At 61.9% G+C, this 57671-nt stretch carries 52 protein-coding genes (2 of these 52 cut by a window edge); 36 read left to right on the top strand and 16 right to left on the bottom strand.

Translation table 11 applies throughout. The features are described 5' to 3' along the window. The 8 genes from V8P77_RS25090 to V8P77_RS25055 all read left to right on the top strand — a co-directional run. Positions 1–628, top strand: the 3' portion of a protein-coding gene (locus V8P77_RS25090) for a magnesium transporter CorA family protein (RefSeq protein WP_335914669.1). Its footprint begins 350 nt before the window's first position; the window shows 628 of its 978 coding nt (coding positions 351–978); the start codon falls outside the window, past its left edge; its stop codon occupies positions 626–628. A gap of 18 nt (positions 629–646) precedes the next feature. After that, entirely contained in the window at positions 647–2545 is a 1899-nt protein-coding gene (locus V8P77_RS25085) for a potassium transporter Kup (protein WP_335914668.1), read from the top strand. 355 nt (positions 2546–2900) lie between these two features. After that, positions 2901–4112, top strand: a complete 1212-nt coding sequence (locus tag V8P77_RS25080; protein WP_335914667.1) for a cell wall hydrolase — start codon at positions 2901–2903, stop codon at positions 4110–4112. 271 nt (positions 4113–4383) lie between these two features. After that, positions 4384–4716 (top strand): AtpZ/AtpI family protein, encoded by a 333-nt coding sequence (locus tag V8P77_RS25075; RefSeq protein WP_335914666.1) that lies wholly within the window; start codon positions 4384–4386, stop codon positions 4714–4716. 62 nt (positions 4717–4778) lie between these two features. Further along, positions 4779–5531 carry a F0F1 ATP synthase subunit A gene (locus V8P77_RS25070; RefSeq protein WP_017959181.1) on the top strand — a complete coding sequence of 251 codons (753 nt, stop codon included), beginning with the start codon at positions 4779–4781 and terminating at the stop codon, positions 5529–5531. A 67-nt stretch (positions 5532–5598) separates the two neighbouring features. Continuing rightward, positions 5599–5826, top strand: a complete 228-nt coding sequence (locus V8P77_RS25065) for a F0F1 ATP synthase subunit C (RefSeq protein WP_003545854.1) — start codon at positions 5599–5601, stop codon at positions 5824–5826. A 77-nt stretch (positions 5827–5903) separates the two neighbouring features. Continuing rightward, positions 5904–6527 (top strand): F0F1 ATP synthase subunit B, encoded by a 624-nt coding sequence (locus V8P77_RS25060; RefSeq protein WP_025393375.1) that lies wholly within the window; start codon positions 5904–5906, stop codon positions 6525–6527. Positions 6528–6530: 3 nt separating this feature from the next. Further along, positions 6531–7019 carry a F0F1 ATP synthase subunit B gene (locus tag V8P77_RS25055; RefSeq protein WP_335914665.1) on the top strand — a complete coding sequence of 163 codons (489 nt, stop codon included), beginning with the start codon at positions 6531–6533 and terminating at the stop codon, positions 7017–7019. Between the two features lie 350 nt (positions 7020–7369). Here V8P77_RS25055 and rnhB read toward each other — a convergent pair whose 3' ends face one another. Both rnhB and V8P77_RS25045 read right to left on the bottom strand, forming a co-directional pair. Beyond that, entirely contained in the window at positions 7370–8059 is a 690-nt protein-coding gene (rnhB, locus tag V8P77_RS25050) for a ribonuclease HII (protein WP_029872629.1), read from the bottom strand. A 223-nt stretch (positions 8060–8282) separates the two neighbouring features. Further along, entirely contained in the window at positions 8283–9440 is a 1158-nt protein-coding gene (locus V8P77_RS25045; RefSeq protein WP_335914664.1) for a PA0069 family radical SAM protein, read from the bottom strand. A 139-nt stretch (positions 9441–9579) separates the two neighbouring features. Here V8P77_RS25045 and V8P77_RS25040 point away from each other — a divergent pair, with 139 nt between their 5' ends. Together V8P77_RS25040 and V8P77_RS25035 are read left to right on the top strand one after the other, a co-directional pair. Continuing rightward, a complete protein-coding gene (locus V8P77_RS25040; RefSeq protein ID WP_027666600.1) occupies positions 9580–10098 on the top strand; it encodes a glycosyltransferase family 2 protein in 519 nt (172 codons plus the stop codon). A 178-nt stretch (positions 10099–10276) separates the two neighbouring features. Next, the gene (locus tag V8P77_RS25035) at positions 10277–10612 is read left to right on the top strand and encodes a hypothetical protein (protein ID WP_335914663.1); all 336 of its coding nucleotides are present in this window, start codon (positions 10277–10279) and stop codon (positions 10610–10612) included. A gap of 15 nt (positions 10613–10627) precedes the next feature. On the opposite strand, the gene moaB is transcribed toward V8P77_RS25035, so the two are convergent. The 4 genes from moaB to V8P77_RS25015 all read right to left on the bottom strand — a co-directional run bounded on the left by moaB (position 10628) and on the right by V8P77_RS25015 (position 15136). Next, positions 10628–11179 (bottom strand): molybdenum cofactor biosynthesis protein B, encoded by a 552-nt coding sequence (gene moaB, locus V8P77_RS25030; RefSeq protein WP_335914662.1) that lies wholly within the window; start codon positions 11177–11179, stop codon positions 10628–10630. Next, complete coding sequence (locus tag V8P77_RS25025; RefSeq protein ID WP_335914661.1) at positions 11179–12090, bottom strand: 4-(cytidine 5'-diphospho)-2-C-methyl-D-erythritol kinase; 912 nt, start codon at positions 12088–12090, stop codon at positions 11179–11181. The genes moaB and V8P77_RS25025 overlap by 1 nt, the downstream gene beginning before the upstream one ends. Positions 12091–12152: 62 nt before the next feature. Then, on the bottom strand, positions 12153–13985 hold the full coding sequence (locus V8P77_RS25020; RefSeq protein ID WP_335914660.1) for a tetratricopeptide repeat protein: 1833 nt from the start codon (positions 13983–13985) through the stop codon (positions 12153–12155). 134 nt (positions 13986–14119) lie between these two features. Beyond that, a complete protein-coding gene (locus tag V8P77_RS25015; RefSeq protein ID WP_017959192.1) occupies positions 14120–15136 on the bottom strand; it encodes a polyprenyl synthetase family protein in 1017 nt (338 codons plus the stop codon). Between the two features lie 108 nt (positions 15137–15244). Here V8P77_RS25015 and V8P77_RS25010 point away from each other — a divergent pair, with 108 nt between their 5' ends. After that, a complete protein-coding gene (locus V8P77_RS25010; protein WP_003545870.1) occupies positions 15245–15472 on the top strand; it encodes a putative signal transducing protein in 228 nt (75 codons plus the stop codon). 6 nt (positions 15473–15478) lie between these two features. Next, positions 15479–16249, top strand: coding sequence for a tRNA1(Val) (adenine(37)-N6)-methyltransferase (locus V8P77_RS25005; protein WP_335914659.1), 771 nt, complete (start codon positions 15479–15481; stop codon positions 16247–16249). Between the two features lie 29 nt (positions 16250–16278). Here the strand turns inward: V8P77_RS25005 and V8P77_RS25000 are convergent, their stop codons facing one another. Then, on the bottom strand, positions 16279–17619 hold the full coding sequence (locus V8P77_RS25000) for an Nramp family divalent metal transporter (protein ID WP_335914658.1): 1341 nt from the start codon (positions 17617–17619) through the stop codon (positions 16279–16281). Positions 17620–17805: 186 nt separating this feature from the next. Between V8P77_RS25000 and V8P77_RS24995 the strand changes: the two genes are divergently transcribed. From V8P77_RS24995 to V8P77_RS24955, 9 genes are all read left to right on the top strand, one after another. Next, complete coding sequence (locus tag V8P77_RS24995; protein WP_335914657.1) at positions 17806–18666, top strand: S49 family peptidase; 861 nt, start codon at positions 17806–17808, stop codon at positions 18664–18666. An 18-nt stretch (positions 18667–18684) separates the two neighbouring features. Further along, complete coding sequence (locus tag V8P77_RS24990; RefSeq protein ID WP_025393388.1) at positions 18685–18876, top strand: membrane protein; 192 nt, start codon at positions 18685–18687, stop codon at positions 18874–18876. A 265-nt stretch (positions 18877–19141) separates the two neighbouring features. Beyond that, entirely contained in the window at positions 19142–20098 is a 957-nt protein-coding gene (locus tag V8P77_RS24985; protein ID WP_011650682.1) for a glycine--tRNA ligase subunit alpha, read from the top strand. A gap of 138 nt (positions 20099–20236) precedes the next feature. After that, positions 20237–20788 (top strand): LemA family protein, encoded by a 552-nt coding sequence (locus V8P77_RS24980; RefSeq protein ID WP_335914656.1) that lies wholly within the window; start codon positions 20237–20239, stop codon positions 20786–20788. Positions 20789–20879: 91 nt separating this feature from the next. Further along, positions 20880–22142, top strand: coding sequence for a 3-phosphoshikimate 1-carboxyvinyltransferase (locus tag V8P77_RS24975; protein ID WP_335914655.1), 1263 nt, complete (start codon positions 20880–20882; stop codon positions 22140–22142). 38 nt (positions 22143–22180) lie between these two features. After that, entirely contained in the window at positions 22181–24115 is a 1935-nt protein-coding gene (locus V8P77_RS24970) for a DUF2207 domain-containing protein (RefSeq protein WP_335914703.1), read from the top strand. A gap of 65 nt (positions 24116–24180) precedes the next feature. Beyond that, positions 24181–25458 carry a phosphoribosylamine--glycine ligase gene (purD, locus tag V8P77_RS24965; RefSeq protein WP_335914654.1) on the top strand — a complete coding sequence of 426 codons (1278 nt, stop codon included), beginning with the start codon at positions 24181–24183 and terminating at the stop codon, positions 25456–25458. 99 nt (positions 25459–25557) lie between these two features. Next, on the top strand, positions 25558–26019 hold the full coding sequence (locus V8P77_RS24960) for a plant virulence effector HPE1-like domain-containing protein (RefSeq protein WP_025393395.1): 462 nt from the start codon (positions 25558–25560) through the stop codon (positions 26017–26019). Between the two features lie 373 nt (positions 26020–26392). Further along, positions 26393–28216, top strand: coding sequence for a methyl-accepting chemotaxis protein (locus tag V8P77_RS24955; RefSeq protein WP_335914653.1), 1824 nt, complete (start codon positions 26393–26395; stop codon positions 28214–28216). 79 nt (positions 28217–28295) lie between these two features. Here V8P77_RS24955 and V8P77_RS24950 read toward each other — a convergent pair whose 3' ends face one another. Beyond that, the gene (locus V8P77_RS24950; RefSeq protein ID WP_335914652.1) at positions 28296–28784 is read right to left on the bottom strand and encodes a 2-thiouracil desulfurase family protein; all 489 of its coding nucleotides are present in this window, start codon (positions 28782–28784) and stop codon (positions 28296–28298) included. 335 nt (positions 28785–29119) lie between these two features. After that, complete coding sequence (gene glyS / locus V8P77_RS24945; protein WP_335914651.1) at positions 29120–31234, bottom strand: glycine--tRNA ligase subunit beta; 2115 nt, start codon at positions 31232–31234, stop codon at positions 29120–29122. A 447-nt stretch (positions 31235–31681) separates the two neighbouring features. Between glyS and V8P77_RS24940 the strand changes: the two genes are divergently transcribed. From V8P77_RS24940 to ubiA, 7 genes are all read left to right on the top strand, one after another. Beyond that, the gene (locus V8P77_RS24940; protein WP_335914650.1) at positions 31682–33991 is read left to right on the top strand and encodes a Tex family protein; all 2310 of its coding nucleotides are present in this window, start codon (positions 31682–31684) and stop codon (positions 33989–33991) included. Positions 33992–34124: 133 nt separating this feature from the next. Next, positions 34125–35384 carry a cyclopropane fatty acid synthase gene (locus tag V8P77_RS24935; protein ID WP_335914649.1) on the top strand — a complete coding sequence of 420 codons (1260 nt, stop codon included), beginning with the start codon at positions 34125–34127 and terminating at the stop codon, positions 35382–35384. Positions 35385–35450: 66 nt separating this feature from the next. Continuing rightward, positions 35451–36032: a histidine phosphatase family protein gene (locus tag V8P77_RS24930; RefSeq protein WP_335914648.1), complete on the top strand. Its 582-nt coding sequence runs from the start codon at positions 35451–35453 to the stop codon at positions 36030–36032. Between the two features lie 120 nt (positions 36033–36152). Further along, the gene (locus V8P77_RS24925; RefSeq protein WP_335914642.1) at positions 36153–36458 is read left to right on the top strand and encodes a hypothetical protein; all 306 of its coding nucleotides are present in this window, start codon (positions 36153–36155) and stop codon (positions 36456–36458) included. Positions 36459–36494: 36 nt separating this feature from the next. Continuing rightward, a complete protein-coding gene (locus V8P77_RS24920) occupies positions 36495–37358 on the top strand; it encodes an IS4 family transposase (protein ID WP_335914641.1) in 864 nt (287 codons plus the stop codon). A 431-nt stretch (positions 37359–37789) separates the two neighbouring features. After that, entirely contained in the window at positions 37790–38602 is an 813-nt protein-coding gene (locus V8P77_RS24915; RefSeq protein ID WP_335914647.1) for a MipA/OmpV family protein, read from the top strand. A 158-nt stretch (positions 38603–38760) separates the two neighbouring features. Continuing rightward, on the top strand, positions 38761–39720 hold the full coding sequence (gene ubiA, locus V8P77_RS24910) for a 4-hydroxybenzoate octaprenyltransferase (protein ID WP_335914646.1): 960 nt from the start codon (positions 38761–38763) through the stop codon (positions 39718–39720). 118 nt (positions 39721–39838) lie between these two features. Here ubiA and V8P77_RS24905 read toward each other — a convergent pair whose 3' ends face one another. Next, on the bottom strand, positions 39839–40816 hold the full coding sequence (locus V8P77_RS24905; protein WP_335914645.1) for a threonine ammonia-lyase: 978 nt from the start codon (positions 40814–40816) through the stop codon (positions 39839–39841). A gap of 89 nt (positions 40817–40905) precedes the next feature. On the opposite strand from V8P77_RS24905, the gene V8P77_RS24900 reads away from it, so the two are divergent. Then, a complete protein-coding gene (locus tag V8P77_RS24900) occupies positions 40906–41367 on the top strand; it encodes an Lrp/AsnC family transcriptional regulator (RefSeq protein WP_335914644.1) in 462 nt (153 codons plus the stop codon). Positions 41368–41528: 161 nt separating this feature from the next. Here V8P77_RS24900 and V8P77_RS24895 read toward each other — a convergent pair whose 3' ends face one another. Further along, on the bottom strand, positions 41529–42095 hold the full coding sequence (locus V8P77_RS24895; protein WP_017990459.1) for a DUF6101 family protein: 567 nt from the start codon (positions 42093–42095) through the stop codon (positions 41529–41531). A 300-nt stretch (positions 42096–42395) separates the two neighbouring features. Between V8P77_RS24895 and V8P77_RS24890 the strand changes: the two genes are divergently transcribed. From V8P77_RS24890 to V8P77_RS24880, 3 genes are all read left to right on the top strand, one after another. Then, a complete protein-coding gene (locus V8P77_RS24890; protein ID WP_335914643.1) occupies positions 42396–45725 on the top strand; it encodes a DUF1217 domain-containing protein in 3330 nt (1109 codons plus the stop codon). 123 nt (positions 45726–45848) lie between these two features. After that, on the top strand, positions 45849–46154 hold the full coding sequence (locus tag V8P77_RS24885; protein ID WP_335914642.1) for a hypothetical protein: 306 nt from the start codon (positions 45849–45851) through the stop codon (positions 46152–46154). A 36-nt stretch (positions 46155–46190) separates the two neighbouring features. Continuing rightward, a complete protein-coding gene (locus tag V8P77_RS24880) occupies positions 46191–47054 on the top strand; it encodes an IS4 family transposase (RefSeq protein WP_335914641.1) in 864 nt (287 codons plus the stop codon). A gap of 257 nt (positions 47055–47311) precedes the next feature. Here the strand turns inward: V8P77_RS24880 and V8P77_RS24875 are convergent, their stop codons facing one another. From V8P77_RS24875 to V8P77_RS24865, 3 genes are read right to left on the bottom strand one after another with little or no spacing between them, the layout of a single operon-like run. Then, positions 47312–48748 (bottom strand): FAD-binding oxidoreductase, encoded by a 1437-nt coding sequence (locus V8P77_RS24875; protein WP_335914640.1) that lies wholly within the window; start codon positions 48746–48748, stop codon positions 47312–47314. Between the two features lie 33 nt (positions 48749–48781). Further along, on the bottom strand, positions 48782–49756 hold the full coding sequence (locus tag V8P77_RS24870) for an L-threonylcarbamoyladenylate synthase (RefSeq protein ID WP_335914639.1): 975 nt from the start codon (positions 49754–49756) through the stop codon (positions 48782–48784). A gap of 59 nt (positions 49757–49815) precedes the next feature. Beyond that, on the bottom strand, positions 49816–50424 hold the full coding sequence (locus V8P77_RS24865) for a DUF6656 family protein (protein ID WP_163875265.1): 609 nt from the start codon (positions 50422–50424) through the stop codon (positions 49816–49818). 418 nt (positions 50425–50842) lie between these two features. On the opposite strand from V8P77_RS24865, the gene V8P77_RS24860 reads away from it, so the two are divergent. Further along, a complete protein-coding gene (locus V8P77_RS24860) occupies positions 50843–52087 on the top strand; it encodes an aromatic ring-hydroxylating oxygenase subunit alpha (RefSeq protein ID WP_335914638.1) in 1245 nt (414 codons plus the stop codon). Positions 52088–52306: 219 nt separating this feature from the next. Then, the gene (locus V8P77_RS24855) at positions 52307–52774 is read left to right on the top strand and encodes a BA14K family protein (protein ID WP_025393412.1); all 468 of its coding nucleotides are present in this window, start codon (positions 52307–52309) and stop codon (positions 52772–52774) included. A 184-nt stretch (positions 52775–52958) separates the two neighbouring features. Here V8P77_RS24855 and V8P77_RS24850 read toward each other — a convergent pair whose 3' ends face one another. After that, entirely contained in the window at positions 52959–53954 is a 996-nt protein-coding gene (locus V8P77_RS24850) for a transporter (protein ID WP_335914637.1), read from the bottom strand. Positions 53955–54268: 314 nt separating this feature from the next. On the opposite strand from V8P77_RS24850, the gene V8P77_RS24845 reads away from it, so the two are divergent. Then, a complete protein-coding gene (locus tag V8P77_RS24845) occupies positions 54269–56047 on the top strand; it encodes an acyl-CoA dehydrogenase family protein (RefSeq protein ID WP_335914636.1) in 1779 nt (592 codons plus the stop codon). 9 nt (positions 56048–56056) lie between these two features. Beyond that, positions 56057–56812 (top strand): crotonase/enoyl-CoA hydratase family protein, encoded by a 756-nt coding sequence (locus tag V8P77_RS24840; protein WP_335914635.1) that lies wholly within the window; start codon positions 56057–56059, stop codon positions 56810–56812. A 60-nt stretch (positions 56813–56872) separates the two neighbouring features. Here the strand turns inward: V8P77_RS24840 and V8P77_RS24835 are convergent, their stop codons facing one another. Beyond that, a protein-coding gene (locus V8P77_RS24835; protein ID WP_335914634.1) for an MBL fold metallo-hydrolase crosses the window boundary here: on the bottom strand, positions 56873–57671 show its 3' portion. It continues 212 nt past the right edge of the window; the window shows 799 of its 1011 coding nt (coding positions 213–1011); its start codon lies beyond the right edge, outside the window — the gene reads right to left on this strand; the stop codon is at positions 56873–56875.

Here is a 57671-nt window from a genome sequence, read left to right as displayed (position 1 = left end):
CGCCGCCCTCCACCGGCTGCCGGAAAACTGGCGCAGCGGCGCTGCCCTTCTTGCCAAGCTCTTGGAGACGATCGTCGACCGCACCGCCGAGATCCTCGAAATCTCCGTCTCGCGCCTCGACATCCTGTCGATGCATGTCTTCGGCGACCGGGCAAGGAAGGTGCGCAAGCCCTCGAACTATCTCGAGGAGAAGTTGCGCGATATCGCCGGCCATCACCGAATGATCAGCAAGGTGCGCGACAGTCTCGGTTCGCTGTCCCGCCTGCTGACCTTCTTCCACACCGTCCCGGCGATCCAGCAGGACCGCGAGGCGAAGGAGCTCTGCCGCACCGTCTCGCGCGATATCCAGTCGCTGTCGGAACATGCTTCCTTCGTCGCAGGCAATATCACCTTCCTGCTCGACGCTTCGCTCGGCCTGATCAACATCGAGCAGAACTCGATCATCAAGATTTTCTCGATCGCCTCGGTGGTATTCTTGCCGCCGACATTGGTCGCCTCCATCTATGGTATGAACTTTCAGGTCATGCCGGAGCTGAACTGGGCAGCGGGTTATCCCTATTCGCTGGCCCTGATGGTGTTATCCGCCGTCATCCCCTTTTTCTTTTTCCGCTGGAAAGGCTGGCTCTGAGGAGCCTGTTGAAACTTCATGTCCGAAGATAGCCATCCGAACGAACGTCATATGACGCCGAAAAAGCTGTTCTATCTCGGGCTGGGTTCCGTCGGTGTCGTCTACGGCGATATCGGCACCAGCCCGCTCTATGCCTTTCGCGAGGCGCTGAAGCCTGTGGCCCACGACGGCGTTACCCGTTTCGAGATCATCAGCCTGATTTCGCTGATGATCTGGGCTCTGACGATCATCGTCACCATCAAATATGTGCTCTTCCTGTTGCGCGCCGACAATGACGGCGAGGGCGGCACGCTGTCGCTGCTTGCCTTGCTGATGAAGACCGCCAACGGCCACACCGCCATCCTGATGTTGCTCGGCCTGATGGGTGCGGCCCTCTTCCTCGGCGACGCGATGATCACGCCGGCTCTATCCGTGCTGTCGGCCGTCGAGGGTCTGAAGCTCGTCACACCCAGGCTCTCTGAATATATCGTGCCGATCTCGGTGGTGATCCTGGCGCTGCTCTTCGTCGTGCAATCGCGCGGCACCGGCGCCGTCGCGAAGTTCTTCGGCCCGATCACCGCCGTCTGGTTCCTCGTCATGGCTGCCGCCGGCATTTCCCATATCTCGGATGATTACGGCATCCTTGCCGCCTTCAATCCCTATTATGCCGTCGCCTTCCTGCTGCATGAGGGCTTCTACGGCATTGTCGTGCTTGGCGCCGTCTTCCTGACGGTGACGGGCGCCGAGGCGCTTTATGCCGATCTCGGCCATTTCGGCCGCCGCCCGATCCAGTGGGCCTGGTTCCTGCTGGTTTTCCCGGCGTTGACGCTGAACTATCTCGGGCAGGGGGCGCTCGTTCTCGGCAATCCGATGACGATGTCCGATCCCTTCTATCTGATGTTTCCGAAATGGGCGCTGCTGCCGGTCGTCATCCTCGCGACCGCCGCGACGATCATCGCCAGCCAGGCGGTCATCACCGGCGCCTTCTCGATGGTGCGCCAGGGCATCAACCTCGGCTTTCTGCCGCGCATGGAAATCCTCTTCACCTCGGAAACCAATACCGGGCAGATCTTCGTGCCTTCGGTCAACGCCGTGCTGTTCATCGGCGTCATTTTCCTGGTGCTGAGTTTCAAGACATCGGACGCGCTGGCGACCGCCTACGGCATCTCCGTCACCGGCGCCATGGTCGTCACCTCGATCATGGCTTTCGAATTCGTCCGCGCCCGCTGGAACTGGTCGCTGCCGGTTGCGGTGATCGCGCTCGCGCCGCTGGTCGTGCTCGAAATGATCTTCCTCGGCGCCAATCTTTTGAAGATCCACGACGGCGGCTATATCCCGATCCTGATCGCCACGGCCTTTACCGTCGTCATGTGGACCTGGCGTCGCGGCACCGCGATCCTGATGGAAAAGACCCGCCACACCGATATTCCGCTCGCCTCCTTCGTCAGCTCGATCGAGCGCAAGAGCGAACATTCGCCGGCCCAGGTTCCGGGCACCGCGATCTTCCTGACCAGCGATCCGGAATCCGCGCCCGCTGCCTTGCTGCACAATCTCAAGCACAACCACGTGCTTCACGACCGCAACGTCATACTGACGATCCGCACGATCAACAAACCGCGCGTGCCGAGCCACGACCGCTACAGGGTCGAGCAGATTTCCGAGCGCTTCTCCCGCGTCGAGCTGCTCTTCGGCTTCATGGAATCGCAGAACGTCTCGCAGGCCTTGGCGACATTGCGCAAGACAGGACTGAAGTTCGACATCATGTCGACCTCCTTCTATCTCGGCCGCCGCAAGCTGGTGCCGGACGCCAAATCTGGCATGCCCTACTGGCAGGATCGGCTGTACATCGCGCTCGCCAACGCCGCCGCCAACCCCTCGGATTACTTCCGCCTGCCGGCGAACCGGGTGGTGGAACTGGGCTCGCACGTTATAATTTGATGCGTTGAAAGAGGGGCGCTTGCTTCGGCCCTAGCTCAGCGATGTTTCGGGAACTTCGGCCTTCGCGATAAAGACCCCGCCCCAAACCCCTCCCCACAAGGGGGAGGGGCTTAACTTGCCGCTCCGACGCTTCCCACTTCATCGCTTCATCCGCAGAACGGCTGATGTTTGTTGCGTCGAGCGCCGCACATTAGTCCCTCCCCTTGTGGGGAGGGGTTGGGGAGGGGCTTTTCACAAAGCTGCGACACACCTCATCCCACGAAATTATCCCTCACATTAGAACATCCAAAACTTCTCACGGTCACATTTCGGTACGGCCTGTTAACCGGACATCAAGGTTAATGCGGGATTTTTAATGGAATGTTCCCGCGTTCCATGCCCGGAGTCCGTGTTGCGTCGAAAGAGCCCTTCCCGTAGCAAGCTGCGTCTTATTCCCGAGAATTGGGTGTCGCCCGTAATCTTCGGTCTCGCCGGCTGGCTGTTTTTCCCGAGCGCCGCATCTCATGCCGATCTCGCCGCCATGCTCGCCGGCCTCGATCATGAGGGGGAGAACTGGCGCATGGTGCTGACCAATTCGCCGGCCGGCTCCATCCACCAGGCTGAACTCGCCTTTCCCGAGCCGACGGTGACCGGTTCGATCTCCGCCGGTGCCGGCATGGTGCTGCCCGACGGCCGCAAGGTCGCCTTCACTGCCAAGAACAAAGGCCACGAGGACACGCCGGACGAGGATCGCGTCAACCGCGGCACCAAGAAGGGCCGCGTCGTCGCCGTCGAGAAGATGCAGCCGCCGAAGGACTTTTCAGCCGGCTCCATCCTCGAGCGCACCAAGATGCTCTTCACCCCGAGCTTCGATCTCAAGGACCGGTCGGCTTTCGTCAAGCCGAAGATCCAGGGCAAGGAAATCGAGATCGCCACATCTTTCTATAAGACGCAGCCTGCGGTGACCGATAATGGCGTGCCGGCAATGCTCGCAAGCCTGGTCACCAGCAACAAGGCCGATGTTCTGGCCACCGCCTATGCACCGGCCACACCCGACTATGCCCGCCAGTCGCCCTTCGATTCTATCCTGACCGAACAGGACAGCGGCCGCTTCGTTCCGGAGATCGGCCCGCGCGATCATGCCTGGGCCGCAAGCGTGCTGGCGCCGAGCGTCTTTTCCGCCCGCGAACAGCAGTGCCTTGCCTCCGGCATCTATTTCGAGGCGCGGGGAGAATCGGTGAAGGGCCAGGCGGCCGTCGCCCAGGTCATCCTCAACCGCGTCCGCAACCCTTCCTATCCGAAGACCATCTGCGGCGTCGTCTATCAGAACGAGGATTGGCGCAACCGCTGCCAGTTTTCCTTCGCCTGCGACAGCATCAAGGACAGGGTGAACTCGGAATATCACTGGCGAGTCGCCCGCGACGTTGCGATGGCGGTGACATCAGGCAAGATCTGGCTGCCGCAGGTGGGTTCGGCGACGCACTATCATGCCGTCTATGTCAGACCGAAATGGGCAAAGACCATGGAAAAGGTCGGCCGCATCGGTCTTCATGTGTTCTATCGCACCTATGGCGGCGGCTGGAGCTGAGATAAATCGCCAGGGCAAGCCGATTTCCGGCCCGGAAAAGCGGATTCTTTCCGTCGAATTTGCGCGATCGACCCGGAGTCGATTTATCTCTTTGATTTGATGGAATTATTTTCTCGCTGGACAGAAGCTGTCTACGCCTTGACTATGCTAATCCCTAAAACTATGTTGCGCGCGACTTCAGAACGGGCCGGAAGGGTCTCAACCTTCGCGTCCGGGGTCCGAATGACCGGGGTAGCGGGAGTGCGGGCGACGGGCAGGCGAGGAGGGATCCATGGCGGATGACCGCGAGGAAAGTCTTGAGAAGCGCCGTGCGCAATTGGAAGCGAAACTCGCGACCAAGCGCGTCGAGACGGGACAGGACGAGGCTAGGGAAGCCCGCGCCGAGGTAAGCCGCAAAGGTTATGCCCAGGCGATGAAGCTCTCCAGCGAGTTCATTTCCGCAATCGTCGTCGGTGCCGTCCTTGGCTATGTCCTCGACCGTTTTGTTGGCACGGCGCCTTGGGGTTTGATTGTTCTTCTGCTTCTCGGATTTTGTGCCGGCGTTCTGAACGTCCTGCGTTCTGCGGGGGTGGTGGCCCATCCCCTGGATGACGACAAGAAATAAGGACCGGTTCCGGTCCAGTGCAATGACCCCGCGTCCTGCGGGCCAAAGAGAGAGAACAAGCGGTGTCTAACGATCCGACTCATCAGTTCCTGATCCAGAAGATTGTGCCGATCGAAATCGGCGGAATTGATTTTTCGTTCACCAATGCATCGCTCTTCATGGCCGTTTCAGCTGCCGCTGCTGCAGGCTTCCTCTATTTCTCGACCTCGAACCGCGCCATCGTGCCGGGCCGTTCGCAGTCGGTCGCCGAAATGTCCTACGAATTCATCGCCAACATGCTGAAGGAAGGCGCTGGCAAGCAGGGAATGAAATTCTTCCCGCTGGTCTTCTCGCTCTTCATGTTCGTCCTGACGGCCAACCTGCTCGGCATGTTCCCGTATTTCTTCACGGTGACGAGCCAGATCATCGTCACCTTCGCGCTCGCAATTTTGGTTATCGGTACGGTTCTCGTCTACGGTTTCTATAAGCACGGCTTCCACTTCCTGAATGTCTTCGTGCCCTCGGGCGTGCCGGGCATTCTGCTGCCGCTGGTCGTCACGATCGAAATCATCTCCTTCCTGTCGCGACCGATTTCGCTGTCGGTTCGTCTTTTCGCCAACATGCTCGCCGGTCACATCACGCTCAAAGTGTTCGCAGGCTTCGTCGCCTCGCTCGGAACCATGGGTGCTCTCGGTATCGGCGGCGCCGTTCTTCCCCTCATCATGACCGTCGCCCTGACCGGTCTCGAGTTCCTCGTCGCCTTCCTCCAGGCTTACGTCTTTGCGGTGCTGACTTGCATGTACCTCAACGATGCAATCCATCCGGGCGGGCACTAAGGATAACGACATCGACGTCAATGGGCGTCAGTCATTCGCCGCAACAACCATTTCAAAGGAGTTCAACATGGAAGCGGAAGCAGCAAAGTACATCGGTGCAGGCCTGGCTTGCTTTGGTATGGCCGGTACGGCTCTCGGCCTCGGCAATATTTTCGGCAGCTACCTCTCCGGCGCACTGCGCAATCCGTCTGCCGCTGACAGCCAGTTCGGCCGTCTGGTATTCGGCTTCGCCGTTACGGAAGCTCTGGGCATCTTCTCGCTGCTCGTCGCTCTCCTCCTCCTCTTCGCCGTCTGATATCGGCGAATAGATGGATCACGGCCTGCGACCGCAAGCCGTGATCCTTTGCATTTGCAGTCCACCTGGAGGTGAGCATGTTTTTTGTGACCCCGGCTTACGCTGAGGAAGCACCGGCGGCAGCGACGGGTACGGATGCGCACGCCGCTCCGGCCGCAGGCGAGGTCCATACCGAGACTGGTGTTGCCGAAGGCGAACACGCCCGCGGCCCTTTTCCGCCTTTCGATTCGACGACCTACGCGTCCCAGCTGCTCTGGCTGGTGATCACGTTCGGCGTCTTCTATTTGCTCATGCAAAAGGTCATCGCGCCGCGCATCGGGACCATCCTCGATCAGCGTCACACGCGCATTTCCCAGGATCTGGAAGAGGCAGGCCGCCTGAAGGGCGAAGCCGACGCCGCCGTCCAGACCTATGAAGGTGAACTGGCCGCTGCCCGCGCCAAATCCAACGCGATCGGCTCCGCCGCACGCGACGCCGCCAAGGCCAAGGCCGAAGAGGAACGCCGCTCTGTCGAGGCGAGCCTTTCGGAAAAGATTAAGGCTGCCGAGCTGCGTATCGGCGAGATCAAGGCCAAGGCCTTCGCCGACGTCGGCACCATTGCCGAGGAAACGGCGGCTGCCGTTGTCGATCAGCTGATCGGCGGCACCGTCGCCAAGGCCGATGTCGCCGCCGCCGTCGCGGCTGCCAAGAAGGAGGCTTGATCGATGGAATTTCTTGATGCGACTTTCTTCGCCTTTGTCGGCCTCGTCCTCTTCCTGGCGCTGGTCGTTTACCTGAAGGTTCCGGGCATGATGGCACGGTCGCTCGACGACCGCGCCGACCAGATCCGCAACGAGTTGGCCGAAGCCAAGCGTCTGCGCGAGGAGGCCCAACACCTGCTCGCCGAATACCAGCGCAAGCGCAAGGAAGCGGAAGCCGAAGCGGCCCACATCGTTGCCGCCGCCGAGCGCGAAGCCGAAATGCTGACCGCCGAAGCGAAGAAGAAGACGGAAGAATTCGTCGCCAACCGCACGGCGCTGTCCGAGCAGAAGATCAAGCAGGCCGAGGTCGAGGCGATGAAGGCGGTGCGTTCCGCTGCCGTCGATCTCGCCATCGCGGCTGCTGAAACCGTGCTTGCCAAGCGGGCCGACACCAAGATCCAGTCCGAGCTCTTCGGCAATGCCGTCGGCCAGGTCAAGACGCGGCTGAACTGAACTGCTTCCAAAAGATTGAGAGAAAAGGCCGGGTATGTCCCGGCCTTTTCTTTTGCTGATTACTCGGTCTCGTGCCGAGGATCCTCTGCAATCGACGGCATATGTTCGGTCAATCCCGCTGCGGTCCGGTGCCTTCACCCAGCGTCAGCCCCTCATCCGGCTGCCGCCACCTTCTCCCCGCAGGCGGGGAGAAGGGGATATGCGGCGGGCCTCTCCGTCCCCCGCCTACCTCTCGCAGGGCACGTCCCCTCGCCCCGTTTACGGGGAGAGGGTTAGGGTGAGGGGCAGCCTTCGGTGTGAACCGGACAGTATTGGGACAAGCTCGCGCAAATCCCGATCTTTTGAATAACCTATTCGGAAAGCAGCTCGTCCGTCTCAGGACCGTTCTCGGTCTTGCGCAACGGCCTGAAGCTCATCCGGTGCAGCGAGCAGGGGCCGTGTCTCTCGATACCGGCCCGGTGCTGCGCCGTGCCGTAGCCCACATGCGCCGCAAAGCCGTAGTCCGGAAACACGCTATGGGCCCGCGCCATCATCCGGTCGCGCGTCACCTTGGCGACGATCGAGGCGGCGGCGATCGAGACCGAGCGGGCATCGCCCTTGACCACGGCCTGTCCGGGGCAGTCAAGGCCGGGCGGCACGTCGAGCCCGTCGGTCAGCACGTAGCTGGCCGGAATGGCGAGGCTGCAGATGGCCCGGCGCATGGCGTCGAGACTTGCCTTGCGGATATCCGTCTCGTCGATGCGCGTCGAGCTCGAGGAGGCGATGGAGACGGTCGCGGTCGCCAGAATCTGCACGAACAGTTCCTCGCGCCGTTGCGCCGAAAGCTGCTTGGAATCGTTCAGACCCTCAGGGATGCGCCGGGGATCAAGGATGACGGCGGCCGCCACGACGGGTCCCGCCAGCGGCCCGCGGCCAGCCTCGTCGGCGCCGGCGACCGGCCAGTGGCCCGCCTTGCGGGCTTTGAGTTCCAGTCGGAAATCCGGCACGAGCGGAGCCGTGTCGAAAAGCAGGGGAGAATCGGGTGGCGTGCGAGGTTTCATGCGGCTGAACCTCGCACGCCAACCCGATTTCCCGCAAGTCCCCGGATCAGGGCGGCGGCCGGGGACCGGTCCGGCGGATGGTGGCGGTCAGGGCCATCCGCGGGAATTGCGCTCGGGCTCGAAAACAGGGCGGTTTTGTCGAGATGCCGATGCGCAAGCTTGAAGCAATTCCAGGAAAAGTGCGAAGCGGTTTTCCGTCCGGAATTGCGTAAAAAATAAAATGTCAGAGCAGCGACAGCTGTACGCCGCTGCCATCCGGCGGCACGAACAGATCATCGCGCAGCGGCACGCTGCGGCGCGTCAGCTCGAAACGTCGGGCGGCCATTTCAAAGCGCCGGGCGATCTGCCAGGCATAGGGACCGGCGCCCTTCATGCGCTTGCCGAATTCGGCATCGTAATCCTTGCCGCCGCGCATCGAGCGCACCAGCGACATCACATGCCGGTAACGATCGGGGTAATGCTGCAGCAGCCAATCGCGAAACAGCGGGCTGACCTCGAGCGGCAGCCTGAGGATGACATAGCTGGCCTCCGCAGCACCGGCAGCCTTGGCCGATTCGAGGATGCGCTCCAGCTCGTGGTCGTTCAGCGCCGGGATGAGCGGAGCGGCCATCACAGCCGTCTGGATGCCTGCTTCGGCAAGGGTGCGGATCGTCTCCAGCCGCCGCGGCGGCGTGGCGGCACGCGGCTCCATCGTCCGGGCAAGCTTGCGATCCAGCGTGGTCACCGAGATGCCGACGCGCACCAGGTTCTTAGCCGCCATCTCCTGCAGGATGTCGAGATCTCGCAGGATCATCGCCGACTTGGTGACGATCGATACCGGATGGTTCGCCTTGTTCAATACCTCGAGAATGCCGCGCATGATGCGCCATTCCTTCTCGATCGGCTGATAGGGATCGGTATTGGTGCCGATCGCGATCACCCGCACCTTGTAGCCCGGCTTGGCGAGCTCCCGCTCCAGCAGTTTTGCCGCATCGGGTTTGGCAAAGAGCTTCGTCTCGAAATCGAGCCCCGCAGAAAGCCCCATATAGGCGTGTGTCGGCCGGGCGAAACAATAGATGCATCCGTGCTCGCAGCCGCGATAGGGATTGATCGAGCGGTCGAAGGAAAGGTCCGGCGATTCGTTGCGGGTGATGGCCGTGCGCGGCTTCTCGACCTGCACTTCCGTCTTGAAAGGCGGCAGCTCTTCCCAAGTCTGCCAGCCATCGTCGACGGTCTCCCGCTGCAGTGGCTCGAACCGACCTGTCGGGTTCAGTCCCGCCCCACGCCCACGCCGTCGGTCGACCTCGATTCTCAGGCCGGAGGACACGATCATCGCATCGGCAATATCTGCCGTATTGGCAGGCGCGAATGCGGCCTGCCCTGCCAGGGACTGCTCTCTCATCGGATTCTCCCGCGGCGGAAAGCCATCGCCTCCGCCCGTTTTGCTGATTAAATTCCTATCCGTAAAACGAGAACAAAGCAAGAACAAAATAAGGAAAACGTTGCTGGCAAAATTTTGTGCGGCGCATTATAAATAGTCAATGTTGACGGTTGTTCTCGAATGTCAGGATCAGGAATCTGAGCTGGCACAGACCTTATCGGTATTGGTGGCAGGCGCGGTGGAGGGGCTGGTGAGCGATGTGGTCGTGCTCGATCACGGCTCGCGCGACGGCACCTCGCGGGTGGCCGACGCCGCCGGCTGCCGCTTCCATTCGCAGTGGGATATCAAGGACATCGTCCGCGCAGCGCGCGGCGAATGGCTGCTCTTCGTCGAGCCGGGCGCCAGACCCCAGGCCGGCTGGATCGATGAGATCGCCGAATATGTCGCACTGAACAAGCTGCCGGCGCGCTTTACCGCTTCGCGTGGCTATAGGCGCCCGTTCTTCCAGCGTGTCGGCCGTGCCGTGCCGCCGCTGGAGCTTGGTTTGCTGATGCCGAAGAAGCTGGCACTCGCCACCGCCAAAAGCGGCATGCGGCTCACCGAATTCGTCAAGGGCCAGAAGCCGCGTCGGCTGGCGAGTGAACTCATTCCCTCCTGGGTCGCTCGCGCTGCGCGATAGGGCTCTCGATCGCCTGCGCAAAAGATGGCGCCCAATAGGATTTCGCGCTATAATTAGCGCATGGCGCCGTCGAAGCGCCTCGCTTCGCAACGGAATGGCCATGGAATGCCGGTGAACGGCAGAACAGGTCAGCGAAAATCTCCTCTTCTGCCGGGTTCCCGGCGAAAGGAGGTGCGTCATGGCACGCGGTATGATCTACGGCGTACGCGGTATGATCTACGGCCTCATGGCCGTCATATTGCCGACATTGGTGATCGCGCATCCGCATTCGGCAGCATCGCAGATGATGCGCAGTTGCGCAGGCCGACCCGAAATCGTCAATTTCCTAGACAAGAACTTCGCCGAAAAGCTCACGGCGGTCGGACTGATCAACCAGAACGCCGTTCTCGAGGTCTATGCCGCCGAAAGCGGCACCTGGACACTCATTATCACGGATGTTCACGGCATAAGCTGCGTCCTGCTGTCGGGTGACAGCTGGGACACGATGCCCGTCCTGCCGGGCCTTGCGACATAGCGCAAGCAAATGGGTCTATTTGGTGGCACCGCGTTTCAGGTGCTCGTCCAGACGCGGCATGATCTCGACGAAATTGCACGGCACGCTGCGATAGTCGAGCTGTCCTTTCAGAATGCCGTCCCAGGCATCCCGGCAGGCGCCGGGCGAACCCGGCAGCACGAAGATGAAGGTGGCGTTGGCAACACCTGCCGTGGCGCGCGACTGGATCGTCGCCGTGCCGATCTTCTCGTAGGAGATCCGGTGGAAGATGGCGGAAAAGCCGTCCATCCGCTTTTCGAACAAAGGCTCCAGCGCCTCGGGCGTCACATCGCGGCCGGTAAAGCCGGTGCCGCCTGTGGTGATGACGACGTCTATGTCTTCTCTCTCAGTCCAGGCCGTCACCTGCGCGGCAATCTTTTCGCGATCATCGGGCACGATCGCCCGGTCGACCAGCCTATGCCCCGCCTCCGTGATCCGCGCCGCCAGCGTGTCGCCTGACTTGTCCGTCTCCGGCGTGCGGGTATCCGAGACCGTGAGAACCGCAATGCCGACCGCGATGAAGGGCCGCTTTTCGTCCAGACCTGCCATCATGCGCCTCCCGAAACCGTTTCCGTCGCCTGGAAATACCAGCCAGGGCGCTTGTCGTGAAGAGCTGCCGCCGCATCTTCGGCAGCAGTCATGCTCGCAAAGATGCCGAAGCAGGTGGCGCCGGAACCGGACATGCGGGTCAACAGCGCACCGTGAGCGTGCAGCATCGCCGAGATCTCCGAAATCTCGGGCACGAGTTCGCGCGCCGGTGGCTCCAGGTCGTTGCGGGCCGCAGCAATCGCCGCGAGCCAGTCGGCAGTCTGAGACGGGCTCTGTGCCAGGCTCAGGGCCGGATTGTTCTTTGTCGCCAGCCGGCGGAAAACCTCAGGCGTCGAGACGCCCTTCAGCGGATTGGCGAGCACCATGGCAAAGGTCGGAAGCTGAGGCACGGGTTCGATCTTTTCGCCGATGCCGCGGGCAATCAGCGGCCGGCTCTCCAGGCACATCGGCACGTCGGCGCCGAGCCTCAGGGCCAGCGCGGCAAGCGTCTCCGCCGATAATGTCGTGCCCCAGAGCCGCATCAGCCCGCGCAGCGTTGCTGCCGCATCGGCCGAGCCACCGCCGATGCCGGAGGCGATCGGCAGGTTCTTTTCGAGATGGATGCGGACGGGAAAGGCGAGGGGACCGATTGCCGCGCGCAGGAGGTCGCGGGCCTTCAGCACCAGGTTGGTGCCGCCGTCGCCGGCAAGTACCTCACCGAAACGGCCCGACAGGGTGAATCTGTCGGCCGGCGCCCGCATGAAGCCCAGCCGGTCGCCATGATCTGCGAAGGTCACCAGCATATCGAGCAGATGATAGCCATCCGGCCGCTGGCCCGTCACATGCAGGGCCAGGTTGATTTTCGCGCGCGCTTCCTCGGTGATGCTGGAGCATGATGCCGAAAAGTGTGAGCGGTTTTCGGACGACATCATGCTCTATTTCTTTGATCTGAATCCAGCCAAGCCCCATCCGGCATGGTTTCCAGCATGGCCCGTCAGGATTTCTTGTCGACCGGCGGCGGGGTGACGGGCGCCGGATCCGGCTGCTTCTTATCGGCCGCCTTGGCATCGTCACTGATGGGAGGCAGGCCATTGGCGACCTTGTCCTTGATCTTCGGGATCTCGGCAGCTTCAGGCTCGGAGGCGAGCGCCCGATTCCACTGGTAGACGGCCTCGAGCTTGCGCCCGACGCGCCAGTAGGCATCGCCGAGATGGTCGTTGATCGTTGCGTCGCCGGCCTTGATCTGTGCGGCCCGCTCCAGCTCGTCGACGGCTTCGTCGAAGCGGTTGAGGCGGAAATAGGCCCAGCCGAGCGAATCGATGATGTAGCCGTCGTCAGGGCGAAGATCGACGGCCTTCTTGATCATGCCGAGACCTTCGTCGAGGTTCCGGTTCATGTCGATCCAGGAATAGCCGAGGTAGTTCAGCACCTGCGGCTGGTCGGGATTGAGCTCCAGCGCCTTGCGGAAATTCGGTTCCGCCTGGTCCCACTTCTTCAGCCGCTCATAGGCAATGCCGCGCTGGAAGAAGACGCTCCAGTTGGCGCGGCCGGGGATGGGGCCGATCACTTCGACGGCCTTGTCGTAATTCGTGGCCATCGCCTGGTAGTCCCTGGCGTCGGAGAGCACGCTGCCATAGGCGAGGTAACTGCGAATGTCCTTCGGGTCGGAGGCGATCAGCGCCTGCAGATGCTTGCGCGCCTCATCCACCTTGCCGCCCTGGGCAAGGGCAAGGCCGAGCTGCAGCTCGGAGATGCGCCGCATCGGCGAATTCTCCGGCACCTTCTTGTAGAGCGCGATGGCGCGGTCCATCTGGTTCTGCTTCTCGGCAATGCCGCCGAGCAGCACCAGCGTATCGGCGCTGTTCGGATCGAGGGCCTTGGCCGTCTGCAGGTAAAGCGAGACGATATCCTCGGCCCCGTCGCGGTTCAGCGCGCCGCCGACCGAAAAGAGCACGCCGGCGGCACCTTCTTCAGCCGTCTTGACCTGCTGTTCCTGCTTCTCGTTCTTTTCGATACTGTCGCGCAGCGCGTTCAGCGGCGCATAGTTCGGCAACAGGTTGTCGCCGACGGAAACGGCGTCGAGCGCCTTCTGCTTGTTGCCTTGTGTTGCTTCGAGACGGGCAAGCGCCATCACCGCGCGCATGAAGGTGTCGGGCGCCGTTGCGCCCCCCTCCTTGTCGAGTACGGCATCGTTCAGATGCTTTCGGGCGGATTTCACGTCGCCGGTGACGATGGCGATCGCCCCGGCATTGTAATTCTGGAAGATGCGGAACCAGTCCGGCCCCTTCATCTTCTCGACCATCGTGAGCGCTTCCTTGCCGCGGCCGGCGCCGACGCGGGCCCAGGCGAGCAGCAGGTCGTTCATCATCCGGTCGAGATCGTTCGGCCCCTTATATTTCAGGATGGCCTCGGCGGACTTGAAGTCGTCGCGGCGCACGGCATCCATGCCGCGCACGATCGTGGTGATGCGCTCGACGGAAGGATCGCCCTTCAGGTCGTTGGCATATTTGACGCCGTCCTTGATATCGCCATTGAGCAGCAGCGAGATCATCAGCCGCTGGCGAATCTCCGGATTGCCGGGCTCGATCTGCAGCGCCTTCTTGTAGAGTTCGATCGCCGTTTCATAGTCATGATCGACATCGGCCGTGCGCGCGGCGAGAAAGGCGCCGGAGAAAGTGGTGACGCTGTCCGCATCGAAGTGAACGGCCGTGCCGGCATCGTCTGTCTTGGCCGCATCCTCGGCGTTCGCGCCGCCGACACCGCTGAGCGAAAGGACAGCGGCCAGCGCTGCGCTCGTAAGAAGACGGATGGCAATTCTCTGCCGCATTAGGAAACCTTTCTTCGACAGCGTCCCGACAAATGGTGCCGGCCGCAAAATCAGTTGCGATCACTGATTCATAACAGGATGGCTTTTTTGAAGCGGTGCTGCAAGAAAATCAGCCTACGATCAAGGACGTTTGATCAATTGACGCGCTCGATGCAGAAGTCGATCACTTCCATCAGGGCGGATTTCCAGACCGTATCGGGAAGGGGCGCAAGCGCATCGCGCGCGATCGTGCCGTAATGGATCGCGCGGCCGATCGTGTCGCTCAGCGTGCCGTATTTGGTGATCAGCCCCAGCGCTTTTTCGAGGTTGGCGTCGGTGCTGTTGCCGGCCTCGATCGCATCGCGCCAGAAGGCGCGCTCATCCGCGGTGCCGCGGCGATAGGCGAGAATCACCGGCAGGGTGATCTTGCCCTCGCGGAAATCGTCTCCGACATTCTTGCCGAGATCGGCCGCCTTGCCGCCGTAGTCGAGCGCATCGTCGACCAACTGGAAGGCGAGCCCGAGATTCATGCCATAGGATTTCAGCGCATTGCGGCCGGACCGGCCGGCCTCGGCGACGATCGGCCCGACTTCGGCGGCGGCGGCAAAGAGAGCCGCCGTCTTGGCGCGGATGACCGAGAGATAATCGTCCTCCGTCGTCTCCATGTTCTTGGCGACGGAAAGCTGCAGCACCTCGCCTTCGGCGATCACGCAGGCGGCGGAAGACAGGACGTCCAGCGCATCGAGCGAGCCGACATCGACCATCATGCGGAAGGCCTGGCCGAGCAGGAAATCGCCGACCAGCACGCTTGCCTGGTTGCCCCAGATCATTCGCGCCGTCGATTTGCCGCGGCGCAGATCGCTTTCGTCGACGACGTCGTCATGGAGCAGCGTTGCCGTATGCATGAACTCGACCGATGTGGCGAGCTTGACGTGGTTTTCGCCCCTGTAGTCAAACAGCGATGCGGAAGCCAGCGTCAGCATCGGCCGCAGCCGCTTGCCGCCGGACGAGATGAGATGGTTCGCCACTTCGGGGATCATCTGCACATCGGAGCCGGCCTTGGAGAGAATGAGCTGGTTTACTCGCTCCATATCCGCCCTGGTGAGATCGACCAGCGGCTTTATGGATGCCAGTTTGTTTTTGCTTTCTTCAAGCGGTATGACCACGCCCAACGACCCGGACTCCTATTCATTCATTGCATCTGACAATAGAAAGGGGCGATGGACGCGGCAAGGGGTGAATTGTCGCGCTGAGCGAAATTGGAAGGAAAACGACGGCAAATGCATGAGCTTATCCGCGCCAACGACCCCGTTCTTCTCTCTTATGCCGAGAGTTTGATGAAGGATGCTGGGATTCACTGCTTCATAGCCGATCAGGGCATGAGCGTGCTGGAAGGCTCGCTCGGCATGCTGTCGCGCCGCCTGCTGGTGGATGAAGAGATGGCCGATCAGGCGCGCCGCATCCTCACCGATGCCGGTCTCGGCGGCGAGCTGCGCGAACGGAAGTGAGCTTCGATGACCGCCACTGACACTGTCGATGCCTTTCATCGCGGCGGCTTCCATGTGGTGCAGCCTAAGGGCAGGGGCCATCGCTCCGGCATGGATGCGATGCTGCTTGCGGCGCTCGTCGCCGACGATCGTCCGGTCAGGGTTGCCGATCTCGGCGCCGGCGCCGGTGCTGCCGGCCTTGCCGTCGCCTCCCGTCTTGCCGATGCGGAAGTGGTGCTTTTCGAACGCTCGGCCGAGATGGCCGGTTATGCCCGCCGCAGCATCCTGTTGCCCGACAATGCCCATATCGCCGGCCGCGTCAGCGTCGTCGAGGCCGATGTGACGCTGACCGCCAAGGCGCGCAACGATGCGGGGCTCACCGATGAGAGCTTCCACCACGTCATCATGAACCCGCCCTTCAACGACGCCGGCGACCGGCGCACGCCGGATGCGCTGAAGGCCGAAGCCCATGCGATGACTGACGGCCTGTTCGAAAGCTGGATCCGTACCGCCGGCGCCATCATGATCCCAGGCGGACAGTTGTCGCTGATCGCCAGGCCCCAGTCGATTGCCGAGATCATCGACGCCTGCGGCCGGCGCTTCGGCGGCATCGAGATCACCGCCATCCATCCGCGTCCGGGCGAAAATGCCGTGCGGATCCTGGTGACAGCGATCAAGGGATCGCGGGCGCGGCTATCGCTGCGTGCGGCCCTCATCATGCACGAAGAGGGGAGCCACAAGTTCTCCCCTCTCGTCGATGATTTCAACAATGGCCGGGCGGCCTATGCCAGGCTTTAGGCTGGCTTCAGACTTTTCCTGAAAATGCTTCAGCCGGTGACGAAGTCGAGGAGCAGCTTGACGTTCAGCCCGGCAATCACGATCGCGATCAGATAGGCAACCCCACTCAGCCAGCGCGGCGCCACGAGCTCGCCCATCTTGGCCTTGTTGGCGGTAAACATCACCAGCGGGAAGACGGCGAAGGAAAGCTGCAGGCTGAGCACCACCTGGGTGAGGATCAACAGCTCCGCCGTGCCCTGGTCGCCATACCAGATGGTGACGATCGCTGCCGGCACGATGGCGATGGCACGGGTAATCAGCCGGCGCACCCACGGCCTCAGCCGGATCTTGAGGAAGCCTTCCATGACGATCTGGCCGGCAAGCGTCGCCGTCACCGTCGAGTTGAGACCGCAGCAGAGAAGCGCTATGCCGAACAGCGTCGGCGCGATGGCGAGGCCGAGTAGCGGCGACAGCAGCGAATAGGCATCGCCGAGTTCGACGACGTCGGTCTTGCCGTGCGCATTGAAGGCGGCGGCCGCCAGGATCAGGATCGAGGCATTGATCAGCAGCGCGAAACAGAGCGCGACCGTCGAGTCGATCGTCGCAAAGGTCAGCGCCTCCCTCTTTTCTGCAACCGTATGGCCATAGGCCCGCGTCTGCACGATGCCGGAGTGGAGGTAGAGATTGTGCGGCATGACGGTCGCGCCGAGAATGCCGAGCGCCAGGTAGAGCATCTCGGGATTGGTGACGATCTCGGTCGTCGGGAAGAAGCCGGTGAGAACCGCGCCCCATTGCGGGTCGGCCAGCAGGATCTGCACGCCGAAGCAGACCGCGATGACGCCGAGCAGCGCGATGATGAAGGCTTCCACCCAGCGGAAGCCGAGCTTCTGCAGGAAGAGGATCACGAAGACGTCGAGCGCGGTGATCAGCACGCCGAGTTCGAGCGGGATGCCCATCAACAGGTTGAGGCCGATCGCCGTGCCGATCACCTCGGCGATATCGGTGGCGATGATGGCGATTTCCGCAAAGGCCCAGAGCGGCAGCGAGACATATTTCGGAAAGGCGTCGCGGCAGGCCTGCGCGAGGTCGCGGCCGGAGGCGATCGCGAGGCGCGCGCAGAGCGATTGCAGCACGATCGCCATCAGGTTGGAAAGCAGCGCGACGGTGAGCAGCGCATAGCCGAATTTCGAGCCGCCGGCGAGCGATGTCGCCCAGTTGCCGGGGTCCATGTAGCCGACGGCGACCATGTAGCCCGGCCCGGCGAAGGCTGCCGCCCTTCGCCACATCGAGCTGTGACGTCCGGTTCCGACGGTGCGGTAGACATCCGACAGCGATGCTTCTCCGCGTTCATGCCGCCAGCCGCTCTTTGTATTCGAATTGAGGACGTCCATGCGATTTCGACCTGTTTTATCGTGCACTGCACTATGACGAGTTAGAATGACAATGCAAGTCATTCGCAACAACAAATTCAAACCCAATGTTTTCAGGCCCAATGTTTTCAGGAACGCAGCCATTGCGTTTGTCGTTCCAGCGCATACATGGGTGACGATCGTGCGACCCGAAGCGAAGGATGGGAAATGGCCGGATTCTTGAGAAAACTGATGCCGAAACGGTTCCGCAAGGACGGCATCACCATTCCGGTCGTTCGCCTGCAGGGGGCGATCATCAGTGGCGGCGGCCAGTTCCGACCGATCCTCAACCTCGCCAATGTCTCTCCGGTTCTGGAAAAGGCCTTCGCCATGAAGGACGCACCGGCGGTCGCCATCTCCATCAATTCGCCGGGCGGCTCGCCCGTGCAGTCGCGCCTGATTTTCACCCGCATTCGCGAGCTCGCCCGCGAGAAGCAGAAGAAGGTTCTGGTCTTCGTCGAGGATGTCGCCGCCTCGGGCGGTTACATGATCGCGCTTGCCGGCGACGAGATCATCGCCGACGCCACCTCCATCGTCGGCTCGATCGGCGTCGTCTCCGGCGGTTTCGGCTTTCCCGAGCTGTTGAAGAAGATCGGCGTCGAACGCCGCGTCTATACGGCAGGCGAAAACAAGGTGATCCTCGATCCTTTTCAGCCGGAAAAGGAAAAGGATATCGAGTACCTGAAGAGCCTGCAGCTCGAAATCCATCAGGTCTTCATCGCAATGGTGCGCGAGCGTCGCGCCGGCAAGCTGAGGGACGATGCGGCGGTGTTTTCCGGCCTGTTCTGGAGCGGCACACGCGGCCTCGAACTTGGCCTGATCGACGGCCTCGGCGACATGCGCCAGGAATTGAAGCGGCGCTACGGCCAGAAGACCAAACTGGAGCTCGTCACGGCCGGCCGTGGCCTGTTCGGCCGCCGGATTCCCGGTGTATCTCCTGTGACACTCGAAGGTGCTGCATCCGGTCTCGCGACGGGGCTTGTCGAAGCGGCGGAAGAGAGAGCATTGTGGAGCCGCTTCGGGCTTTGAGAGGAGCAAGAGAGGGGCATGGCACAGCTTATCACGATCCTGATCCTGGTGTTTTCCGCTTGGTGGCTCTACCGCCGCTTCGTCTCCGATGCCCGTAAGCTTGCCGAAAAATCGCGCCGTGCCGAAAAGGAACGCCAGACCGGTGCGATCGGCACGCTGGTCAAGGACCCGGAGACGGGGGAATACCGGCTGAAGCGCGAGGGAGAATAAGACGCGTCGCCACTCATCTGCCGCTCATCCGGCATCCTAGACCCCTCCCCAACCCCTCCCCACAAGGGGGAGGGGCTTCACTTGTCGCACCCGCTTTCCAGATCTTCGACGTTTCGGGAGGAGCGAGGCGGGTGCTCCGGGTTAGTCCCTCCCCCTTGTGGGGAGGGGTTGGGGAGGGGTTTTTCTCCGCCGCAAAAGTCTTGACCCCCGCCGCCCTCCATGGCACCTGTGGCGCCGATAAATCACAAGCAATCGGTGCCGTTCGATGTCAGCTATCCCAGACCATATGAACCCGAAGCGCTCCTTCCAGGCGCTGATCCTGACCCTGCATAACTACTGGGCGGACAAGGGTTGCGCGGTGCTGCAGCCCTACGACATGGAAGTCGGCGCCGGCACCTTCCATCCGGCCACCACTCTGCGCGCTCTCGGTCCGAAGCCCTGGAAGGCGGCTTACGTCCAGCCGTCGCGGCGCCCGTCCGACGGCCGCTATGGCGAAAACCCCAACCGCCTGCAGCATTATTACCAGTACCAGGTCATCCTGAAGCCGAACCCGCCAAACCTGCAGGAGCTCTATCTCGGCTCGTTGGCGGCGATCGGTCTCGATCCGCTGCTGCACGACATCCGCTTCGTCGAAGATGACTGGGAAAGCCCCACACTCGGCGCCTGGGGCCTCGGCTGGGAGTGCTGGTGCGACGGCATGGAAGTCTCGCAGTTCACCTATTTCCAGCAGGTCTGCGGCATCGAATGCTCGCCGGTCGCTGGCGAACTGACCTATGGACTCGAACGCCTCGCCATGTATGTCCAGGGCGTCGACAATGTCTACGATCTGAACTTCAACGGCCGCGACGGCGACGAGAAGATCAGCTATGGCGACGTCTTCCTGCAGGCCGAACAGGAATATTCGCGCCACAATTTCGAATTCGCCAATACCGAGATGCTGCACCGCCATTTCGTCGATGCAGAGAAGGAATGCCGGGCGCTGCTCGATGCCGGCGCCCCCGGCGACAACGCCAACCAGCGCCTGCACAAATGCGTCTTCCCGGCCTACGACCAGTGCATCAAGGCCAGCCACGTCTTCAACCTGCTCGACGCCCGCGGCGTCATATCGGTCACCGAGCGCCAGAGCTATATCCTGCGCGTGCGCACCCTCGCCAAGGCCTGCGGCGAAGCCTTCCTGCTGACGGACGCCGGCGGTGTCAACCTCTCGAAAGAGGCGGCGTGACGCTACAGCCCGCCGGCCGTATCGTCCATATAAGCGGCTGGTCGGGCACCCGAATCCTCGGAGATGTCGACGTTTGACCGCAGCCGCCAAAACCGCTTAGTGTCCGCCCGGACATTACTTCGCTGCGGGGGATTCGCGATGTATATTGCACTTGGCGTCATCGTTCTGGTCGCGCTCTATCTCGTCTTCGTCTACAACGGCCTGGTTCGCGCGCGGCAGATGGCGGAAGAGGCCTGGTCGGGCATCGACGTGCAGCTCAAGCGCCGCGCCGACCTGATCCCGAACCTGATCGAGACGGTCAAGGGTTATGCCGCCCATGAAAAGACCACGCTCGAAGAGCTGGTTGAGCTCCGCAATAAGGCGCAGGCCGTGCCATCAGGCGATGTTGCCGGCAGGGCGCAGGCGGAAGGTCTGCTCGGTCAGGCGCTGGGCCGGGTCATCGCACTCGCCGAGGCCTATCCCGATCTCAAGGCTAACGAGAACTTTGCCGAGCTGCAGGCCTCGCTGGAAACCATGGAAGGCGAGCTGCAGATGGCCCGGCGTTATTACAACGGTGCCGCCCGCGACCTGAACGTCAAGGTCGAAAGTTTCCCGTCCAATCTCGTTGCCGGCCAGTTCGGTTTTGCCAAGCGGGAATATTTCGAAATCACCAACGAGGCCGACCGCGCCGTCCCCACCGTGAAATTCTGACGATCCGGCATTTTGCCTTTGCCAGAAAGCGACTAAGAGCAAGGGCAGATCGCGACGCGCTTTAGGGTCGCCCTATGGACGGAAGAACAGCATGACACGCACAGCCAAACTCACGATCATCCCGCCGGGCAGGCCGCTTTCGGGCCGCGCCATGCCGCCGGGCTCCAAGTCGATCACCAATCGCGCGCTTCTGCTCGCCGGCCTTGCGAAGGGCACGAGCCGACTGACCGGGGCGCTGAAGAGCGATGATACGCGTTATATGGCCGAAGCGCTGCGCGCCATGGGGGTCGCGATCGATGAGCCCGACGACACCACCTTCGTCGTTACCGGCAGCGGCAGGCTGCTGCCGCCGAAAACGCCGCTCTTCCTCGGCAATGCCGGCACGGCGACCCGCTTCCTGACGGCGGCTGCGGCTTTGGTCGACGGCACCGTCATCGTCGATGGCGACGAACATATGCGCAAGCGCCCGATCGGCCCGCTGGTCGAGGCGATGCGCACGCTCGGCATCGACGTCACCGCCGAGACCGGCTGCCCGCCGGTCACCGTCAGGGGCACCGGCCGCTTTGAGGCCGACCGAATCCTGATCGATGGCGGCCTGTCCAGCCAATATGTTTCGGCGCTCCTGATGATGGCGGCCGGCGGCGACCGTCCTGTCGATATCGAACTCGTCGGTGAGGATATCGGCGCGCTTGGCTATATCGATCTCACGACGGCGGCGATGAAGGCCTTCGGCGCCAAGGTCGAAAAGACCAGTCCCGTCACCTGGCGCGTCGAGCCGACCGGCTACCGGGCCGCCGATTTCATCGTCGAGCCGGATGCATCCGCCGCGACCTATCTCTGGGCGGCCGAAGTGCTGAGTGGTGGCAAGATCGATCTCGGCGTGCCGAACGTTGCCTTCACCCAGCCGGATGCCAAGGCCTACGAGGCGATCGCCAAATTCCCGCATCTGCCGGCTGAAATCGACGGCTCGCAGATGCAGGATGCCGTTCCGACCCTTGCCGTGCTTGCCGCGTTCAACGAGACGCCTGTTCGCTTCGTCGGCATCGCCAACCTGCGCGTCAAGGAATGCGACCGCATCCGCGCCCTGTCCACGGGGCTCAATAATATCCGCGGAGGCCTGGCCGTCGAGGACGGCGACGATCTGATCGTCCATTCCGATCCTGCTCTCGCCGGTCAGACGCTGCCGGCTGAGATCGACAGCTTCGCCGATCACCGCATCGCCATGAGTTTCGCACTCGCCGGGCTGAAGATCGACGGCATCACCATTCTCGATCCCGATTGCGTCGGCAAGACCTTCCCCGCCTATTGGCGGACGCTGGCGGCACTCGGCGTGACCTATCAGGACAAAGATTGACGAAACACGCAGCCGAGGCTGCCGGCGGGGAGACTGCGATGGGGCGTCGGTTTTTCGGATTTTGCTTTGCACTGCTCTTGATGCTGACCGCCCCACCGGCCTTTGCCGCCGAGGTGATCGACAGTTTCGCCTCCGATATCGCGCTGGAAAAGAGCGGCGCGATGTCGGTGACGGAGACGATCACCGTCAATGCCGAGGGCAATCAGATCAACCACGGCATCTTCCGTGACTTCCCGCTCTATTTCACCGATGCCGCGGGCCGTCGTCGCAGCGTTGATTTCGATATGGTCTCGGTCCAGCGCGATGGCGAGGACGAGCCCTGGCACACCGAATCCATATCTGGCGGTATCCGCATCTATGCCGGTTCTGCAGATGTGACGGTAACGCCGGGCCGTCATCGATACGTCTTCACCTACAGGACCAATCGCCAGATCCGCTATTTCGACGATCATGACGAACTCTATTGGAACGTCACCGGCAATGGCTGGATCTTCCCGATGCTTTCGGCCACGGCGACCGTGACGCTGCCGCCCGGCGTCGGCGCGACGGAGACGACCTTCTTCACCGGCCCGCAGGGCGCGACGGGAAAGAACGCCCGCGTCAACCAGACCGGCGCTGGCCTGGTCTTTTCCACCACCACGCCCCTTGGCCCCAACGAAGGGCTGACCTTTGCAATCCGCATGCCGAAAGGGTCGATCGATCCGCCGAGCGCGGACATGGAAAGCACTTGGTGGCTGAAGGACAACCGCAATTATTTCATCGGCTTCGGCGGCCTGATCCTCGTTTTCGCCTATTACACGCGCTCCTGGCTGAAGGTCGGCCGCGATCCCGCCCGTGGCGTCGTCGTGCCACGCTGGGACGCGCCGGATGGTATCTCGCCGGCGCTGGTCAACTATATCGACAATAAGGGCTTCTCCGGAGAGGGCTGGACGGCGCTGTCCGCCACCGCGCTCAATCTTGCCGTCCGCGGTTACGTCAAGCTGGAAGACCTGAAGAACTCGATCGTCATCCGCGGAACCGGCAAGCCGCTCGGCAAGGAGAAATTCCAGGCCGGCGAGATCGAATTGCTGAAGGTCGCCGGTGGCGCCGGCTCGACGCTGACGATCGACAAGGCCAATGGCGAGCGGGTGAAGTCAGTCGGCCAGGCATTCCGCTCGGCGATCGAGAAGGAGCATCGCGGCAAATATTACAATTCCAACCTGATCTATACCGCAGGCGGCATCGCGCTCAGTGCCGCGGCCCTGGTGATCCTGTTCGTTTTCGGTTCGCTGGAGCCCGACACCATCGCGGTGATGCTGATCCCGATCGTCATCTCGGTCTTCGTTTCGGTCTTCGTCGCCGGCCTCGTCAGGTCGCTGCATCGCGGCAAGTCGCTGTTCGGCAAGATCATCGCCATCATCTCCGCTGCGATCGGCGTCTTCGTCGGCATCAGCATCCTGGCGACCATGGGGTTGGCGCTTGCCTCCTCGTTGGTGGAACTGCACGAAACGCCGATGCTCTTTGCTGTCGGCGGCATCGTGCTTTTGAACATTCTCTATTTTTTCATCATGGGTGCGCCGACCCCACTCGGTGCCAAGATGATGGATGGCATAGACGGCCTGCGCCAGTATCTGACGCTTGCCGAGAAAGACCGGATGAACACGGCTGGTGCCCCGGAAATGTCGCCGCGGCATTTCGAGACGCTGCTGCCCTATGCGGTGGCGCTCGGCGTCGAAAAGCCCTGGTCGCGCACCTTCGAGACCTGGCTTGCGGCCGCTGCCGCCGGCGCGGCTGCTGCCTATGCGCCCGCCTGGTATTCCGGCAATTTCAACAGCGGCAACTTCTCCGATCGTATCGGCGGCTTTTCCTCGTCGATGGCCTCGACCATTGCGTCGACGATACCTTCACCGCCGCCGTCGAGATCATCCTCCGGTTTTTCCGGCGGCGGCTCGTCCGGCGGCGGTGGCGGAGGCGGTGGAGGCGGGGGCTGGTAAGCTTTCCTGCTTGACCTTTCGGCCCCTGGCCCTTAACCGCCAGACAGAAAAGGAAAGGGTGGCGCATGAAGGTTCTGTTGATCGGATCGGGCGGACGCGAGCATGCGCTCGCCTGGAAGCTGGCGCAATCGCCGTTGATGAGCGAATTCTATGCCGCGCCCGGCAATCCCGGCATTGCCGAACATGCCATCCTCGTGCCCTTGAATGTCGAGGATCACGAAGCGGTCGCGGCCTTCTGCAAGGACAAGGCGATCGATTTCGTCGTCGTCGGCCCGGAGGCGCCGCTGGTTGCCGGCCTCGCCGACCGGCTGCGCGCCGATGGCCTGGCGGTCTTCGGTCCTTCCGCTGCCGCCGCCCAGCTCGAGGGTTCCAAAGGCTTCACCAAGGATATCTGCGCCCGCTACGATATTCCGACAGGCGCTTACCAGCGCTTCAACAATGGACCGAAGGCGAAATCCTATATCCGTGCCCAGGGCGTGCCGATTGTCGTCAAGGCCGATGGTCTTGCCGCCGGCAAGGGCGTGACGGTTGCGATGACGCTGGACGAGGCCCTGGCTGCCGTCGACGACTGCTTCGAGGGCGCCTTCGGCGCTGCCGGCGCTGAAGTCGTCGTCGAAGCCTATCTCGATGGCGAGGAGGCGAGCTTCTTCTGTCTCTGCGATGGCAAACATGCGCTGCCGCTCGCAACCGCGCAGGATCACAAGCGGGTGGGCGAGGGTGATACCGGCGTCAATACCGGCGGCATGGGCGCCTATTCGCCGGCGCCTGTGATGACCGCCGAAATGGTCGAGCGCACCATGAAGGAGATCATCGAACCGACGATGCGCGGCATGGCCGAGAGCGGCCATCCCTTCTCCGGCGTCTTTTTCGCCGGGCTGATGATCACCAGGAAGGGGCCGGAGCTCATCGAATACAATGTCCGCTTCGGCGACCCAGAATGCCAGGTGCTGATGATGCGTTTGAAGAGCGATCTGCTGCCGCTGCTGCTCGCCACCGCCAACGGCACGCTCGATCAGGTCAAGGCCGAATGGAGCGACGATCCGGCACTGACGGTGGTCATGGCCTCGAAGGGTTATCCCGGCGCCCACGAGAAGAACACACCGATCCTCTCCCTGCCGGATGCAGGCGAGGGCGAGAAGGTGTTTCATGCCGGCACGGGTCTGAAGGATGGCGCATTGGTTGCGACCGGCGGCCGCGTGCTGAGCGTCACCGCGTCAGGCGGCACGGTCGCCGAGGCCAAGGACCGCGCCTACGCGCTGCTCGACAGGGTGAGATGGGAAAACGGCTTCTGCCGGCGCGACATCGGCTGGCGCGCGATCGAGCGCGAAACCGGCTCGGAATGAGCATAAACCGCCGCATTTTATAAATTTTTACCCTTTCCCCTGACGAGATGGAAACAAAGCTGCGCTAATTTGCTCCGAAGATGAGACGGAGTAACTTTGATGCGTCAGATTTTCCTCGGTGCGGCAATCCTGCTGATGGCAGGTTCTGCGATGGCGTCCTCGATCGAGGTGGTCGGCAAGACCGCGCCGTCCGCTGAAGGCAGCATCGTCACCGAAACCTGCGCCCATTGCCCGCCGCTCCAGGCCGAGCTGACCAAGAAGGACTATACGGTGCCGGAGCTGAAGCCCGGCGTCCTCCAGGCGAGTGAAATCCGCGATGTCGGCGGCGAAAAGAAGATCTATCGCACCGAAGGCTGGATGGGCGGCTCGCCCGTCGTCTTCGTCAGCAAGGCGACCCCGGAAGCGATGCTTGCCGCGGCGCCTTCCGCCCCGCCTGCAGACGGAATCGACATGAATGCGACGACGGCGGCTGTCATCGGCGGCGACGCCAGGCCCGTTGCGGCCGGCATGGCGGAACAACCGGCAGCCCTTAACGTTTCCGAATTCAAGCTGCGTTTCTAGGAGCATGTCGCGCAAAAGTGCGCGGCGCTTTAAAACCAAAGTTCCCTGCCCCTGCGTAATCAAGGTTTCGATCGCTTGGGGTTCCACCACCGGTGGACCGAATGCACCCTCGATGAGCAGCGAGGGTGCATTCTTGTTTTCATATGCTGAGATCCGGCGGTTTTGCCTTGTAAATTACCCTTCGATTTTTAGGGAAACTCGCGCCGCGAACAATAAAGTTAAAGCTTTTTTATGGGGTGAGCATCAATTGTTCCTTACCCGGTCGCAGCATGTTTGTTTTAGCAGCGGTAGACGCGTCCTCTTTTTGGTGCGCTCGCACAGGCGGTAGAAAACCGCACCGGAATGCAGCCATCCATTCCCGTTGCGAGGCGTCATGAAAAATTTGAAGATATCGAAGCAGCTCATATTGCTGGTCGTCGGCCTGATGATCGCCTTTGCGATCGCCACCTCCCTGCAGATCCGCTCCTCGGTCGATGCGATCTACAAGGAGCGTTACGACATGCTCCGCGCCGAGGTTCAGTCGGCGGTCTCGGTTCTCAAGCTTTACCAGGCCAAGGTAACCGCGGGCGAAATGAAGCTCGAGGATGCCCAGAAGCAGGCCTACACTACCGTCAACGGGATGAAATACGATCCGGACGGCTATTTCTTCGGTTATAGCTACGACGTCCAGATGATGTTCCATTATGATACCGCGAAAGTCGGGCAGAACCTGAAGGGTCAGCCGGACAGCAAAGGCAAGCTCTATCGCGAAGAGCTGGTCAAGCTCGGGCAGCAGGGCGGCGGTCTCGTCGAATTTTACTCCACCAGCAAACCGGGCCAGCCGGCGGGCGATTTCCGCAAGACGGCCTATGCACAGGCCTTCGAACCTTGGAAGGTCGTCGTCGTTACCGGCGTCTATATGGACGATCTCGATGCTCAGATAAACAGTACGATCCTGACTGCACTGTCCGGCAGCATCGTTCTGTTCTTCCTTGCCATGACGGCCGCCTACATCGTCATTCGCGGCATATCGGGACCTCTCAACAACGTGCACGCCGCCCTGAAGGCGGTCTCGGAGGAGGACGTTTCGATCGCCATCCCGCACACCGGCATGAACAACGAAGTCGGCATGATGGCCAAGGCGACGCTCTCGCTGCAGGAAAAGATCAGGGAGCGCCATCAGATGTCGGATCGCGAGGCGGCCCAGCAGCTGGCGCTGGAAAGCGAGCGCGAAAACAACTTGCGCCAGCAGCAGGACGAGGCAACGCTGCAGGCGCGCGTGGTGACGACGATCGGCCAGGCGCTGGAGATGATTGCCCGCGGTGATCTCACCGTCCGCTGCGCCGATCTCGGCCAGAAATACGCCGCCCTTCGCGACAACTTCAACGATGCGCTGTCGCATCTCGAAGTGGCCATGGCCAAGGTCAGCGCCAAAGGCACCGATATCGGCACCAGCAAGGAAGAGATCCGCCGCGCTTCGAACGAACTGTCGCAACGCACCGAACGCCAAGCCGCCAGCCTGGAAGAAACTTCGGCGGCACTCGATGAACTGACCGTCGCCGTCCGCCAGACGGCCGATGGCGCCCATGAAGCGAGCAAGCGTGTTCACTCGGTCAGCACCGAAGCCACCCATAGCGATGCGATCGTCACCCAGGCGATCGAGGCGATGAGCGGCATCGAGAAGTCGTCCTCGGAGATCACCAAGATCATCGGCGTCATCGACGAGATCGCTTTCCAGACCAACCTCTTGGCGCTGAATGCCGGCGTTGAGGCAGCGCGTGCCGGCGAATCCGGCAAGGGTTTTGCGGTCGTCGCCCAGGAAGTGCGCGAGCTTGCCCAGCGCTCGGCGGCTGCGGCCAAGGAGATCAAAGATCAGATCGCCCGCTCCTCCAGTCAGGTGGACCATGGTGTCCGTCTGGTCGGCGAGGCAGGCGAGGCGCTGAAGCGCATCTCCGACCAGATCAAGGCCGCCAATGAGATCGTCGCCAAGATCGCCCACAGCGCCTCCGAACAGGATACGACGCTGCGCTCGATCTCCTCGTCGATGAACCAGCTCGATGCCGCCACCCAGCAGAATGCCGCCATGGCCGAGGAGACCACGGCATCGGCCGAGACGCTCGCCACCGATACCGACGAGCTGATCGATCTCATCCGCGGCTTCCGCGTCAGTGGCGAAAGCGCTGCCCCGGCCACGCATCAGGGTCGCCGCGCTGCTTAAACGGCGCGGAGGCGACAAGCCTTTTCATCACGAAATTCTTAGCGGCCGTCGGTTCTCCGGCGGCCGTGCCGTTTGAAGCTCATTGCGCGATACGCTCGATCAACTGTTCGATCTCGCGATCGGAAAACACTTCGACACCGGCCGCCTTCAGCGCCGCCGCCGTCACGCCGTTGCCGGCCTGCTTGCGGCCGGTAAACGTGCCGTCATAGATGAAACCGGATCCGCAGGACGGGCTGCCGTCGATGAGCAGCGCATAATGGCAGCCGGCCTGCCTTGCGAGCGTCACGGCATTCTTGGCAGCCTGGAGGAACTCTTCCGTCACATCGGCGCCCGTCAGCTCGACAACCCGCGCCTTGCCGGCCAGCACATCCTCGCCGGTTGCCGCCTCCGCAATCTCCGCCGGCGGCCGCGGCACCGTCATGCCCGCCGACATCTCCGGACAGATCGTCACCAGCCGACCCTCGGCCCGCCATGTCTCGATCACCGGATGAAGCAGCGGCTTTGCCCGCCCGTCATAGCGGACGGCGTGGCCCATGAGACAGGCGCTGACGAGAATCTTGCTGTGCATGTGTGCTTGGATAGCGCGGTAACCGGGGCAATGCCAGTGTTGAGTGAGCTTATCTAAGGCGGTAGTGAACCGCATCCGCCCCTCATCCGCCTGCCGGCACCTTCTCCCCGTAAACGGGGCGAAGGGGATATGCCGCACCCTCTCGGTTCCCCGCCAGCCTCTCGCGTGGCACGTCCCCTCGCCCCGCGAGCGGGGAGAGGGTTAGGGTGAGGGGCCGATGTTTTTCGAGACGGCGCCACATCGCCGCGCGGACAAAGGTGAGCTCGACCCGAGGATCCACGCGGCAAACACTCCGTTTGTGCTGACAGGCGACAACCGCCGATGGCGGACGAACATCACCCCGAAATCTTCGAGAAATCCGCAACTGTTCCCGTCGCCTCGCGGATCAGCCGCAGCAGGGCAAGACGGTTGGCGCGGATGGCGGCGTCCTCGTCGTTGACGAGTACCTCTTCGAAGAAGCGGTCGACCGGGCCGCGCAGTTTGGAAAGCGCTTCCATCGCCGAGCGGAAATCTTCCCCGGCAACTGCGTCCGAGGCATCCTTCGAGGCGCTGGAGATTGCGGTGAAGAGCTCCTTCTCGGCATCGAGCTTCAGAAGCGCTGGCGAAACGCCATCGGCGATCACGGTGCCCTTCTTTTCCTCGGCGGCCAGCAGCTGCGTCGCGCGTTTGGTGCCGGCAAGCAGGTTCTTGCCGTCTTCCGAGCTGATGAAGGCCGTCAGCGCTTCGACGCGGCGCGCCACCATCAACAGGTCGTCGGCATCGGGCGTCAACACGGCGTCGATCAGATCATGGCGGGCGCCCTGGTCGCGCAGATAGACCTTGAGACGGTCGTGGAAGAAGGAGAGCAGGTCTCCATCCCTGGTCGCTGCCAGCAGCGGCAGGCGGATCCTTCGCTCCAGCAGGATCCTGACGACACCGAGTGCCGCCCGCCGCAGCGCGAACGGATCCTTCGACCCGGTCGGCTTTTCGTCGATCGCCCAGAAGCCGATCAGCGTATCGAGCTTGTCGGCAAGGGCGATGGTGATCGCCACTCTGTCCTCCGGCACGCGGTCGGACGGACCCTGCGGCTTGTAGTGGTCCTCGATCGCTGCGGCAACGGAGGCATCCTCACCCTGCAGCACTGCATATTTGCGGCCCATCAAGCCCTGCAATTCCGGGAATTCGCCGACGGCTTCGGTGCGCAGATCGGCCTTGGCGAGCACGGCGGCGCGATCGACCAGAGCCGCATCGGCGCCGGTGATGTCGGCCAATTCCTTGGCCAGTCCGCGGATGCGGGCGACCCGCGCACCCTGTGTACCGAGCTTGGCGTGGAAGGTCACGTCAAGTGCATCGAGCTTGGCCATGCGCTGGTCGAGCGGCTTCTTGATGTCGAGGCCGAACTTTGCCGCCGACGCCGTCAGCGTCTCGAGATCCGGCAGATTGCCCTGGTCGCGCTTCCAGAAGTGCAGCGCATCCGAAAGCCGAGCCCGCACCACCTTGCCGTTGCCGTGGACGATTTCCTTGCCGCCGTCACTCGCCTGGATGTTGGAAACCAGGATGAACCTGTTCGACAGCGTCTCGCTGCCGCTCGCGCGCGTCACGAAACACTTCTGGTTTGTCTTGATCGTCAGCCGGATGATTTCGGAGGGGATCGAGAGGTAATCCTCCTCGAAACTGCCTATCAGCACCTGCGGCCATTCGACGAGGCCGGAGACTTCCTCAAGCAGGCCTTCGTCTTCCACCAGCTCCAGCCCGTTGGCAAAGGCGATGTCGCGGGCGTCGTGCAGGATGATGTCCTTGCGCCGCTCGGCATCGAGGATGACCTTCGCCTTTTCCAGGTTCGCCGCATAATCGTCGAAGCGCCGCACCGTGATCGCCTCGGGCGCGTGGAAACGGTGGCCGTAGGTGATGTTGGAGGCGGTGATGCCGTCGATCTCGAAGGGGATGACGGTGGTCTCTTCATGCTCCGGGCCGAAGGTGCAGACGATCGACTGCAGCGGCCGCACCCAGCGCAGCGCGCCGGGCTTGGACGAGGCCTTGCCCCAGCGCATCGATTTCGGCCAGGGAAAGTCGCGGATGATGCCGGGCATGATATCGGTGACGATCTCTTCCGTCGCGCGGCCGGGCTTGGAGATGACCGCGACGTAGAAATCGCCCTTCTTCGGATCGCTCACCACCTGCGCCTCGGAGACCGAGGAAAGGCCGGCGCCGCGCAGAAAACCCTCGATCGCCTTCTCGTTGGCGTCGGTGCGCGGTCCCTTGCGCTCCTCGCGCACATCGGCGGAGCGGGCCGTCAGGCCATGGATGTCGAGCGCAAGCCGCCGCGGCGTCCAGTATTCGCGTGCCCCCTCGTAGGAAAGACCCGCTTCGACAAGCGCATCGGTGACGAGCTTCTTCAGGTCGCCGGCAGCCTTGCGCTGCATGCGGGCCGGAATCTCTTCGGAGCGGAGTTCGAGAAGAAGGTTTGGCATGTCAATCTTTTCCTTGCGCCCGCGGGCAGGGCGATCCAAAAACGTTGCTTCTGCTATCAAAGAATGCCGCATCTGCACAACCGCAAAAACGGACGAGAGCGATGGGGTGGGGCGACCGGCAGGCGTGTGGCCGCGTGGCCCCCTCATCTGCCTGCCGGCATCAACCGGGGCGAGCCGCAGGTCTCGCCCGTCCTTCGGACCCCCGAGGGGAGAAGGGATATGCCGCACTGCTTTCCTCCATCACAAACGGCAGCGGCAAGAATGGATCGCTGCCGCAAGTCCCCTTCTACCCATCGGGGAGAAGGTGCCCGGCAGGGCGGATGAGGGGGCCACACGGCAACACGCCGATGATCCCCAATCCATTAACCTGTGAAAACCACAGTCGGGCATTGCCTTGCCGCTTTTCGCCGCTATGGTCCCGCCACCTCTGACGAAACAGGAAATCTCATGGCCGCAGACCTCCGTTTTCTCGCAGCCCGCATCTCCGCCGAAATCAGCGCCCGGCCCGAACAGGCCAAAGCCGCCATCGAGCTGCTCGACGAGGGCGCAACCGTGCCCTTCATCGCCCGCTACCGCAAGGAAGTGACGGGCGGGCTTGACGATACGCAGCTGCGCAATCTCGCCGAGCGGCTGGTCTATCTGCGCGAACTCGAAGCCCGCCGCGACTCGATCGTCGAATCAATCACCGGCCAGGGCAAGATGACCGACGAGCTGATGGCCAAGGTGGCTGGCGCCGACACCAAGGCAGAGCTCGAAGATCTCTATCTGCCCTACAAGCCGAAGCGCCGCACGCGAGCCGAAATCGCTCGCGAACGCGGCCTCGGCCCGCTCGCCGAAGCGATCCTCGCCGACCGCGCCCGGGAGCCGGCGGTGGTGGCCGAAGGCTTCGTCACAGCGGATGTGCCCGATGTGAAGACGGCGCTCGAAGGCGCGCGCGACATCATCGCCGAAGGCATTGCCGAAAACGCCGACCTGCTCGGCAAGTTGCGCGCCCATATGCGTCAGGCCGCGCTGCTGAAGGCAAAAGTCGTCGACGGCAAGCAGGCGACCGGCGAGAAGTTTTCCGATTATTTCGACCATTCCGAACGCTGGGCGACTGCGCCTGGCCACCGCGCGCTCGCCATGCTGCGCGGCTGGAACGAGGAGGTGCTGACGCTGACGATCGAGGCCGACGCCGAAACCGCCTCTCCGAACAAGCCGGTTGAACGCATGATCGTGGCCGCCTACGAGATCGGCACCAGCCGTCCCGGCGACCGCTGGCTGATGGAGGTCGCAAGCTGGACCTGGCGCGTCAAGCTTTCCATGTCGCTTTCGCTCGACCTGATGCGGGAGCTGCGCGAGAGGGCCGAAGAGGAGGCGATCCATGTCTTCGCCCGCAATCTCAAGGACCTGCTTTTGGCAGCACCTGCCGGCTCGCGCGCGACGATGGGTCTCGATCCCGGCATCCGCACCGGCGTCAAGGTCGCCGTCGTCGACGGCACCGGCAAGGTGGTGGCGACCTCGACCGTCTATCCCTTCCAGCCGAGGAACGATGTGCGCGGCGCCCAGGTCGAACTCGCATCGCTGATCCGCAAGCACAATGTCGAGCTGATCTCGATCGGCAACGGAACCGGCAGCCGCGAAACCGAAAAGCTGGTGGCCGACATGCTGGCGGAGTTGCCGGCGCCGAAGCCGACCAAGGTCATCGTGTCGGAAGCCGGCGCCTCGGTCTATTCCGCCTCGGCGACCGCAGCGGCAGAATTTCCCGATCTCGACGTGTCGCTGCGCGGCGCCGTCTCCATTGCCCGCCGCCTGCAGGATCCGCTGGCCGAACTCGTCAAGATCGAGCCGAAGTCGATCGGCGTCGGCCAGTATCAGCATGACGTCGACCAGCAGAAGCTGTCGCGTTCGCTCGATGCCGTGGTGGAAGATGCGGTGAATGCCGTCGGTGTCGATCTCAACACCGCGTCAGCGCCGCTGCTCTCGCGCGTCTCCGGCCTCGGCCCGTCGATCGCCGATGCCATCGTCCGCCACCGCGACAGCGAGGGTCGTTTCGAGACGCGAAAGGATCTGCTGAAGGTCGCCCGCCTCGGCGGGCGCACCTTCGAGCAATGCGCCGGCTTCCTGCGCATCCCCAACGGCAAGGAGCCGCTCGATTCCTCCTCGGTGCACCCGGAGGCCTATGGCGTCGCCAAGAAGATCGTCGCCGCCTGCGGCCGCGATCTGCGTGCGCTAATGGGCGATAGCGCCGTACTGAAATCGGTGGATCCGCGCCAGTTTATCGACGAGAAATTCGGTTTGCCGACGGTCAAAGATATCATTGCAGAGCTGGAAAAGCCCGGCCGCGACCCGCGTCCGAGCTTCAAGACCGCGACCTTCGCCGAGGGCGTCAACGAAATCTCCGACCTGAAGCCCGGCATGGTGCTGGAAGGCACGGTGACCAACGTCGCCGCCTTCGGCGCCTTCGTCGATATCGGCGTGCATCAGGATGGTCTGGTGCACGTCTCCCAGCTTGCCGATCGCTTCGTCAAGGATCCCCACGAGGTCGTCAAGGCGGGCGATGTCGTCAAGGTGCGGGTTGTCGAAGTCGATGCCAAGCGTAAGCGCATCGCTCTCTCGATGAAACGCGATGACGGCTCCTCAGCGCCGCCGCCGCGTGGTGATTCTCGTCCAAACCAAGGGGCACGGCCGCAGAACGAGCGCCGGCCTGCAGCTCAGAAACCGGAAAGCCAGGGCGCATTCGGTGCGGCGCTGGCCGAAGCGATGAAGCGAAAATAAGGGTTTAGTGGGCATTTCGGCAAAAATGCAACAGTTTGGCAGCGTTCTGAACGGAGTGCTAAATCCGGCGCTTGTAAGGCGAAAGAGAGCTATTAAGTTGATGTGACCATCCTGTCACATTTGCGAGGCGTCCATGGCGTCGGCATTCTTATCGATCGTCCAGCAAATCGTCCGCAAGGGTTCGTTGAAACTTACTCTTGCCAATGGCGAAACCCACATTATCGGCGACGGCACGGGTGAAACCGTTGTCGCCCGCCTTGCCGATCAGGAGGCCGAGGACGCTATCCGGCGTGACCCGACCATGAAGCTCGGCGAAATGTACATGCAAGGCCGGTTCATTCTCGAACAGGGCAACATCTACGATTTTCTGTCGCTGGTGAAACAGAACACCACCAATGAAATCTTCGATTTCAAGATGGCGGCATTGCTGCTTGGCCGTATTGCCTGGCAGCAGCTGAAGAGCCGCGTGCCGGTCAATCGCAACAAGCACAATGTCGCCCATCATTACGACCTGTCGGCCAAGCTCTTCGATCTTTTCCTCGACGATGACTGGCAATATTCCTGCGCCTATTTCGAGCCGCCGGGCATTGGTCTCGACGAGGCGCAGCTCGCCAAGAAGCGCCATATCGCCGCAAAGCTTCTGCTCGAGCCGAACCAGCGCATCCTGGAGATCGGCTCCGGCTGGGGCGGCATGGGCATGTACCTGACGGAGGCGACCGAAGGTGCCGAGTTCACCGGCATCACACTGAGCGAAGAGCAGCTCAAGGTCTCGCGTACGCGCGCCGAAAAGCGCGGCCTTGCCGACCGGGTGCGTTTCGAACTGCAGGACTACCGCACCATGACGGGCAGGAAGTTCGACCGCATCGTCTCGGTCGGCATGTTCGAACATGTCGGCATCGGCCATTACGGCAATTTCTTCCGCAAGGTATCGGATCTGCTCGACGAGAACGGCGTCATGGTGCTGCATTCGATCGGCCGCCCGAAGCCGAGCTTCGGCACCAATGCCTTCATCGAGAAATATATCTTCCCGGGCGGCTACATCCCTTCCGTCGGCGAGGTCGTGCCGCCGCTCGAAAAAGCCGGGCTGCTGGTCAAGGATATCGAGATCCTGCCGATGCATTATGCCTATACGCTGCGCCATTGGCGCGAGCGTTTCGTGGCGCGCAAGGCCGAAGCGGTGGCGCTTTACGACGAGCAGTTCTTCCGCATGTGGGAATTCTATCTGGCTGGTTCCGAAATGGGTTTCCGCTGGGACGAGCTCTTCATCCTGCAGATCCAGATTGCCAAGAACCAGTTCGCCGTTCCGGACAATCGCAATTACATCGCGCGCAACGAAGCGAAGTTGAAGGAATTCGAGGCGAGGCGCGCTCCGCTCGAAAAAGTGACGTTCTGATCCGCGGAAATGCCGCTTCCGCTGGCGATTTTGCCGAGGAACCGATTCTCATGAAAGGTTGTGCCGATGAGCAGTGCGTTTCCCGAGATCTACTTGGTCCGCCACGGTGAAACCGAATGGAGCCTGTCCGGGCGCCATACCGGACGCAGCGATATTCCCTTGACGGCGAACGGCGAGGCCGCCGCCCGCAAACTCGCCGACCGGCTGGCGGGCCTTAGCTTCTCCGCCGTCTGGTCGAGCCCGTCCGAGCGAGCCCGCAAGACCTGCACGCTCGCCGGGTTCGGATCGGGCGCGGTGATCAAGGACAATCTCGCCGAATGGGACTACGGCGCTTATGAAGGCATCACCACCAAGGCGATCCTTGCCGACCGCCCCGGCTGGCAGCTCTTTCGCGACGGCTGCCCGAAGGGCGAATTCGCTGCCGATGTCGGCGATCGCGCCGACGCCGTGATTGGCGGACTTCGTCAAACGGCCGGCACCATCCTGGTCTTTTCGAGCTCGCATTTCCTGCGCGTCCTCGCCGCCCGCTGGCTCGGCCTGCCGCCGGAAGACGGCTCCCGTTTCGTACTCGATACGGCCAGCATCAGCGTGCTCGGCTACGAGCACGATCTGACCGAACCGGTCATCCGCCGCTGGAACCAGAGATAGGGAAACGGTGGCAGCTGGTTGCGACTTTCTTCGCACCAATGGCAGGCCCCTCACCCTAACCCTCATATGCGCTAGGTTTAGCCCTGGACATAAGGAATCTGGTTGTGATTCAAGCTTTGGATGAAGATTCGTCCTGAGATTTTGGATCATTGGCCGGAAGTGCGCGAGCGGCTTCCGGCGGGTTTTGACTTGGAAGCAACGGCGCGGTTGCGCGGTGCTTTTACACGGGTGCGGGAAATCAAGAATGCCGAGACGCTGTTGCGGCTGGCGCTTGCCTATGGCGGCCTTGGCATGTCGCTACGCGAGACCTGTGCATGGGCCGAAGCGGGCGGGATCGCCCGTTTGTCAGACCCATCGCTGCTCGAGCGGCTGTGCAAAGCGGCGCCTTGGCTTGGCGACATCGTGGCGGCGCTGATTGCCGAATAGGCCAAAGCGCCGGCGGGGCGCTTTGCGGGGTATCGCTTGCGTGTGCTCGATGGAACGTCGATCTGCCATCCGGGCGCTGACCGCACGACATGGCGGTTGCATGTCGGCTACGATCTGGCAACAGCTCAGGTCGATCAGCTTGAGCTGACCGACATCCATGGTGCCGAAAACCTTCAGCGCCTTACCTACGCACCCGGCGATATCGTGCTGGCCGATCGCTACTATGCAAGGCCGCGCGATCTACGGCCGGTGATCGATGCCGGTGCAGACTTCATCGTGCGGACCGGCTGGAACTCGTTGCGCCTGTTGCAGACGAATGGCGAGCCCTTTGATCTGTTTGCCGCGCTCGCCGCTCAGCAAGAGCAGGAAGGCGAGGTGCAGGTTCGTGTCCACGAAGGCATAACGGGGACGCCGCCACCACCGCCGCTGGTCCTGCGCCTCATTGTCCGGCGCAAGGATCCGCAACAGGCCCAAGCCGAGCAGGAGCGTCTACTCAAAGCCGCCCGCAAGCGCGGCAAAAAACCCGATCCGCGCAGTCTCGAGGCGGCGAAGTACATTCTCCTGCTGACTTCGCTGCCGACCGCCACCTTTGCACCGGCCGATATCCTCGCCCTCTATCGCTTCCGCTGGCAAATCGAGCTGGCGTTCAAACGGTTCAAGAGCTTGGCCGGTCTCGACAGCTTGCCAGCCAAGAAGCCTGAACTGGCCCGGGCATGGCTCTACGCCAGGCTGATCGTCGCCATCATCGCCGAACAGATTGCCGGGCAAGTCCCGGACTCTTCCCCCTCTGGACGCGGCAACCCCACGGGCAAGTCCCTCGCGCTGGCGTCTCATGAAGATAGCCCTGACCACCATTTGCGCCGCCATCCGCGGACCACTTCTGTGGCAGGCCGTCTGTAACCTCTTCACACGAAGTCGTCGCCACCTCTGCGAGCCGCCGCGACGACGCCGAAAACAATGCGACGATCTACACACCCGCCTAACCTAGCGCATATGACCCTAACCCTCTCCCCGTAAACGGGGCGAGGGGACGTGCCACGCGAGAGGCCTGTGGGGAACCGGAGAGCTCACGGCACATCCCCTTCGCCCCGCTAGCGGGGGTCCGAAGGACGGGTCGAGACCCGTGGCTCGACCCCGGTTGGTGCCGGCAGGCGGATGAGGGGCGGTCTCGCCAATCTGGAGGCGGGATGCCGTGTACGACCGCTAAAGGCGGCACGCCTTTCATTAGCGCCCTTGTTTCGCCGTGGTTAACATTGGGGTAACGACATCGGGATAGATGTAGCGAGCGCCGCCCTCCGCGGCTTTGTTTTTGCGTTTTCTGGAGTGTGGACGTGTCTCATCGATCAGTCGTATCGATCTCTTTGGCTATTGCCCTTTTTTCTGCTGGTTCGGTGGCCGCCCAGGAAAGCGGCCAGCACTTCTGGTCCGGCGACTGGTATCTGAGCCTCGGCGTCGCCGGCTTCTCCGCCCCGAAATTCGAGGGCTCGTCGCACAATGAATTCAAGTTCAGTCCGCTGATCTCGGTCGGCCGCCAGGGTGCCGGCCCGCGTTTTTCCTCGCGCAACGACAATCCGTCCTTCGCCCTCATCGACAAGGGCGCTTTCCGCGCCGGCATCGTCGGCAGGTTCGTGCCGTCGCGCGATGACGGCGACGGCAGCGAGCTGAAGGGCTTGAAGAAGGTCAAATGGGGGGCGGAAGCCGGCGGTTTCGTCGAGGTCTACCCGACAGATTTCCTTCGTGCCCGCGCCGAAGTCCGCCAGGGCATCCGCTCGCATGACGGCGTTGTCGCCGATCTCGCGGTCGATGCCTTCACCGATATCGCCCCCGACCTGCAGCTGTCAGGCGGACCGCGTGCGACCTTCGCCACCAGCGGCTATTACGATGCCTATTACGGCGTCAACGCCAAGCAGGCGGCGGCAAGCGGCCTTGACCCCTACAAGCCGTCGTCGGGCATCCAGTCCTATGGCGCAGGCGCGGCGCTGACCTGGAAGGCGACGGAAAACCTGTCGGCAAGCTCCTTCCTCGAATATAAGCGGCTGGCAGGCCCTGCCGCCGACAGCAGCCTCGTGCGCGAGCGCGGCTCGAAGAACCAGCTGTTGATCGGCGTCTCGGCGACCTACAAATTCAATTTCTCACTGCAGTGATCGACAGCGCCGCGCGTCTTTTCAAGACGCGTAAAGGACGTTTTAACGCTCTGAATTGCGTATAATTTGCCTTCAGTCGATTCCGATAAGGAATTGTGCGGGTGGCAGTGCGGTGATCGCTTCTTGACCCGATCGGCGGCTCACCGCTAGATGGCGGCATGCACGATACCGGCGACTTCAACGATCGCGTTTCCGACGCACCTTCCGATAACTGGGTCTACCGGATCCTGCCGCAATGGCTCTGGCCTTATGCGCAGCTGGCGCGCTGGGATCGCCCGATCGGCTGGCAGCTCTTGATGTGGCCGTGCTTCTGGTCGGCGACACTTGCTTCCAATGCGGCGATCGGTGAAGGGCTCTATTCCGGTAGCCTGCTGGTGTCTCACCTGTTCCTTTATTTCATCGGCGCGGTCGCCATGCGCGGCGCCGGTTGCACTTATAACGATCTCGTCGACCACGAGATCGATATGGAAGTGGCCCGCACGCGGTCGCGTCCGCTGCCCTCCGGCCGCGTCACGCGCCGCCGGGCGAAGATCTTCATCGGCCTGCAGGCGCTGGTCGGCCTCATCGTGTTGTTGCAGTTCAACTGGCTCAACGTCTTCCTCGGCGTGCTCTCGCTCGGGATCGTCGCGTTTTATCCCTTTGCCAAACGCTTCACCGACTGGCCGCAATTTTACCTCGGACTTGCCTTTTCCTGGGGCGCGCTGATGGGCTGGGCCGGGATTTTGGGCGGCCTCTCCTTTGCCGCCATCCTGCTCTACGCCGCCTCCGTCGCCTGGACGATCGGTTATGACACGATCTATGCGCATCAGGACAAGGAGGATGACGAGTTGATCGGCGTCCGCTCCACCGCGCGCCTGTTCGGCGACAGGACGCGGCAATGGCTGATCGGCCTTTATGGACTGACGCTGGTGCTGATGTTCATCGCTTTCGTTCTCGCCGGCGCCAACCTCATCGCTTTCCTCGCCTTGCTCGGTGCCGCCGGCATGTTCGCCTGGCAGATCATCCGGCTCGATATCAACGATGCCGACCAGTGCCTGGCGCTCTTCAAATCGAACAACCGCGTCGGCCTGATCATCTTCTTCGGCCTCTTCGTCTCGCTGCTGTTTGCCATTCCCTGATTGGGACGATGAACCGGGCGCGGGCGCCCGCCCTCAACCGAATTGGGGAATAGTTTCTGCCGCAACGATCTGTCGCAAAACTCTGACTTTGCGACTGGGTTTGCGAAAGGAATTTGGTCTAGCTGGCATTCGTGTCGTCCTTTGCGGCAGATGGAAGCCATGCCTTGATCTGTTGATCCGTGAGGTTGGCACCACACAACATCGTCGCTACACGGCAGCCTTTCAGGGCAGATGCCTGCGCAAGAATAGCTGCGAGCCCCGCTGCTCCGGCTGGTTCGACGAGACGCTTCCATGTGTCTTGAGCAAACCGCATTGCATCGAGAAGCTGATCGTCGTCCACAAGAACAACGTCATCGATCGTGTCTTGAAGCCAGCCGACGGCCGACGGGACGGGAATCCGCACAGCAATTCCATCGGCAATCGTGCGTGCCTTCGGCGTCGAGATCACGTCGCCCGCAATGTAGGACAGGGCCATGCAAGGCGCACCCTTTGCGGCGACGGCGATGACCCTTGTTCGCGGTGATCGTGATTTGAACCAGCATCCTACTCCGGCCGCCAGGGCACCGTTGCCAAGCGGAATGAAAACGGCGTCGATATCTTCGACCTCTTCAGTCAGCTCCGCCGCAATCGTTCCTGCCCCTTCCGCAATGGCGGCGCTCGCTCCGTCCTCGACGAACTGCAGCTTCCGTTCGGCGGCGTAGATTTTGGCGGCTTCCTTTGCAGCGTCAAAATCTTCTCCGGCGAGAAAGACCTCTGCCCCAAACCGGCGCATGGCTTCGATCTTCAACGGATTGGCGCTGATACTGGCGAACACGATCAGAGATCGCCCATGCCGCGCGGCATTGTAAGCAAGCCCTTGGCCGAAGTTCCCGGCTGATGCCGTGACCAGAGGAGTTCTGTCGCCAGCGAGATCGGCGAGAAAATATCCCGTCCCGCGCCCCTTGAAGCTGCGAATCGGATTTTCCGTTTCGTCCTTGGCGACGAGCGACAGCGCGAGCCTATCGGCACGCAGCAAATTGGTGTTCAGGAAAATCGGATCGATTTTTTTGCGTGCATCGTCGATTTTGGCGGCTGAAAGAGGTGTTTGTTTTGTCATGGGCAGATGATAGTAATTTTCGGCGCGGAAAAACCGCGCTTGTGACAAATTTATAGCGGAATTTCTGCTTATAAGCTTGGTTATACGCTGTGGACGATATTGATCGAACCATTCTGTCGATGCTGCAGGAGAATGCCGACATTCCCGGCAAGGTCATTGCTGACGCGGTCAATCTCTCTACCTCGGCCGTCGAACGGCGCATCGGCAAACTGAAGCAAGATGGGATCATCGAGAAGATCGTGGCGGTGGTCAGTCCGAAAGCCATTGATCGCACCTTGTCCGTTTTGGTTGAGCTCGAAATCCAGAACGAACATCGACACGCGTTGGAGCAATTCCAGCGATGGTTGGATCATGCGCCTGAAGTTCAGTCATGCTGGTATGTCACCGGCGACATGGACTATGTCCTGCTCGTGGCCGTCCGCAATCTTGAGGAATACAATGCCTTCATTGAGCGGCTTATGGGCGAGCAACAGGCGCTCGTGCGAAAATACAAGAGCCTGATCGCACTCAAAACGGTCAAGCACGGGTTGGGACTTTCCGTCCTTGAATGAGAGGCTTTTTACTGGCTACGCAGTGATCCTGCCAAAATTCATCCCGCAGTGCCAATCGAGACAGTTTGCGGCCGAATTCGACAGCGTCGCAAAACGGGCATTCCGCGACAGGTGAGTGCGCAGAATGCCCGGCAATGATGTGTTCGGTGTCGCGATTTCGGTCAGTTGCGGGCGATGATTTCCTTGCCTTCGATCTTCATGGCGACGCCCAGCCGGCCGGTGGTGCGGCGCACCAGGAAGCGCGGGCGGCGATTGGCGAAGTAGGAATGACGGCGGCGCGGCTTAAGGTCGCTGGTGCGCAAGGCGCCGATGTGGTCTTCGAGCGGCCGGGCGACGCCATCGGCCTCGACCATCAGCATCGGAATGCGGAAGGCTTCCGACCAGCTGCGCCAGTCTGCAGCGATGTCGCTGAGATCATGCGCGACGAGCAGCGGAATGCAGAGCTCTGGATCGGCGTGGTGGAGTTCGAGAGTGACGGTGACATCGCCGTCGCCATGGTCGATGGCGCGGGCGGCGACGCCCTTGAAAACGCGCTTCGGCAGCGCAATCGAGAGCGGCAGGCCGCTGGAGGGGAGGACCTTGCGCAGGACCGCACCGCGTTCGTCTATGGTGATATTGACGTCATCCGAACAATCGTGGATGGCGTAGCTGACCTGCTGGGGAAAGCGGGACGGATCGAGGCGTAACGTCGTGCCAGCCCAGGCGGGCTTCATAACGGGATTGTTCATTTCATTCTACCCTTGTCTTACCTGAGAGCCGATTTCCGGTCTTCTCCTTGGGACTTTTCGTCCTCTATGGCCGACAATAGGCAGCCGCCCTTCCGTACAGCTTAAAAATTGCGGTTAAGAAAACTTTGCCTCCTCTGATGGTTATCAAAACCGAATCCGGCAGGGTTTCCGGAAGGTGAACGATGTGGTGTCCCGAAGTGATGCATCTTGAGGTAAGCCTCAGGTAAGCTTTCCATGGCAAAATGTGCTCACCAGCATTTCGTCGTTCTTTTAGAGATTTTGCCGAAAAGGGCGCTTTCCATGATCACGGCTTCCCTCGCTTACACGATCCTGTCGCGGGACATGACGTCCAGCCTCAACAAGGTCGCGTCGCAGACGACGGTCAAGAAGGATGCCCAATATTACGCCGACCATATCAACAAGGTCACCAATGTCGACGACTTCCTCGGCGACTACAAGCTCTACAGCTATGCGATGAAGGCCTATGGCCTCGAGGACATGACCTATGCCAAGGCCTTCATGAAGAAGGTGCTGGAAAGCGATCTCACCGATCCCGACAGCTACGCCAACAAGCTCTCCGATACGCGCTACCGCGAATTCGCCGCCGCCTTCAATTTCAATGCGCCCGAGAAGGACGTGCAGACGGATGCGCAGGAGGACGAGCTCATCGGCCTCTACAAGCAGTCCTTCGCCGATGCCGAAAAGGCCGCGAGCGCCGAGAGCACCTATTACGGCAACAATATCGATAGCGTGCAGAGCGTCGACGACCTGGTCAACAACAACCGGCTGCGCACCTATGTGCTGAAGACCTTCAACATCGATCCCACCTATGCGTCGAAGGATTTTCTGCGGCAGGTGCTGACCAGCGATCTCAGCGACCCCACAAGCTTCGTCAATACGCAGGGCGGCGACAAATATAAGGCGCTTGCCGCCCAGTTCAGCTTCAACGCCGACGGCACCGTCACCGGCACGGCCCAGACCGCCGCGCAGAAGGCCTCGGTCATCGAGTCCTACACGCTGAATTCCCAATCGGTCATCATCGACAATTCGGTCGGTTCGGACGTCTATTACGTCGGCCAGACGGCGGCGGACTACAACAAGGCCTATTATACGGCGAAGATCGGCACGATCACCAATGTCGACGATCTGGTCGCCGACAAGCGGCTGACCTCTTACATCACGACGGCTTACAGCATGGGCGCCGATTTCACCGCCGCAGCACTGCGCACGGTGCTGACTGACCCCGGCTACGCCCAGTTGATGGGTTTTACCAATGTTTACAATGCTTTCAACTTCAAGGCTGACGGGTCGACCTCCAGCACGGCGCGCGTTCAGTCGATCGATCAGGCAAACAAACTGAAGTCGGCGGCATCGAGCACGAACAATTATTATACCGTCACCTCGCAGTCGACCGCCATCACCAATGTCGACGATCTGCTCGCCGATAGTGTGCTGGCGCGCTACATCAAGGATGCCTATGGTCTCGGCACGAGTTTCAGCAATGCCGATCTGAAGAATATCCTGACGGATTCGGCCTATGCCTCGGCCCAAGGCCATGCGGATCTCAATGCCGACTTCAATTTCCAGGCAGACGGCTCGATCAACGGTTCCGTGATCCAGACGGCGGCGCAGCGGAAATCGACCACCGACAGGTCGGCGGCGAATGCAGCGCATTTCAACAGCATGATCGGCAACGTCACCAATGTCGACGACATCATGTCGGATGCCGTTGCGGTCAGCTATATCAGAAACAGCATGCAGATCGCCGACAGCGTCTCGGATGCGACATTGAGGACTTTCCTCGTCGATCGCACGGCTGCCAGCGCCCAGGGCTACAGCGACGTTCACGACCTCTTCAATTTCAAATCGGACGGTTCGATCGCGACCCTTTACGCCTCGCAGACAGCGACGCAAAGTGCCAGCACCGCCGGCAAGGCCGACGATGCGGCAGTTTACTACCAGTCGACCATCGCCGGCATCGCAAACGTCGATCAGTTGCTGGTCGACCAGAAGCTGAACAATTTCGTGCGCAACGCCTACGGCATCCCGTCGACCGTCACCGACGTCGCGCTTCGCGCCATCCTGACTGACCAGAGCGGCACCGGCACCTATGCCGACGTTGCCGCCGCCTTCAACTTCAAGGCGGACGGCACGCTTGAGGACGGGATGGCTGCGCAGACGGCAACCCAGATCAGCAGCACGAAATTTGCCGGCGCGGCGCGCACGGATGATTATTCCGCCAGGATGTCAACCATCAGCAATGTTGATGATCTGCTTGCCGATGACGCCATCACCAATTTCCTGAAGAGCACCTACAATCTGCCGTTCAATATTTCCGACGCCGATCTGAAGAGCATCCTGACCGATGCGACGGCCGCTGCCGCAGCCGGCCACACCGATCTCAATGCCGACTTCAACTTCGCCGCCGACGGATCGCTTCCTGTCGTCAGCTCGGTCCAGACGGCCGATCAGGCACAGACCACCAACGACAATTATGCGGCGCGTTACGACGACGAACGCGACGAGGCGATCGACGAGGTCGCATCCAACTACCAGAAGCTTATGGCCGACAGCAGCAGCCTGCTGAATTTCTCCGACGTCGAGAGCGTCAATGATTTCCTGCGCAGCAATTCGGCGGCCGATTTCAGCAAGAGCAACGACAATCTACCGGATCTCTTCCATGTGGCGCTGCAGGCTTTCGGCCTGACCGACCAGGACGTATCGCGTTCGATGATGCGCAAGATCCTGACCAGCGATGCCTATGATCCGAACGGCTATGTCGCCTCGCTCAAGGATGAACGCATCACCAACCTTGCCCGCGCCTTCAACTTCGGCCCCGACGGCAAGGCGGCATCACCCTTCCAGGCGCTGCCCGACGCGACCATGGCCAAATATGCCACCGACTATAGATCGCATATCACCATGCTGATGAAGGACGGTCCGGTAAAGGACAAGGCGGCGAAGGACGCTACGGCCGAAGTCGATTATTTCGCCAAGAGCATGGCGAAGGTGAAGTCGCTCGACGATTTCCTCGACGACAGCCGCCTGACCGACCTGGTGCTGAAGGCGAACAACCTTGATCCGAAGGATTACGACCAGGCGACGCTGAAGAAGATCTTCACGTCCGATCCCGACGACAAGAAGAGCTATCTCAACGCCACCGCCGATGCGAGATTCAAGGACATCGTCGCCGCCTTCAATTTCGACAAGGACGGCAATCTGACCCGCGCCAAGATCGGCACCATCCAGAACAAGGCGGCCGAGGAACATACGCAGGAGCTCTACATCAGGCAGACGATGGAGAACCAGGAGGGCGAAAGCAATGACGGCGTCCGCCTGGCGCTCTATTTTAGCCGCAAGGCCTCGAGCATCACTTCGATCTATGGGATCCTCGGCGACAAGGCGCTGTATCAGGTCATCACCACAGCCTACAGCCTGCCGTCGCAGATCTCCGGCATGGATGTCGCCAAGCAGGCCGATCTCATCAACCGCTTCGTCAAGCTCGAGGATCTTCAGGATCCGAAGAAGGTCGACAAGCTGCTGCGCCGGTTCACCGCGATGTACGACGTCCAGAACGCCGCCCAGCAGTCGCCGGCGCTGATGATCCTGACCAACGGCGGTACGCAGTAGGCCTGATGGCAATTCCAGCAAAGCGCGCAGCGGTTGACGCGGATGTCCGCCCCTCACCCTAACCCTCATATGCGCTAGGTTTAGCCCTGGACATAAGGAATCTGGTTGTGATTCAAGCTTTGGATGAAGATTCGTCCTGAGATTTTGGATCATTGGCCGGAAGTGCGCGAGCGGCTTCCGGCGGGTTTTGACTTGGAAGCAACGGCGCGGTTGCGCGGTGCTTTTACACGGGTGCGGGAAATCAAGAATGCCGAGACGCTGTTGCGGCTGGCGCTTGCCTATGGCGGCCTTGGCATGTCGCTACGCGAGACCTGTGCATGGGCCGAAGCGGGCGGGATCGCCCGTTTGTCAGACCCATCGCTGCTCGAGCGGCTGTGCAAAGCGGCGCCTTGGCTTGGCGACATCGTGGCGGCGCTGATTGCCGAATAGGCCAAAGCGCCGGCGGGGCGCTTTGCGGGGTATCGCTTGCGTGTGCTCGATGGAACGTCGATCTGCCATCCGGGCGCTGACCGCACGACATGGCGGTTGCATGTCGGCTACGATCTGGCAACAGCTCAGGTCGATCAGCTTGAGCTGACCGACATCCATGGTGCCGAAAACCTTCAGCGCCTTACCTACGCACCCGGCGATATCGTGCTGGCCGATCGCTACTATGCAAGGCCGCGCGATCTACGGCCGGTGATCGATGCCGGTGCAGACTTCATCGTGCGGACCGGCTGGAACTCGTTGCGCCTGTTGCAGACGAATGGCGAGCCCTTTGATCTGTTTGCCGCGCTCGCCGCTCAGCAAGAGCAGGAAGGCGAGGTGCAGGTTCGTGTCCACGAAGGCATAACGGGGACGCCGCCACCACCGCCGCTGGTCCTGCGCCTCATTGTCCGGCGCAAGGATCCGCAACAGGCCCAAGCCGAGCAGGAGCGTCTACTCAAAGCCGCCCGCAAGCGCGGCAAAAAACCCGATCCGCGCAGTCTCGAGGCGGCGAAGTACATTCTCCTGCTGACTTCGCTGCCGACCGCCACCTTTGCACCGGCCGATATCCTCGCCCTCTATCGCTTCCGCTGGCAAATCGAGCTGGCGTTCAAACGGTTCAAGAGCTTGGCCGGTCTCGACAGCTTGCCAGCCAAGAAGCCTGAACTGGCCCGGGCATGGCTCTACGCCAGGCTGATCGTCGCCATCATCGCCGAACAGATTGCCGGGCAAGTCCCGGACTCTTCCCCCTCTGGACGCGGCAACCCCACGGGCAAGTCCCTCGCGCTGGCGTCTCATGAAGATAGCCCTGACCACCATTTGCGCCGCCATCCGCGGACCACTTCTGTGGCAGGCCGTCTGTAACCTCTTCACACGAAGTCGTCGCCACCTCTGCGAGCCGCCGCGACGACGCCGAAAACAATGCGACGATCTACACACCCGCCTAACCTAGCGCATATGACCCTAACCCTCTCCCCGTAAACGGGGCGAGGGGACGTGTCCCGCGAAAGGTTAGTGGGGACAGAGAGGGTGCGGCATATCCCCTTCGCCCCGTTTACGGGGAGAAGGTGCCGGCAGGCGGATGAGGGGCAAACGTCGGCGATCTCCCTGATCGCTCAACCTCACGGATCAAGGCTGACCACTTTTCCCGGGTTCATGATATCGGCAGGGTCGAAGGCGCGCTTGATGCGGCGCATCAGCTCGATTTCGATCGCCGGGCGGATCGCCGCCAGTTCGTCGCGCTTCAACTGGCCGATGCCGTGCTCGGCCGAGATCGAGCCGCCATGGGCAAGCACCAGTCCATGGACGATATGGTTCATCTCATGCCAGCGGGCAATGAAGGCGTCCTTGTCGGCGCCGAGCGGCTGGGAAATATTGTAATGGATATTGCCGTCGCCCATATGGCCGAAGGCGCAGATGCGGGCGCCGGGCATCGCCGCCATCACCGCTTCTTCGGCCTCGGCCATGAAATGCGGGATCTTCGACACGGGCACGGAAACATCGTGCTTGATCGAGCCGCCTTCCGGCTTCTGGGCATCCGACATGCTCTCGCGCATGTGCCAGAGGGCTTTCTGCTGCGCTACCGATGAGGCGATTGCGGCATCCAGCACCAGCCCGGCCTCGAAACCCTGTTCCAGCACGCCACTCATCATCCGTTCCGCCGTCTCGGCCGAATCCGATGTCGAAATGTCGATCAGCACGTACCAGGGATACGCCGTTTCCAGCGGATCGCGCACGCCGTCGATATGGCGGGCGGTGATCTCGACACCGAAACGCGGCATCAGCTCGAAACCGGTGAGCGAGGCGCCGCAGAGGCTGGAGGCCAGGTTGAAGAGGGCAAGGGCGTCCGCCACCGAATTCAGGCCGGCGAAGGCGACCTGATGGCCGAGCGGCTGGGGAAAGAGCTTCAGCACCGCGCCGGTGATGATGCCGAGCGTGCCTTCGGCGCCGATGAAGAGGTCGCGCAGGTCGTAGCCGGTATTGTCCTTCTTCAGGCGGCGTAAGCCATCCCAGATCTCGCCGGTCGGCAGCACCACTTCAAGGCCGAGGCAGAGCTGACGTATATTGCCATAGGCAAGCACCGCCGTGCCGCCGGCATTGGTGGAAAGGTTGCCGCCGATGCGGCAGGAGCCCTCGGCGCCGAGAGACAGCGGAAACAGCCGCCCATGCGCCTCGGCCGCCTTCTGCACGTCGGCCAGTATGGCGCCGCCATCGGCCACCAGCACGTTTGCCACCGGATCGACATCGCGGATCCTGTTCATGCGTTCGAGCGACAGGATGATATCGGACTTGCCCTGGCGCGGCGTCTGGCCGCCGACGAGGCCGGTATTGCCGGTCTGCGGCACGATCGCCGTTCCGGTCTCCGTTGCAAGCCTCATGATATCAGAGACTTCTTCGACCGAACCGGGTTTCAAGAGGAGAGGGGAGGAGCCGTGATAGAGCCCGCGATTTTCGATCAGATGCGGTGCAAGATCGGCCTCGCTACGCAGCGCGTATTTTTCGCCGACGATGGCCGCGAAGCGATCGAGGAGTTCGGTGGAAATGCTGGAATTGCTCATCGGGCTCGATTCTCCATCGTGATGCACGGTTTTTCAGTCGCGGGGTGCGGCTGCCCGCTGCAGGCGATCGTTGATTGCCTCGCCCAGCCCGTCCTCGGGAATCGGCGAAAAGGCGATGCTCTGGGCGCCGCTGGCATCGGCCCGCTTCATATAGTCGAAAAGATTGGCGGCGGCCTCTGCAAGGTCGCCGCGCGGGCTGAGATCAAGGACGATCCGTGCACTGTCCGCGCCCGAGACCGCAACGCTGCCGAAGGCGATCAGCGCTTCTCCGGGTTCGACTGCCGTCGCATTGAGGCGCACGGAAGCACCCGGCGCGTAATGCGAGGCGAGCATGCCCGGCGCCTCGATGGCCGCCGATGCCGTTTTCGCCCGCAGCAGCGGTTGGCCTGCGATGCGCTCGATCTCGCGCGCCGCCAGTCCACCCGGCCGCAGCAGCCTGAGTTGGCCGACCTCTGTCTTGACGATCGTCGATTCGACGCCGACAGCACTCGGGCCTGCGTCGAGGATCAACGGGATTTTCGCTCCGAGATCGGCTTCGACATGGGCGGCACTCGTGGCGCTGACCCCGCCCGAGGTATTGGCGCTGGGGGCCGCGAGCGGCCGTCCGAAGGCGCCGATCAACGCGCCTGCGAAACCCTTCGGCACGCGGATGCCGACGCTGTCGAGCCCGGCGGTCGCCAGCGAATGGATCGAGCTCTGAGGCTTCAGCGGCAGCACGAGGGTCAGCGGGCCGGGCCAAAAGGCTCTGGCGAGCGCCCGCGAGACCGGGTCGAACTCGGCATGTTCCTCGGCCATCGCGAGGTCGGCCATATGGCAGATCAGCGGGTTGAAGCGCGGCCGTCCCTTTGTCTCGTAGATGCGGGCGATGGCTAAGGGATTGGTGGCGTCGGCGGCAAGGCCGTAGACGGTCTCCGTCGGGATGGCGATGGCAAAGCCGTCGGCAAGAGCGGCTGAGGCCGCCTCGAGCGCTGCCTGCCTGTCTGCCGTGATATCGATCGTGCGTGCCATGTCCTGCCCGTGTTCGTCCCGGCAGTCATTAGGCTTTCCGCCGCCTGCGATCAATCGCTTTAGAGCTGCCGGATGATTTCGCGCAGCTGTTCGTTGCGGGCGCCGAGCAGCAGGATGTTGCGGATCGCCGCCTGCGGGTCGTGGGTGCGGAAAAGCAGGCCGTTGCCGCGCACCGACCGGTCGATGGTCATCTTTTCCGCGGAGTCCTCGCCGGGTTTGATGGCGACGGCGAAATACATGCGGGAATAACCGACGTCGATGCGCTCAAAGAAGTTGTCGTTGTCGCCGATGTCGGAGTAAAAATTGGCGATGTAGAAGGCCCAGCTCACCTCCTCGTAGCGGGCGAACTTCGTCCGTGCGGCGGTGACGTGGCAATAGCCGAGATGCGGGCTATCCTGCAGCGTCCGGTGGAAGATCATCTTCGGAAACTGGATCGAATGGTGAAAGCCGTTGATGTTCTGATGCGTTTTTTCGCCGGCCACCTGCAGCTTGCGGCCGGTCTTTGCGGCGACCTCGTCATGGGTGAAATATCGCTTTTCCTCTGCCAGCCAATGCCGCCGCTCGCGTGGGATGCGGCCGGTGCGCAGGAATTCGGAATGGGCGGCAATCAGCTGCGGCTCTTGCGGTCTGCTCGCATCTTTCGCGTCGAAATAACGGAGTTTAGCCATGGTTCGCGTTCTTCGGTCGGTCGGTGATCACCAGGAGGATAGGACCGCATGCTTAAGGCGATGTTAAAAAATAGTCTCGCAGCCGGCCGGCGGAAGGGCAAATGCCGGCAGATGTCGCAAACGCGATGGCGGTCGATCTCGGCAGCAGACCTCTTTGCGGAGCGGGTCTTTACGCCATGTCGCAATTGACCATAATTGCGCGGAGAGTCGGGCGATGTCATCGACTGGGATCGGCAGCTTGCGGCTTGCCGCATCCTGTCGTCAATTTCGAAGCCGATGTCGCATTACAACCAAGCGGCAGCCATGCTCGGTGTTTAAATGACGCCATGAACAATTCTCCCGAAGGAGAAGGAAGCGGGCGCGCTTCCGCCGACCTTCTTGCCGGAAGGGCGGCAGCCGGGTGCACGAGGACATGAAGATGGATATTCGCAGCAACGTTTTGCGTCAGCTCAAGGGCCGCCGTGAGGGCTTCAGCCTCGAACAGCCGTTCTATATCGACGAGGATTATTTCCAGCTCGACATGGAGATGATCTATTATCGCGACTGGCTGTTCATCGGCCATGATTGCGAGCTGCCGAAGCCTGGCGCCTATTTCACCGTCCAGATCGGCAGCTATCCTGTCGTCATCGTCCGTGGCCGCGACAATGTCATCCGCGCCTTCCACAACAGCTGTCGCCATCGCGGCTCGCGCGTCTGCACCAAGGAGCACGGCTCCTCCGTGCGTCTCGTCTGCCCCTATCATCAGTGGACCTACGATCTCGAAGGCAAGCTCGCCTTCGCCCGCCACATGGGCGATGATTTCGACAAGACAGGCTTCAACCTGAAGCCCGTCCATTGCGAAATCGTCGCAGGCTATGTCTTCATCTGCCTTGCCAACACTGCCCCCGATTTCCAGCCGGTGCGCGACAAGATCGAACCCTATGTCGCGCCGCACCGGATCAGCGAGAGCAAGGTCGCCTTCCAGAGCACGATCATCGAGAAGGGCAACTGGAAGCTTGTCTGGGAAAACAACCGCGAGTGCTATCACTGCGCCGCCAACCACCCCGAGCTCTGCCGCACCTATCCCGAAGCCCCGAGTGTCACCGGCACGGATGGCGGCGCCGACGATCCGGAGATCGCCGGCCATTGGGCGCGCTGTGAGGCCGCCGGCCTGCCGAGCAAGTTCCAGATTTCGCCGGACGGTCAGTTCCGCACCGCCCGCATGCCGTTGATCGAGGATGCCGAAAGCTACACCATGTCGGGCAAGAGTGCAGTCAAGCGCCCGCTCTCCGACGATATCTCGATCAGCCATATCGGCACCATGCTGCTCTTCCATTACCCGACGACGTGGAACCACCTGCTCGGCGACCACGCCATCTCCTTCCGCGTGCTGCCGCTCAGCGCCAACGAGACGGCGGTGACGACCAAGTGGATCGTCCACAAGGACGCCGTCGAAGGCGTGGATTACAATCTGGAGGAGCTGACCCACGTCTGGACCGAGACCAACGATCAGGATCGCCGCATCGTCGAGGAAAACGCCTTCGGCATTCACTCGCCCGCCTATGAGCCGGGCCCCTATTCTTCCCTGCATGAAGGCGGCGTCATGCAGTTCCTCGAATGGTATTCGAACTTCATGGTGAACCGTCTGCAGGGTGACCAGGCGAAAATTTCCGCCGTGGCCTAATGCATGTAGCCCGGAACTGTTACGGTTCCGGGATAACGGCATGCATGAACAAAGGACTGAAGTGCGTTCCGGGCGACATCATCGGCCTCCCGGTTAATGCCCGGTTCAGATCGATTTCTGTACACATACGAAAGCAGCTGGCCCCGGCCGCTTTCGGAACCATTCCGGCACGAAAGCGTTGCTGAGCAGGCGGTTATCGCTGTTGAATGGGAGAGAAGAATGTTCGGTTTGAGTAACAAGATCGCGACCGCAATTCTGGCGGCCGCCGTGGTGCTGACGGGCTTTGCGCCGTCGCAGGCAATCCAGATGCCCACCGCCCCGCAGGTGGAAAAATCCTCCGCCGTCGAGAACGTGCAGTACCGCCGCTATTATCGCCCCGGTTACCGGCCTGGCTATCGTCCCGGCGCCTACTACCGGCCCGGCTATTACGGTGGCTATCGCGGATATTCCTATTACCGCCCGGGATACCGCCGCTATAACGGCTACTGGTATCCGCTCGCCGCCTTCGGCGCCGGCGCGGTCATCGGCGGCGCGATTGCCGCACAGCCGCGTTACGTCGCACCTGCGCCCCGCATGGGTTCGAGCCACGTCGCCTGGTGCGCCAACCGTTACCGGTCCTACCGCGCCTACGACAACACGTTCCAGCCCTATAACGGCCCGCGCCAGCAGTGCTATTCGCCATATTGATCGAAAACATCTGCCCCTCACCCTAACCCTCTCCCCGTAAAAACGGGGAGAGGGGACGTGCCATGCGAGAGTTTCGCGGGAGACGGAGAGGTGGCGGCACATCCCCTTCTCCCCGCAGGCGGGGAGAAGGTGGCGGCAGCCGGATGAGGGGCTGCGCGCCCTCAGAATGCCCGGCCTTTCACCCTCAAAGAATATTCACCCGCCTCAGCAACCACCAGGCAAGGGCAACGGAGGCGAGGATGAGGACGACGGCGTATTCCGTGCCGTAATCGCCGACGGCGAAGGGCAGGTTTGCCGTGTTCATGCCGAAGAAACCGGTCACCAGGGTCGGCGGCAGCAGGAAGGCCGTCATGATCGACAGCAGATAGAGGTGACGGTTGGTTTCGGAGGACTGTTTCGAATCGATTTCTTCGTGCAGCAGGCGTGCCCGGTCCTGCAGCGCATAGATATCGTGGTCGACTGTTTCCAGCCGGCCGGTAAGCCGCCGCGCCACATCGTCGAAGCCGAAGGGCATCTCGTCGTCGTCGGCCGCCGCCGCCCGGCGCATCAGCGCCAGCACCGTGCGCAGGTGCCGATGCAGCCGGACCACGGTGCGCCGCACCGGCGCCAGGCGCCGCCGTTCATCGCGCTGCGCACTGTCGTAAACAATATCCTCGATCTGGTTCAGTTCTTCGGTGAGCTCGATGACGATTGCAATCAGCGTGCGCTGGAATTCGGTCACCAGCAGTTCGAACAGATCGACCGGCCGCGAGAATTTGCCCGGATTCTTCTCGATCAGCGCGCGTGCCCGTTCGACGCTGCGCAGCGGCTGCAGCCTTGTGGTGATGAGGAAGCGGTCGGACATGGCGAAATGCAGCCAGCCGAGATTGTTTGTATCCTCGGCGAACTCGCGCTGGCAATCGACGAGCGTGCCATAAAGCATCTGCTCGTCGACGGTGATGGCCGCATGCGTATCCCGCGTCGTCAGCGCCGATTTCGCATCCTCCGTCAGCCCCTCCAGCGTATCGAGCAAGGCCGGCACGCGGGCGTCGACAAGGTTGAGGTGCAACCAGTAGAAACAGTTATCGGCGGTCAGTTCCGCCACCGTCGCACTGTTGTTCAGCCGCACCGCGGTCTTTTCATCCGGCGAGAAGCGATAGCCCCAGACGAAACCTGGTATGTTGACGGGCAATGTGTCCATTATTCGCCGATCCTTTGCGAAGGCGATGTCTTCCCTTAAAGTATGTCGCGCAAAAGTGTGCAGCGGTTTTGCGCTGACGACATGCGCAAAAACAAAGATCTAAAGCGCGACGAGCGAATCTGAAAGATCGCGACGCGCTTTAGAGTTTGTCCATGACGTCCATTTGGCCGACGGTGCAAGAGCAAAGCGACACCTCCAGCCAAACTATCGCATGACCACTGAAGAAATCGAAATTGACGTTTACGTAAAAATCAATTAGCCCTTGCCCCGGAGGGGCTTTGCCGCGCGCGAGGCCGGTCTGCGGAGGAAAAACCATGTACAAGGCGCCCGTCGAGGAAATCGCATTCACGCTGAAGCATGTAGCGGGCATGGGCGAGGCGATTTCAAAAGGGCTTCTCGGCGATCTCGGCGAGGATCTCGTCGACGCCATCCTCGCCGAGGCGGGGCGTTTTGCCACAGAGGAAGTGGCCCCGCTTGCCGAAATCGGCGACCGCCAAGGCGCCCGCCTGATCGATGGCGAGGTCAGGCTGCCGGATGGCTGGCGTGAACTCTACCGCCATTGGATCGCCGGCGGCTGGAACGGCTTGACGGCGCCCGAGGCTTTCGGCGGCCAGGCCTTGCCGCATATGCTGAATGTCGCAGCGCTCGAAATGTGGAATTCCGGTTCCATGGCCTTCGCACTCGCCCCGACCCTGACGATGGGCGCCATCGAGGCGGTCAGCGTCCATGGCAGTGCTGCGCTGAAAGACACATATCTGGAGAGGATGGTCTCCGGCGAATGGACCGGCACCATGAACCTGACCGAGCCGCATGCCGGCTCCGATCTCGGCGTGCTGAAAGCCCGCGCCGAGCGCCGCGACGACGGCAGCTACCGCCTTTTCGGCCAGAAGATCTTCATCACCTGGGGTGAGCATGACGCGGCCGACAATATCATCCACCTGGTGCTGGCCCGTCTGCCGGAAGCGCCGGCCGGCACACGCGGCATCTCGCTCTTCCTGGTGCCGAAGTTCCTGGTGAACGACGACGGTTCGCTTGGGCCCCGCAACGATCTGTTCTGCCATTCGCTGGAGCACAAGCTCGGCATCCATGGCTCGCCGACCTGCACGATGATCTACGGCGACGGAAAATTCGGCGGTGAAAAGGGCGCCGTGGGATGGCTGGTCGGCGAGGAAAACAAGGGACTGGCCTGCATGTTCACGATGATGAACAATGCCCGCCTCGCCGTCGGCATGCAGGGCGTGGCGATCGCCGAGGCCGCCACCCAGAAGGCGCTCGCCTATGCCAGGGAACGCACGCAGGGCAGGGCGCCGGGCTCGAGCGGCGCCGGCATGAGCCCGATCGTCGAACATCCCGATGTCGCCCGCATGCTCCTCACCATGAAGGCGCTGACGCAAGGGGCGCGCGCCATCTCCTATGCCTGCGCCCATGCGATCGACATGTCCCATCGGGCCGGCGATATCAGTCGCCACTGGCAGGAGCGCGCTGCCCTTTTGACGCCGATCGCCAAATCCTTTTCGACCGATGCCGGCGTCGACGTCGCCTCGCTCGGCATCCAGGTGCATGGCGGCATGGGTTTTATCGAGGAGACGGGTGCGGCGCGCTATCTCCGCGATGCCCGTATTGCCCCGATCTACGAGGGCACCAATGGTATCCAGGCGATCGACCTCGTCACCCGCAAGCTGCCGCTCTCCGGCGGTGATCAGGTCAGGGGCTTCATCGCCGAGCTTAAGCAGATCGCCGATGGCGTCCGCCGCTCCAATCTCAATGGTTTCGGCGAGACCGCTGTGCGGCTCGACACTGCGATCGTCGATCTCGAACAGGCGACCGCCTGGCTGATCAAAACACTTGCCGATGACAAGGCCGCCGAGGCGCTCTCCGGTGCCACCCCCTATCAGCGCCTGTTCGGTCTGGTGCTCACCGGCTGTTATCTTGCCAAGGGCGGTCTCGCCGAAAGTGCCGATGGTGCAGATGAAAGCCGCATCGCGCTCTGCCGCTTCGCCGCCGAAAACCTGCTTGCCGAGACCGCAGCCCTTCGCGACCGGGTCGTCAATGGGGCGGCAAGCCTTGCCGCCGCCCGCATCCTGCTTGCCTGAGGAGACCTTATGACCGATCACATCATCGTCGAGCAGCCTTCCGCCCATCCCGGCGTCCAGTTGATCCGCTTCAACCGGCCGGAGAAGAAAAACGCCATCACCCGCGCCATGTACCAAACCATGGCCGATGCGCTGAATGCAGCCAACACGAATCCCGGCATCCGCGCCACCGCTTTGCTCGGCACCGAAGGCTGCTTTTCGGCCGGCAACGACATGAACGATTTTCTCGCTGCTGCAATCGGCGGCGGCGGCCTCGGCCAGGAGATCCTCGATTTCCTCTATTCGCTGGTGAACGCCGAGAAACCCGTCGTCTCCGGCGTCGACGGTCTGGCGATCGGCATCGGCACGACGATCCATCTCCATTGCGACCTGACCATAGCCTCCAGCCGCAGCCAGTTTCGCACTCCTTTCGTCGATCTGGCGCTGGTGCCGGAGGCGGCTTCCAGCCTCGTAGCGCCGCGCCTGATGGGTCATCAGCGCGCCTTCGCCATGCTTGCAGCCGGCGAAGCATTCTCGGCCGAGGAAGCCAAGGAAGCCGGCCTGGTCTGGAAGGTCGTCGAGCCAGGCGAGGTCGATTCACTGACGCTTGGCCTCGCCGCAAAGCTCGCCGCCAAGCCGCCGGAGGCGCTGCGCATCGCCCGCGATCTCATTCGCGGCGATCGTGGCGAGATCATCGCCCGCATCGACGAGGAGGCCCGCTATTTTTCCGCGCGGCTGAAAAGCGCCGAGGCCCGGGCGGCCTTCGAGGCCTTCATGCGCCGCTGAGCGCCGCCTGGCATCGCTTCGCGGCGATCGACACCAACACCCGGAGCAAACGGATAGCGATTAGACCGCCGGCACGTCGAATACCTCGCCGGCCCTGAGCGGCCGGAACCGTTCCGGGGGAATATCATGCTCGCGCATTGCGTCTTGCAACGCTCTCGCCGGCGCATCGACCGCTTCGTTTGTCAGTTGGAACGTGGCGAAGTGATGCCCGGCCACATAGGCCGCATTTGCCAACGTCATCCCGATCACTGCCTCCTGCGGATTCTGGTGCTGCCCTTTCATGAACCAGCGCGGCTCGTAGGCGCCGAAGGGTAAAATGGCCAGACGGAAGCCGCCATGCTTCTGCTGTGCCGCTTTGTAATTGATGCCGTGGTGAAAACCCGTATCTCCGACGTGATAAATTTTTCCGGCGGGAGTCGACAAAACGAACGACGCCCAGAGTGCCATCCGGCGATCGGCGGTTCCGCGGGCCGACCAATGATGTGCAGGCTCGGCATCGATGCTTATTCCGGCGTGCGAAATGCGCTCGCCCCAGTCCATAGATGTCGTCTCTATATCGGGCACGGCACGCCGTATGATCGTGTCATTGCCAAGTGGCGTCACGACACGCGGCCGATGCTTCGCACCCAACCGCCTGAGTGTTGCGATATCGAGATGATCATAATGATTGTGCGATACCAGCACGAGATCAATCGGCGGCAAATCATCGAACGCGATGCCCGGTGGGACGACGCGCCTGGGTCCGGCAAAAGCGAAGGGACTCGCGCGCTCCGACCATACCGGGTCGGTGAGGATATTGAGCCCGGCGACCTGCACGAGCATTGTTGCATGGCCAACCATGGTCACCCTTAGATCCTCG

Source organism: Rhizobium aouanii (assembly GCF_037002925.1).
Lineage (GTDB): Bacteria > Pseudomonadota > Alphaproteobacteria > Rhizobiales > Rhizobiaceae > Rhizobium > Rhizobium aouanii.
Note: the sequence above shows the minus strand (reverse complement) of the source record. Positions and strands in the feature narration are given on the sequence as shown.

Excerpts from the sequence above, each read along its gene's own strand:
- V8P77_RS25065 (WP_003545854.1), top strand. The coding sequence starts at position 5,599 with ATGGAAGCGGAAGCAGCAAAGTACATCGGTGCAGGCCTGGCTTGCTTT.
- moaB (WP_335914662.1), bottom strand. The coding sequence starts at position 11,179 with ATGGCAGGTCTGGACGAAAAGCGGCCCTTCATCGCGGTCGGCATTGCG.
- V8P77_RS25085 (WP_335914668.1), top strand. The coding sequence starts at position 647 with ATGTCCGAAGATAGCCATCCGAACGAACGTCATATGACGCCGAAAAAG.
- V8P77_RS24980 (WP_335914656.1), top strand. The coding sequence starts at position 20,237 with ATGTATATTGCACTTGGCGTCATCGTTCTGGTCGCGCTCTATCTCGTC.
- V8P77_RS24870 (WP_335914639.1), bottom strand. The coding sequence starts at position 49,756 with ATGGCACGCACGATCGATATCACGGCAGACAGGCAGGCAGCGCTCGAG.
- V8P77_RS24885 (WP_335914642.1), top strand. The coding sequence starts at position 45,849 with ATGAAGATTCGTCCTGAGATTTTGGATCATTGGCCGGAAGTGCGCGAG.
- V8P77_RS24955 (WP_335914653.1), top strand. The coding sequence starts at position 26,393 with ATGAAAAATTTGAAGATATCGAAGCAGCTCATATTGCTGGTCGTCGGC.
- V8P77_RS24865 (WP_163875265.1), bottom strand. The coding sequence starts at position 50,424 with ATGGCTAAACTCCGTTATTTCGACGCGAAAGATGCGAGCAGACCGCAA.
- V8P77_RS24970 (WP_335914703.1), top strand. The coding sequence starts at position 22,181 with ATGGGGCGTCGGTTTTTCGGATTTTGCTTTGCACTGCTCTTGATGCTG.
- rnhB (WP_029872629.1), bottom strand. The coding sequence starts at position 8,059 with ATGAAACCTCGCACGCCACCCGATTCTCCCCTGCTTTTCGACACGGCT.
- V8P77_RS24895 (WP_017990459.1), bottom strand. The coding sequence starts at position 42,095 with ATGAACAATCCCGTTATGAAGCCCGCCTGGGCTGGCACGACGTTACGC.
- V8P77_RS24990 (WP_025393388.1), top strand. The coding sequence starts at position 18,685 with ATGGCACAGCTTATCACGATCCTGATCCTGGTGTTTTCCGCTTGGTGG.
- V8P77_RS25045 (WP_335914664.1), bottom strand. The coding sequence starts at position 9,440 with ATGAGAGAGCAGTCCCTGGCAGGGCAGGCCGCATTCGCGCCTGCCAAT.
- V8P77_RS25000 (WP_335914658.1), bottom strand. The coding sequence starts at position 17,619 with ATGGACGTCCTCAATTCGAATACAAAGAGCGGCTGGCGGCATGAACGC.
- V8P77_RS24855 (WP_025393412.1), top strand. The coding sequence starts at position 52,307 with ATGTTCGGTTTGAGTAACAAGATCGCGACCGCAATTCTGGCGGCCGCC.
- V8P77_RS24890 (WP_335914643.1), top strand. The coding sequence starts at position 42,396 with ATGATCACGGCTTCCCTCGCTTACACGATCCTGTCGCGGGACATGACG.
- V8P77_RS25020 (WP_335914660.1), bottom strand. The coding sequence starts at position 13,985 with ATGCGGCAGAGAATTGCCATCCGTCTTCTTACGAGCGCAGCGCTGGCC.
- V8P77_RS25055 (WP_335914665.1), top strand. The coding sequence starts at position 6,531 with ATGGAATTTCTTGATGCGACTTTCTTCGCCTTTGTCGGCCTCGTCCTC.
- V8P77_RS24950 (WP_335914652.1), bottom strand. The coding sequence starts at position 28,784 with ATGCACAGCAAGATTCTCGTCAGCGCCTGTCTCATGGGCCACGCCGTC.
- V8P77_RS24875 (WP_335914640.1), bottom strand. The coding sequence starts at position 48,748 with ATGAGCAATTCCAGCATTTCCACCGAACTCCTCGATCGCTTCGCGGCC.
- glyS (WP_335914651.1), bottom strand. The coding sequence starts at position 31,234 with ATGCCAAACCTTCTTCTCGAACTCCGCTCCGAAGAGATTCCGGCCCGC.
- V8P77_RS24850 (WP_335914637.1), bottom strand. The coding sequence starts at position 53,954 with ATGGACACATTGCCCGTCAACATACCAGGTTTCGTCTGGGGCTATCGC.
- V8P77_RS24860 (WP_335914638.1), top strand. The coding sequence starts at position 50,843 with ATGGATATTCGCAGCAACGTTTTGCGTCAGCTCAAGGGCCGCCGTGAG.
- V8P77_RS25010 (WP_003545870.1), top strand. The coding sequence starts at position 15,245 with ATGCATGAGCTTATCCGCGCCAACGACCCCGTTCTTCTCTCTTATGCC.
- V8P77_RS24940 (WP_335914650.1), top strand. The coding sequence starts at position 31,682 with ATGGCCGCAGACCTCCGTTTTCTCGCAGCCCGCATCTCCGCCGAAATC.
- V8P77_RS24995 (WP_335914657.1), top strand. The coding sequence starts at position 17,806 with ATGGCCGGATTCTTGAGAAAACTGATGCCGAAACGGTTCCGCAAGGAC.
- V8P77_RS25005 (WP_335914659.1), top strand. The coding sequence starts at position 15,479 with ATGACCGCCACTGACACTGTCGATGCCTTTCATCGCGGCGGCTTCCAT.
- V8P77_RS24845 (WP_335914636.1), top strand. The coding sequence starts at position 54,269 with ATGTACAAGGCGCCCGTCGAGGAAATCGCATTCACGCTGAAGCATGTA.
- V8P77_RS25060 (WP_025393375.1), top strand. The coding sequence starts at position 5,904 with ATGTTTTTTGTGACCCCGGCTTACGCTGAGGAAGCACCGGCGGCAGCG.
- V8P77_RS25025 (WP_335914661.1), bottom strand. The coding sequence starts at position 12,090 with ATGATGTCGTCCGAAAACCGCTCACACTTTTCGGCATCATGCTCCAGC.
- V8P77_RS24930 (WP_335914648.1), top strand. The coding sequence starts at position 35,451 with ATGAGCAGTGCGTTTCCCGAGATCTACTTGGTCCGCCACGGTGAAACC.
- V8P77_RS24840 (WP_335914635.1), top strand. The coding sequence starts at position 56,057 with ATGACCGATCACATCATCGTCGAGCAGCCTTCCGCCCATCCCGGCGTC.
- V8P77_RS25080 (WP_335914667.1), top strand. The coding sequence starts at position 2,901 with ATGGAATGTTCCCGCGTTCCATGCCCGGAGTCCGTGTTGCGTCGAAAG.
- V8P77_RS24935 (WP_335914649.1), top strand. The coding sequence starts at position 34,125 with ATGGCGTCGGCATTCTTATCGATCGTCCAGCAAATCGTCCGCAAGGGT.
- V8P77_RS24960 (WP_025393395.1), top strand. The coding sequence starts at position 25,558 with ATGCGTCAGATTTTCCTCGGTGCGGCAATCCTGCTGATGGCAGGTTCT.
- V8P77_RS25040 (WP_027666600.1), top strand. The coding sequence starts at position 9,580 with ATGTTGACGGTTGTTCTCGAATGTCAGGATCAGGAATCTGAGCTGGCA.
- V8P77_RS25075 (WP_335914666.1), top strand. The coding sequence starts at position 4,384 with ATGGCGGATGACCGCGAGGAAAGTCTTGAGAAGCGCCGTGCGCAATTG.
- V8P77_RS24905 (WP_335914645.1), bottom strand. The coding sequence starts at position 40,816 with ATGACAAAACAAACACCTCTTTCAGCCGCCAAAATCGACGATGCACGC.
- purD (WP_335914654.1), top strand. The coding sequence starts at position 24,181 with ATGAAGGTTCTGTTGATCGGATCGGGCGGACGCGAGCATGCGCTCGCC.
- V8P77_RS24925 (WP_335914642.1), top strand. The coding sequence starts at position 36,153 with ATGAAGATTCGTCCTGAGATTTTGGATCATTGGCCGGAAGTGCGCGAG.
- V8P77_RS24985 (WP_011650682.1), top strand. The coding sequence starts at position 19,142 with ATGTCAGCTATCCCAGACCATATGAACCCGAAGCGCTCCTTCCAGGCG.
- ubiA (WP_335914646.1), top strand. The coding sequence starts at position 38,761 with ATGCACGATACCGGCGACTTCAACGATCGCGTTTCCGACGCACCTTCC.
- V8P77_RS25035 (WP_335914663.1), top strand. The coding sequence starts at position 10,277 with ATGGCACGCGGTATGATCTACGGCGTACGCGGTATGATCTACGGCCTC.
- V8P77_RS24975 (WP_335914655.1), top strand. The coding sequence starts at position 20,880 with ATGACACGCACAGCCAAACTCACGATCATCCCGCCGGGCAGGCCGCTT.